General features: G+C 61.4%; 45 protein-coding genes, 1 tRNA gene and 4 pseudogenes (2 of these 50 only partly in view). 34 read left to right on the forward strand and 16 right to left on the reverse strand.

Features of this window, described 5'->3' with window-relative positions:
* The 4 genes from BW975_RS06235 to BW975_RS06250 all read left to right on the forward strand — a co-directional run.
* Nucleotides 1-427 carry the 3' portion of a Maf family protein gene (locus BW975_RS06235; protein ID WP_076533454.1) on the forward strand. It extends 164 nt beyond the left edge of the window, so 427 of the gene's 591 nt are visible here — the last part of the coding sequence; its start codon lies beyond the left edge, outside the window; it ends in the stop codon at nucleotides 425-427.
* Entirely contained in the window at nucleotides 424-1,443 is a 1,020-nt protein-coding gene (locus BW975_RS06240; RefSeq protein ID WP_076531937.1) for a ribonuclease E/G, read from the forward strand. Before BW975_RS06235 ends, BW975_RS06240 begins: the two co-directional genes overlap by 4 nt.
* On the forward strand, nucleotides 1,440-1,634 hold the full coding sequence (locus BW975_RS06245) for a DNA gyrase inhibitor YacG (protein ID WP_076531939.1): 195 nt from the start codon (nucleotides 1,440-1,442) through the stop codon (nucleotides 1,632-1,634). The genes BW975_RS06240 and BW975_RS06245 overlap by 4 nt, the downstream gene beginning before the upstream one ends.
* Before the next feature lie 78 nt (nucleotides 1,635-1,712).
* Nucleotides 1,713-1,787, forward strand: a tRNA-Phe gene (locus BW975_RS06250).
* Nucleotides 1,788-2,230: 443 nt separating this feature from the next.
* Here the strand turns inward: BW975_RS06250 and BW975_RS06255 are convergent.
* From BW975_RS06255 to BW975_RS18035, 5 genes are all read right to left on the reverse strand, one after another.
* Entirely contained in the window at nucleotides 2,231-2,731 is a 501-nt protein-coding gene (locus BW975_RS06255; protein WP_076531941.1) for a ferritin-like domain-containing protein, read from the reverse strand.
* Nucleotides 2,732-3,067: 336 nt separating this feature from the next.
* Nucleotides 3,068-4,294: a c-type cytochrome gene (locus tag BW975_RS06260; protein ID WP_139194215.1), complete on the reverse strand. Its 1,227-nt coding sequence runs from the start codon at nucleotides 4,292-4,294 to the stop codon at nucleotides 3,068-3,070.
* 20 nt (nucleotides 4,295-4,314) lie between these two features.
* Nucleotides 4,315-4,878, reverse strand: a complete 564-nt coding sequence (locus tag BW975_RS06265) for an SCO family protein (RefSeq protein WP_076531945.1) — start codon at nucleotides 4,876-4,878, stop codon at nucleotides 4,315-4,317.
* A gap of 3 nt (nucleotides 4,879-4,881) precedes the next feature.
* Nucleotides 4,882-6,708, reverse strand: coding sequence for an SMP-30/gluconolactonase/LRE family protein (locus tag BW975_RS06270; RefSeq protein ID WP_076531947.1), 1,827 nt, complete (start codon nucleotides 6,706-6,708; stop codon nucleotides 4,882-4,884).
* A complete protein-coding gene (locus BW975_RS18035; RefSeq protein ID WP_175610726.1) occupies nucleotides 6,709-13,056 on the reverse strand; it encodes a hypothetical protein in 6,348 nt (2,115 codons plus the stop codon).
* A 135-nt stretch (nucleotides 13,057-13,191) separates the two neighbouring features.
* Here BW975_RS18035 and BW975_RS17895 point away from each other — a divergent pair, with 135 nt between their 5' ends.
* Together BW975_RS17895 and BW975_RS17900 are read left to right on the forward strand one after the other, a co-directional pair.
* Nucleotides 13,192-13,452 carry a hypothetical protein gene (locus BW975_RS17895; RefSeq protein ID WP_139194214.1) on the forward strand — a complete coding sequence of 87 codons (261 nt, stop codon included), beginning with the start codon at nucleotides 13,192-13,194 and terminating at the stop codon, nucleotides 13,450-13,452.
* A 135-nt stretch (nucleotides 13,453-13,587) separates the two neighbouring features.
* The gene (locus tag BW975_RS17900) at nucleotides 13,588-13,962 is read left to right on the forward strand and encodes a hypothetical protein (protein WP_139194213.1); all 375 of its coding nucleotides are present in this window, start codon (nucleotides 13,588-13,590) and stop codon (nucleotides 13,960-13,962) included.
* Between the two features lie 1,273 nt (nucleotides 13,963-15,235).
* Here the strand turns inward: BW975_RS17900 and BW975_RS06280 are convergent.
* On the reverse strand, nucleotides 15,236-16,171 hold the full coding sequence (locus BW975_RS06280; protein ID WP_083686991.1) for a c-type cytochrome domain-containing protein: 936 nt from the start codon (nucleotides 16,169-16,171) through the stop codon (nucleotides 15,236-15,238).
* A 143-nt stretch (nucleotides 16,172-16,314) separates the two neighbouring features.
* Nucleotides 16,315-16,604, reverse strand: a pseudogene (locus BW975_RS06285) (transposase); the annotation flags it as partial.
* 62 nt (nucleotides 16,605-16,666) lie between these two features.
* Between BW975_RS06285 and BW975_RS06290 the strand changes: the two are divergent.
* Nucleotides 16,667-16,903 (forward strand): annotated as a pseudogene (locus BW975_RS06290) (integrase core domain-containing protein); the annotation flags it as partial.
* 170 nt (nucleotides 16,904-17,073) lie between these two features.
* Here the strand turns inward: BW975_RS06290 and BW975_RS06295 are convergent.
* The 3 genes from BW975_RS06295 to BW975_RS06305 are packed head-to-tail and all read right to left on the reverse strand — an operon-like array spanning nucleotide 17,074 to nucleotide 19,748.
* Nucleotides 17,074-18,228, reverse strand: coding sequence for a C45 family autoproteolytic acyltransferase/hydolase (locus BW975_RS06295; RefSeq protein WP_076531953.1), 1,155 nt, complete (start codon nucleotides 18,226-18,228; stop codon nucleotides 17,074-17,076).
* Nucleotides 18,225-19,301 carry an extracellular catalytic domain type 1 short-chain-length polyhydroxyalkanoate depolymerase gene (locus BW975_RS06300; protein WP_076531955.1) on the reverse strand — a complete coding sequence of 359 codons (1,077 nt, stop codon included), beginning with the start codon at nucleotides 19,299-19,301 and terminating at the stop codon, nucleotides 18,225-18,227. The genes BW975_RS06295 and BW975_RS06300 overlap by 4 nt, the downstream gene beginning before the upstream one ends.
* A gap of 30 nt (nucleotides 19,302-19,331) precedes the next feature.
* Nucleotides 19,332-19,748, reverse strand: a complete 417-nt coding sequence (locus tag BW975_RS06305) for a CopG family transcriptional regulator (protein ID WP_076531957.1) — start codon at nucleotides 19,746-19,748, stop codon at nucleotides 19,332-19,334.
* A 335-nt stretch (nucleotides 19,749-20,083) separates the two neighbouring features.
* On the opposite strand from BW975_RS06305, the gene BW975_RS18340 reads away from it, so the two are divergent.
* Nucleotides 20,084-20,206, forward strand: coding sequence for a hypothetical protein (locus tag BW975_RS18340; protein ID WP_272482017.1), 123 nt, complete (start codon nucleotides 20,084-20,086; stop codon nucleotides 20,204-20,206).
* A 193-nt stretch (nucleotides 20,207-20,399) separates the two neighbouring features.
* Here the strand turns inward: BW975_RS18340 and BW975_RS17905 are convergent, their stop codons facing one another.
* Nucleotides 20,400-20,618 carry a hypothetical protein gene (locus tag BW975_RS17905; RefSeq protein WP_139194212.1) on the reverse strand — a complete coding sequence of 73 codons (219 nt, stop codon included), beginning with the start codon at nucleotides 20,616-20,618 and terminating at the stop codon, nucleotides 20,400-20,402.
* 132 nt (nucleotides 20,619-20,750) lie between these two features.
* Nucleotides 20,751-22,466, reverse strand: a pseudogene (locus BW975_RS06310) (PHA/PHB synthase family protein).
* A 287-nt stretch (nucleotides 22,467-22,753) separates the two neighbouring features.
* Between BW975_RS06310 and BW975_RS06315 the strand changes: the two are divergent.
* The 16 genes from BW975_RS06315 (at nucleotide 22,754) to BW975_RS06390 (ending at nucleotide 38,952) form a co-directional block, all read left to right on the forward strand.
* A complete protein-coding gene (locus tag BW975_RS06315) occupies nucleotides 22,754-23,734 on the forward strand; it encodes an HlyD family secretion protein (RefSeq protein WP_244512495.1) in 981 nt (326 codons plus the stop codon).
* Nucleotides 23,731-26,454, forward strand: coding sequence for a ribosome-associated ATPase/putative transporter RbbA (rbbA, locus tag BW975_RS06320; RefSeq protein ID WP_076531961.1), 2,724 nt, complete (start codon nucleotides 23,731-23,733; stop codon nucleotides 26,452-26,454). Before BW975_RS06315 ends, rbbA begins: the two co-directional genes overlap by 4 nt.
* A 1-nt stretch (nucleotide 26,455) precedes the next feature.
* Entirely contained in the window at nucleotides 26,456-27,580 is a 1,125-nt protein-coding gene (locus BW975_RS06325; protein WP_076531963.1) for an ABC transporter permease, read from the forward strand.
* A gap of 148 nt (nucleotides 27,581-27,728) precedes the next feature.
* On the forward strand, nucleotides 27,729-29,198 hold the full coding sequence (arcD, locus tag BW975_RS06330) for an arginine-ornithine antiporter (protein WP_076531965.1): 1,470 nt from the start codon (nucleotides 27,729-27,731) through the stop codon (nucleotides 29,196-29,198).
* Between the two features lie 26 nt (nucleotides 29,199-29,224).
* Nucleotides 29,225-30,457 carry an arginine deiminase gene (locus BW975_RS06335; RefSeq protein ID WP_076531967.1) on the forward strand — a complete coding sequence of 411 codons (1,233 nt, stop codon included), beginning with the start codon at nucleotides 29,225-29,227 and terminating at the stop codon, nucleotides 30,455-30,457.
* Between the two features lie 18 nt (nucleotides 30,458-30,475).
* Complete coding sequence (gene argF / locus BW975_RS06340; RefSeq protein WP_076531969.1) at nucleotides 30,476-31,477, forward strand: ornithine carbamoyltransferase; 1,002 nt, start codon at nucleotides 30,476-30,478, stop codon at nucleotides 31,475-31,477.
* 1 nt (nucleotide 31,478) lies between these two features.
* Nucleotides 31,479-32,390, forward strand: a complete 912-nt coding sequence (gene arcC, locus BW975_RS06345; protein WP_076531971.1) for a carbamate kinase — start codon at nucleotides 31,479-31,481, stop codon at nucleotides 32,388-32,390.
* A 1-nt stretch (nucleotide 32,391) separates the two neighbouring features.
* Nucleotides 32,392-33,786 (forward strand): F0F1 ATP synthase subunit beta, encoded by a 1,395-nt coding sequence (gene atpD / locus BW975_RS06350; RefSeq protein ID WP_272482018.1) that lies wholly within the window; start codon nucleotides 32,392-32,394, stop codon nucleotides 33,784-33,786.
* A complete protein-coding gene (locus BW975_RS06355; protein WP_076531975.1) occupies nucleotides 33,783-34,193 on the forward strand; it encodes an ATPase in 411 nt (136 codons plus the stop codon). The genes atpD and BW975_RS06355 overlap by 4 nt, the downstream gene beginning before the upstream one ends.
* Nucleotides 34,190-34,486: an AtpZ/AtpI family protein gene (locus tag BW975_RS06360; protein WP_076531977.1), complete on the forward strand. Its 297-nt coding sequence runs from the start codon at nucleotides 34,190-34,192 to the stop codon at nucleotides 34,484-34,486. The genes BW975_RS06355 and BW975_RS06360 overlap by 4 nt, the downstream gene beginning before the upstream one ends.
* Nucleotides 34,473-34,769, forward strand: a complete 297-nt coding sequence (locus tag BW975_RS06365; protein WP_076531979.1) for an N-ATPase subunit AtpR — start codon at nucleotides 34,473-34,475, stop codon at nucleotides 34,767-34,769. Before BW975_RS06360 ends, BW975_RS06365 begins: the two co-directional genes overlap by 14 nt.
* Nucleotides 34,766-35,461, forward strand: coding sequence for a F0F1 ATP synthase subunit A (locus tag BW975_RS06370; RefSeq protein WP_076531981.1), 696 nt, complete (start codon nucleotides 34,766-34,768; stop codon nucleotides 35,459-35,461). The genes BW975_RS06365 and BW975_RS06370 overlap by 4 nt, the downstream gene beginning before the upstream one ends.
* On the forward strand, nucleotides 35,458-35,748 hold the full coding sequence (locus BW975_RS06375) for a F0F1 ATP synthase subunit C (protein ID WP_076531983.1): 291 nt from the start codon (nucleotides 35,458-35,460) through the stop codon (nucleotides 35,746-35,748). Before BW975_RS06370 ends, BW975_RS06375 begins: the two co-directional genes overlap by 4 nt.
* A gap of 3 nt (nucleotides 35,749-35,751) precedes the next feature.
* Nucleotides 35,752-36,522: a F0F1 ATP synthase subunit B family protein gene (locus tag BW975_RS06380; protein ID WP_076531986.1), complete on the forward strand. Its 771-nt coding sequence runs from the start codon at nucleotides 35,752-35,754 to the stop codon at nucleotides 36,520-36,522.
* Nucleotides 36,512-38,047 (forward strand): F0F1 ATP synthase subunit alpha, encoded by a 1,536-nt coding sequence (locus BW975_RS06385; protein WP_076531988.1) that lies wholly within the window; start codon nucleotides 36,512-36,514, stop codon nucleotides 38,045-38,047. Before BW975_RS06380 ends, BW975_RS06385 begins: the two co-directional genes overlap by 11 nt.
* On the forward strand, nucleotides 38,044-38,952 hold the full coding sequence (locus BW975_RS06390; protein WP_076531990.1) for a F0F1 ATP synthase subunit gamma: 909 nt from the start codon (nucleotides 38,044-38,046) through the stop codon (nucleotides 38,950-38,952). The genes BW975_RS06385 and BW975_RS06390 overlap by 4 nt, the downstream gene beginning before the upstream one ends.
* A gap of 39 nt (nucleotides 38,953-38,991) precedes the next feature.
* Here the strand turns inward: BW975_RS06390 and BW975_RS06395 are convergent, their stop codons facing one another.
* Nucleotides 38,992-39,750 (reverse strand): Crp/Fnr family transcriptional regulator, encoded by a 759-nt coding sequence (locus tag BW975_RS06395; RefSeq protein WP_212634881.1) that lies wholly within the window; start codon nucleotides 39,748-39,750, stop codon nucleotides 38,992-38,994.
* Nucleotides 39,751-40,016: 266 nt separating this feature from the next.
* Here BW975_RS06395 and BW975_RS06405 point away from each other — a divergent pair, with 266 nt between their 5' ends.
* Together BW975_RS06405 and BW975_RS06410 are read left to right on the forward strand one after the other, a co-directional pair.
* Nucleotides 40,017-41,633 carry a hypothetical protein gene (locus BW975_RS06405; RefSeq protein ID WP_139194211.1) on the forward strand — a complete coding sequence of 539 codons (1,617 nt, stop codon included), beginning with the start codon at nucleotides 40,017-40,019 and terminating at the stop codon, nucleotides 41,631-41,633.
* A gap of 175 nt (nucleotides 41,634-41,808) precedes the next feature.
* A complete protein-coding gene (locus BW975_RS06410) occupies nucleotides 41,809-44,589 on the forward strand; it encodes an ATP-dependent Clp protease ATP-binding subunit (RefSeq protein ID WP_076531998.1) in 2,781 nt (926 codons plus the stop codon).
* A gap of 59 nt (nucleotides 44,590-44,648) precedes the next feature.
* On the opposite strand, the pseudogene BW975_RS18435 reads toward BW975_RS06410, so the two are convergent.
* From BW975_RS18435 to BW975_RS06425, 3 genes and pseudogenes are all read right to left on the reverse strand, one after another.
* A pseudogene (locus BW975_RS18435) lies at nucleotides 44,649-45,344 on the reverse strand (IS5 family transposase); the annotation flags it as partial.
* Between the two features lie 249 nt (nucleotides 45,345-45,593).
* Nucleotides 45,594-46,811: a M24 family metallopeptidase gene (locus BW975_RS06420; protein ID WP_076532000.1), complete on the reverse strand. Its 1,218-nt coding sequence runs from the start codon at nucleotides 46,809-46,811 to the stop codon at nucleotides 45,594-45,596.
* A 115-nt stretch (nucleotides 46,812-46,926) separates the two neighbouring features.
* The gene (locus BW975_RS06425; protein ID WP_076532002.1) at nucleotides 46,927-47,826 is read right to left on the reverse strand and encodes a LysR substrate-binding domain-containing protein; all 900 of its coding nucleotides are present in this window, start codon (nucleotides 47,824-47,826) and stop codon (nucleotides 46,927-46,929) included.
* Nucleotides 47,827-47,927: 101 nt separating this feature from the next.
* Here BW975_RS06425 and BW975_RS06430 point away from each other — a divergent pair, with 101 nt between their 5' ends.
* The 8 genes from BW975_RS06430 to BW975_RS06465 form a co-directional block, all read left to right on the forward strand.
* Entirely contained in the window at nucleotides 47,928-48,731 is an 804-nt protein-coding gene (locus BW975_RS06430) for a creatininase (protein ID WP_076532004.1), read from the forward strand.
* Nucleotides 48,732-48,790: 59 nt separating this feature from the next.
* Nucleotides 48,791-49,909, forward strand: coding sequence for an ABC transporter substrate-binding protein (locus tag BW975_RS06435; protein WP_076533459.1), 1,119 nt, complete (start codon nucleotides 48,791-48,793; stop codon nucleotides 49,907-49,909).
* A 74-nt stretch (nucleotides 49,910-49,983) separates the two neighbouring features.
* The gene (locus BW975_RS06440) at nucleotides 49,984-50,829 is read left to right on the forward strand and encodes an ABC transporter permease (protein ID WP_076532006.1); all 846 of its coding nucleotides are present in this window, start codon (nucleotides 49,984-49,986) and stop codon (nucleotides 50,827-50,829) included.
* The gene (locus tag BW975_RS06445; RefSeq protein WP_076532008.1) at nucleotides 50,829-51,626 is read left to right on the forward strand and encodes an ABC transporter permease; all 798 of its coding nucleotides are present in this window, start codon (nucleotides 50,829-50,831) and stop codon (nucleotides 51,624-51,626) included. Before BW975_RS06440 ends, BW975_RS06445 begins: the two co-directional genes overlap by 1 nt.
* 15 nt (nucleotides 51,627-51,641) lie before the next feature.
* Nucleotides 51,642-52,736 (forward strand): ABC transporter ATP-binding protein, encoded by a 1,095-nt coding sequence (locus BW975_RS06450; protein ID WP_076532010.1) that lies wholly within the window; start codon nucleotides 51,642-51,644, stop codon nucleotides 52,734-52,736.
* Nucleotides 52,737-53,105: 369 nt separating this feature from the next.
* Complete coding sequence (locus tag BW975_RS06455) at nucleotides 53,106-53,969, forward strand: cyanophycinase (RefSeq protein ID WP_076532012.1); 864 nt, start codon at nucleotides 53,106-53,108, stop codon at nucleotides 53,967-53,969.
* A 46-nt stretch (nucleotides 53,970-54,015) separates the two neighbouring features.
* The gene (gene cphA / locus BW975_RS06460; protein WP_076532014.1) at nucleotides 54,016-56,817 is read left to right on the forward strand and encodes a cyanophycin synthetase; all 2,802 of its coding nucleotides are present in this window, start codon (nucleotides 54,016-54,018) and stop codon (nucleotides 56,815-56,817) included.
* Nucleotides 56,708-57,671, forward strand: partial view of a Mur ligase family protein gene (locus BW975_RS06465; RefSeq protein ID WP_083686995.1) — the 5' portion only. It continues 899 nt past the right edge of the window; 964 of the gene's 1,863 nt are visible here — the first part of the coding sequence; the start codon lies at nucleotides 56,708-56,710; its stop codon lies beyond the right edge, outside the window. The genes cphA and BW975_RS06465 overlap by 110 nt, the downstream gene beginning before the upstream one ends.

The following is a 57,671-nucleotide window of genomic DNA, read 5'->3' on the forward strand; positions in this document are numbered from 1 at the left end:
GGCGCATGAAAAGGCGCTGGCCGTCGAGGCGGACGAATGCGATGTGGTGCTGTCGGCGGACACAACCGTTGCATTGGGGCGCCGCATTTTGGGCAAGCCTGCCGATGCCGCCGAGGCGGGGGCATTTTTGCGCGCCCTATCTGGCCGTCGTCACAGCGTGATCACGGCGGTAGCCGTCCGTCGCGGCGCCCGCGTCTGGCAGCGCGATGTTCTCACGAAAGTGCGGATGAAGCGGCTCGACGACGCCGAACTGGCCGCCTATCTCGCCACGGGGGACTGGCAAGGCAAAGCGGGCGGGTACGGTATCCAAGGCCCCGCAGGGGCGCTGATCCCATGGATTTCAGGCTCGTTCACCGCTGTCGTAGGCCTTCCGCTGGCCGAGACGGCGGTGCTGCTGCGAGCCGCAGGCTGGAGGGCGCAGGTATGAGCCGCGAGACCATTGTTCTGGATCATCTTGGCGGGCGCGAGACCGCCGCGCGCCTTGTGGGTGGGCGCCTTGAGGATGTGCTGATCGACAGCGACGCGCCGCGCGTCGGCACCATCTATCGCGCGATCGCCGACCGTCCTGTCAAAGGGCAGGGGGGCATGTTCTTGCGCACGCCCGATGGACCGGCCTTCTTGCGGCAGGTGCGCGGCCTTGCGCCGGGGCAGGTGTTGCTGGTGCAGGTCACCGGGCAGGCCGAGGCGGGCAAGGCGCTCCCGGTGACGCAAAAGCTGCTCTTCAAATCGCGTTACGCCATCGTGACGCCGGACGCGCCGGGCCTCAACATCAGCCGCCGGATCCGCGATGACGATCGGCGCGATGTTCTGATCCAGATCGCGCGCAGCGAAATGGAAGGCTCGGCCATGGGCCTGATCTTGCGCTCGTCTTGCCTGGACGCCGAGGATGACGAGATTGCCGAGGACATCCGCGCGATGGCCGATCTGGCCTCCGCCGTGATGGGCGATGCGGCTGGCGAGGCCGAAGTGCTGACCGAAGGCGACGGCCCCCACCAGCTCGCCTGGCGCGACTGGAGCGCGCCCGCTGACGTCATCACGGAGCCGGGCGGCTTCGAGGCCGAGGGCGTCATGGACCAGCTGGAGCAACTAGGCCACCCCCATGTCGTCCTCAGCGGCGGCGCCACGATGTATGTCGAGCCGACCCGTGCGCTGATCGCGGTGGATGTGAACACTGGCGGCGATACCAGCCCTGCGGCAGGCCATAAGGCCAACCTCGCCGCCGCGCGCGAGTTGCCGCGTCAGTTGCGCCTGCGCGGCCTTGGGGGGCAAATCACGCTCGATCTGGCGCCCATGGCCAAGAAGGACCGCCGTCAATTCGAGGACGCCCTACGCGCCGCCTTCCGCGCCGATCCGGGGGAGACGGCCTTGGTGGGCTGGACACCGCTGGGACATTACGAACTGCAAAGAAAGCGCGATCGCGCGCCTCTGGAGGTGCCGTCATGAGCTGTCCGATCTGCAACAAGCCGGCTGACGCTGCGCACCGCCCATTTTGTTCCAAGCGCTGCGCGAATGTAGATCTCGCCCGTTGGCTAGGCGGCCAATATGCCATCCCCTCGAACGATCCCGAAGACATCGAAGCCGCCTTGGATGCCGCGCAAGAGGCCGAGGAAGCTGCGCAGAAAAAACCGCATTGAAAAATATGCCAAACCCTCTGGACAGCGCCCGGACCCTCGCCTAGAACGCCCTCACCCGAACGCTCAAGCGTTCCCGTTGCCCGGGTAGCTCAGGGGTAGAGCAGTGGATTGAAAATCCTCGTGTCGGTGGTTCGATTCCGCCCCCGGGCACCACTTTGACCCATTGGAAATATTGCGCCTCTCGACCTGAGGTGCTTTGCGAAATTAGCGCCGATATCGTCGGGGCACGCAGAAGATCGCGCTTTCGTCTTTTGGGTAAGCTGTGTGTATTTTCTAATTTGCGTCTGTCGGTGGCGGCAGGTCTCAGAGTTTCCGAGGCGCCGGCTTGCCGGGATTGATCCTCGCCAATTTTCTGTTGCGCCGATTAGCTTCAACCTCTTGCGGCGGCTCAGGGAGAACGCTGATGCGGTATCGCGGCTTAGCCTTTTTCTATCCGAACGCTCGTGCGATGGAAGACAGTTCTAGCTATCAAACCGTTGGTTGACGCGCCGGTCTAGGTGACGATGTCATCATCCGTAAGCCCACCCGGCGGATGCTAAAAAATAAAAGCGGCCGCACGATCCCTCGTGCGACCCTATTAATTAGTAGCGGCCACGTCAGGAGGTTGCCTCTTTGTTAACCCCGCCCTTCATGGCAATCTCGGTCATGCGGCGGTCGCCGTCATAGGTTTGATCCAGGCACTTCTTCAGAACCGCCGCGTCGCTGTCCAAGCCAAGGCGGTTGGCGAAGGCGGCCAAAGTGCCATAGCCAGCCAATGCGTAATGCACCATGCGCTGGTATTGCGGGATTATGGCGGCGTCGCGCACGTCAGCGTCCGCGATCTCGTTGGACAATCCGTGTGCGCGCGCTTCTTTCACAAGGCCTTCCATGCCTTTGCAATGCTCGGCGCTGGGTTTGATGCCGTGCTCATTGCAGAGCTTTTCTATCTCGGCGATCCCGTCGGCAATACCGTTGCCGCCGGCGATCAGAGCCTCGGACAGCTCTTCGTCCTGGGCGGCGCGACCCAGTTCGGTCACGACGGGCAGGGATTGAGTGTTAGCGCTCCAGATGTCTTGCAATTGGTCGAGGTAAATGTCCTTGAGCGAGTTCATGGCCATGTCGATGTCCTTTCTTCTGGTTCATGGCCCAACCGGGCAGCGCCATGTAAGGTTCCTCTGATCGGTCAGGTTTGCCTGTATCTCGCCCGATTGCCTCTGGGTCTGAGCCAGAGAAAAAAGCTTTTCTGCCTGCCGGATCTCAGCGCTATGCGGGTTTGCGCTGTTCGTCAGAAGGGCAACCTCTCGCCGGGCTGCCGATGGTGAAACGGCCTTACCTTGCGTCTGCGAGATCGATGCGTTGGCTGAGCTCCGATAAGCGCGAGTTTGCGGACGTTCGCTGCGCTTATGCTTCTGTCCGGGTTCGAACGCATGGGAGCCTGCATGACTGCTCGGCCATCAGTTTTCCGGGTGCAGGTATTCCACGATCGCTACATCGTTCGAGCCGTTCAAGGGCAGACGCGCGTAATCAAGATTTTCAGGGCCAAGACTCGTATCCTTCAAGGCTGACAACAGCCGGCTGCGGGACAGATCGCGACCGGCTTGCCTTAATAGTTTGGCAAGCACACGGGCCGACAATGTCGCGTGCGCTTCCAGCGGGTGCAGGTCTTCGTCGAGGGCCAACTCAATGAGGTGCGGCGCTTCGATTATCAGAAAACTGCGTTCTGCATGAGGTGTCGCGTGCGCCTTTGATGCCAAACGGTACAGAATGACAGGATCGGGCAGTTCTGCTGGCACATGGCCGGCGAGGTCAATGACCGCATCCGGTTTTTGCTGGTTTGCGACGAAGTGATCTACCGGTCCAACCACAGCTTCCGGCACTGCCAGACGGATCAGGAACGACAGTGTTTCGACCCGGTCCGGTTCTGCGGAGATGCCAATCCGCTGCGCCGTCGTCGTCGCAAGATGTGCAGCGATGGCGCCATCGATATCACGTTCGGTCGGGAGAAAACTTCTTTGGATCGAGGCGTCTTCGCGCCCACCGATTGCGTTCAAGGCGAAGATAACCGGCAAACCCGTCGCGACCAGCTGATCGGTCAGGTCATCCTGATGCGGCGGCATGGCAAGTGCAGCGATCACCATGTCTGCCTGCCCGAGGGGATCATCGAGCGCCACCACCTCGATCTTGCGTCCGTAGACAGCGCCTGAGGGCAGGAGTCGCGCGACTTCATTTTTGAAAGCGTAGAGATATCGGGCACTCAGCGCGGGGAATGCGGGATCACTCACAACGCCAAACCGGACATTGTCTGGCGCGATTCCCTTTGCCTGCTGGTTTGGGAGGTCCTTCAGGTAACGCCACAATGACTTCAGTTCGGCCCCAGACAGATCGTAGCGCGGCATGATCCGGCTCAGGCTGCGACCGTCAGGGTTGGTGCCAGATGTCAGGGCATCGCGAAATTGCTCAAGAGTGTAGGCCGATCGCAATTCGGTTGGCTTGAGCAAAGCAGAGCCTGCGATCTCGGGCACGTTCCCTTCGATGCCGCCGGTCCCATCGCGCCCGTGACATTTGTGGCAGGCAAAACGCGCAATCCGCCCGTCTGCTGCCGTCGTGTTCTGCCCGGTGAACAGGTCATGTGCCGGATCAGCCCCCGCAATACCTGCGGCGAACGTCAGACCGGCCGCCAATGTGGCCAGCCCGCTGCGCATCAACTCGATATGGCGTTCAGCATCGACAGCAATTCATCGACGGACGGCATGGTCTGCGTGCGGAAAAATTCGCCAGTCTGCCCATCGCCGACCAGAAACACCGGATCATGCAGTTCAAGATTGTGTACCGGTGCGCCAACGGATTGCAGCAAGCGGCGGATGTCACCCGGATGACCCGTCAGCCATAGCCAGCGATCGCTTGCGCCAAATTTCTGCGCCGCTTCGGCCATCATGGCAGGAGTGTCATTTTGAGGATCAATCGTGACCGAGAGCAAGCGTACATCCCGGCCACCGACCGTGCCGACTTCGTCGTCCAACTGGGCCATGATATCGTTGCCAATCGGGCAGATCGACCCGCAGAGCGTGTAGCTGAACGTCATGACCAGCAATGCGCCACTGTCCAGCTCGCCGCGCAGCGCATGCGGCCTCGCGTGGTGGTCGACCAATGTCATTTGAGGAAGGCTGATCTGACCCTGCACAAATGCCGCGCTATCCTGCGCGGCGGACGCAGCCGCACAGACCGTCAGAGCACCGATCATGACAAGTCCTGAAATGCGTATCATTGCCTAGTCTCCTTGAGTGACGGCTTCGATCAACACCGCGGAGCGCAGACCCAGATGCGCGGGCATTTGCATGGGCTGCACTGCAAAGGTGCCCGCGTGAGGGAGTGTGATCTGAAACGCCAAGGCGCCGTCGGATTGCGGAACCGCCATCACTTTGGTGCGCCAGCCCGATTTGAAACCAGGTACAAGAATCGGAGTCCGAGGCATTTTGATCAATTCGCCTTCGGGTCCGTAGAACTTCAGCTTCATGTCGTGAGGTTCCCCTGCGAGGATCGGCTTGGACCCCTTCAAGACCTCCATCCGCACCGGCATCACGCCATTGGCCTGCCGGGTGCCCTGCACTTCGAACCGCAGACAACTGGACAGGCCGGTTATTCCCGTGGTCAGCATCAGCTCATATTCTCCGGCGGGAAAGGCCCAGGTGACGCTGAATTGGCCCGGAGCGGTCTCCTCGAGCCGCCGGTCTACGACCAGCACCTTTTGCGGGACTCCGCCACGCAGCCGCGTGGCATCCATCGGCGGCATGCCGTTCACGCCCGACATGGCCTCTATCACAAAGCCGGTTTGCGTCACGGGATCAACGGCCAGCAATTGTGGTGATGGCGCCAATGGCAAGAGCAGCGCGGTTTCGCCTTGTGGGCGGTCACCTTTGACGCCCAGCCGGACTTCCGTGATCTCTGCCGCGCGACCGATGTCGACTGTGTCCAAATCGATGACCCCGACAAAGCCGCCATCGTGGCTGAGCAAGTAGGCCGCGTCATTGAAGATACGCGCCTCCGTGATGGTGGCGTCGCGCAAGGCAACAGGCTGAACCACTTGCGCGCGCGCCAGATCAATCAGCACGAACGTGCCCTCACCCGGGGTCCAGGCAAGCGCAAAGCGCCCGTCCAAGCTGACCGAAACGCGGGAAAAAGGCAGGCCCAGCGGAATATCAATCGGAACATCGACGGCATCCAGATAGCGCACTTGCGCCACGCTGCGTCCGGCAGGCAGGCTCAGCAGACCGATGTCACCGATCGCCGCAACATCTGACAGCGGCGACTGAGGTCCCAGGTCCGTTATGGTCTGGCCGTTTGTCCGATCAATCAGCCGGATCGCGCCGGTATCCGAAAACACCACGATCGGTACGTCAAGTTCGTCGCGCAGGTCAACGCGCGCAGCGCCCAGTTCTGTGCTGCTGCGTAGGGTGCCATCAGGTGCCAGACGGCTGAGCGTGCCATTTTCCGACGATGTCACCCAGATGTCACCGTCCTCGGTCACGGCAATCCCGTCCGGTGATGCGAGCCCCGTCGCCAGGACCACCGCGTCACCACCCGGTACGGGCAGCGCCATCACCTGGCCGAGAGTGCCCTGTGTCGCGAGTACGCGCATCTGCGCTGTGTCGATCACAATCCCGGCGGGTTGTTCGTCCAGTTTGAACGCCGCCAGCATGTTCGCGCTCATCAGGTTCAGCTTGGGGTCAATGACCCCCACCGATCCATCTCGCGACAGCATCGCCAGCACCGATGTGTTCAGGTTGACAGACCCGGTCGGCACCGCCCCCGTCGTCAGGAAGCCACGCACAGCCTGTTCGCAGCTGGAATTGCCGGTCTGAACGGGCCGAACCCATCCCTGTAGCGGAACGCCGCGCGGAGGTTGCCCGGTGACGGCATCAGTCAGGGTCAGATTAAGTCGCACCATCTGACCGTCCGCCGGCTGCATCGATTGCCCGGACGCCGGGTCTGTCAGGGTCAGATCCGCCGTCAGACTGGTTGTACCGTCCTGCGCAAATCCCTGTGCTGCTGCCAGAAGGGCAAGACCACAACCGGCAATGGTCGATCTGATCCGCATCTACCGCTCCTCTGCCCGGGCACATGCACTGACGCGAGGGTTTTCAAACTGGTCTTTTGCGACCACATCCAGAAGCCCCCAACTTCCGCCCGAGCGGGTGTGGGTTGGGCCGTCAAACCAAAGGTAGCACCCGGGCTTTACGGCTTTGGTCAGTGATGCCGTGATCGCCTTGCCAGGCGCCAGAAGGGCTGCGCGCGGGAAACCGAAGCCACGGAACATGTCATCGTAATCCTGGGCAATTGTAGCAAAGGCGCGCTGTCTGGCACGACCACCGGGATGCACCACATGCACTACGACCTCTTCGCCGGCGATGGCGCGCAGAACCGGCATCGGTTGTCCCGATGGCACGGTCAGCTCGGTCGGCTTGAGCGGAAAGAACTCTTCACCGAATTCAAAGGCATTCAGGTTGAAATGGCTTTCGACATTGCCTTGCCCGGTATCGCCCAAACGGACATTGAAGGGTTCACTCCGGTAACTGACGCCCTTTTCGCCCCAATCGTAACTGTCCCCGCAAATTCCACAGGTTGCCACCAGCCGGATGTTACTTCCGCCGACAAGCGTTTCATCCTGTGTCTCTCGATCGGTCAGGTTCAGGCCGTCCTGCCAGAACAAGGTGAATTGCCGAATGACGTGCTTTTCGTCATCCGGACCAGGCGTTGTCAGCTGAGCCGTCCAGAACGGTCGATCCGGGCGGTCGCCATCGGGAACGATCACGGTGTCGGTGCAAGCCCGGTCATTGGTCGGTCGCAGGAACCGTTTTGGGACCGGCAGCTTGTTGGACTGCTGGCCGGGGTCCAGAAGGTCCAGCCGGAAGCATCCGAAGCGCTGACCGCCGAACCGGCGCTTTGGCGCCCTGACATCCTTTATGACCGCATCTTCGGGCACAACAGTGATGGCGCCGATCAACCCTTCGAGCGGATGACCGATGACATCGCCCTGTGATTTCACCGGCAGCGCACCAAAGGCATAGGGCACAAAGCGCACGTCAAATACGTCGAGCCATTCGATCAGCCAGACCAGGCCGGGACGAAACAGGATCGCATCCAGACGAGACGAATACTGGCGTGTCAGATCATCAAGTTTCAGCGTGATGGCAATGAGACGACGGGCCACATCAGGATCTGACCGGACCGCCGCCGCTGCGAGGGACTCGAGCGAGACCTGCACGCCACGATCATCGCCTCTGGGGTCATCTCCGGCCAGACCGAGATTTTTGGCGATATCCGCTGGGAGCAACACGCTTTCACCGTAAGAGATCCCCCTGAATGAGGTTCGGCCGATTGCCACCTGATCCAGGCCCAATTCCTTGCGGGTGTCCGGGTCAAGACGCAGTGGATCCATGCCGAGGATGTCGAGCTCTTCCTGCGGTCGCAAATCCAAAAGCTCAGTACCGGATATGAGCTCATCGATCAGGGCCGCGAACTCACGTCGCTGGCCAGCATATCGCACTGCAAGCCGTTCGACATCGTCAAGATCCTGGCCCAAAGTCCGATCAGGCGAAACCAGTCCCACGCGGTCGCGGAATAGCCGTGCCAGACGCGGATTTTCCGCGTCGAGGCGTCTTGCTTCCTCATTCACGCCCGCCAGCGCCGGATTTTGTTTGACAAGATCAGACACGGCCAGCTCTTCGATTTCTGCCGGAATGTAGCGACGGATTGACGCCACTTCAAACCTGTCCGCCACGACCGGTCCGGCAGCCACTTGCAATGCCGTGCCGGGATTGATCAGGCTCCAGACCGGACTCCGTCGCCAGTTACCGAAGGCTCGTCCGGCATAGAATTCCATCTGCATGATCTCGGCGCTTCGCTCGCGATTGTCCGGCGGTTCAAGATCGAGATTAGAGAGCGTCACCGTTGAAACGCGTCCAGTGTCCGCGCCGTCCAGCGCCCAGATCGGGTTGCGTCCGACAGGGCGGGCGTAGCTAAGCTGCTTGTTCATGACCGGAAGCGGGAAATTCACCGCCAGGCGGTTTGACGGCTCGATATCGTCATCGACGTCAAGCTCCGACGTGAGGTTCGCGTTCTCATTGGGCGTATCGTCCGCCTCTTCCTCGGGAGACCACCGCACATCTACATTCAGGGATGTGATCTTTGGCATCAGCGCGTCACCCGGCGCGTCCTTGAGACCGCTTGAGCCCTTTTCACGGCGAAGCGCATTGATCCAGGTGACCCGCACGCAGTCCCCGGCGTTGACATTCATCACCATCGGCTCGGGCCTGTCGTAGGCGTCTTGCACGGCGGTGATGACGTCCTTAAGCGGTATGGCGTTCCACGAGCCAACATTGTCGATATCCACAGGGTTCACATCATTGACGGTTGGAAATTCTGCCGGATGGGCAAGGCTCAGCACGCGCCTTGGATCGACGATCGCGAAAAACAGACCGTCCGGGTCTGACAATCGCTCGGAATAGAGGGTGCCACTGCCAAAAACCGTCTCGGCCTCTATTGCGACAACGGCTGCATAAACCCGCTGGGCTGTTGGATCGCATTTGGCGATCAATTCGGGTTCAAGAGCTTTGCCTGTTGGTTCGGGTTTCACGATCAGTCCATCGAACCGGTTTCGAAAATCCAGCATGCGGTCCAAAGGCGCCGGTGGTTCTGTGAATTGCGCCGGCACGATGCGCCCGATCCCGCCGCCCTGTCGGATGTCCGGCGTCAGGAAGCCGCGCCTGTCGGGCAAGTCCAGACCGGGAATATCAATCTGCGGCAGACGGTTTTCCGGCAGGCGAAGGCCGGGACTTCTGCTCTCTGGCATTTGCAGGTCCGGCACACGCAAACCGTCAAGGTTGTTGCGCAGCAGATCCTGCAGACGTCCGTCAGGGGCTCGCAGGTCCAGATCGGGCAGCCTTGGTCGAACAGGCGCATCTGGTTGCAGCAACGCCTGTTGGTCCAACAAAGCCTCGGCCTCGCGCAGCAACGGATCGGCAAATTGTCGAGCCTCATCGCCGCGGATTTCATTCGTGCGTAGTTGCAGCAGCGCGTCGTCGATCCGGTTTACACTGTCCAGAAGCCGGTCACCGAAGCCCAACGGTACCTTCGAAGCGCCCGCGCTGCGAACCCGCAACAATCCCCAGGCACCGTTCCAGAGCGCGTCAGTCGATCCGAAATGAACCAGCGTGTCCGAAGGTGTCGTGCGACGCTTGGCCAACAGCAACTCTTCCCGCTTTCGATCCAACTGATCCATGATGATCCAGTTTTCCGGGTCCGTGTTTGCCAGGCTGCGATAGAACGCCAGCTTTTTCGCCACAGTCGAAGATCCGGTACCCTCGAAATTGCTGTTGAAGAGATACGAGGCACGGAATTCGAAGTGCTCGGAAATGCCGATCTCTTGGGCGGCAACGCGTCCTTCAACGTTGAAGCATTGCGCAATCTGGGTTTCGAAGGCGCTCCAGTAATCCTGATCGGCACCGCTGAACCCGGATGGGCCATAGATCATCCAGCGGCGGTATTGTTCTGGCCGCCCGTCTTGCGCCAGACTGACGGCTCCCGCCAAAACCGGATCCAGACGACAGGCATCGGCCAATGCACCGCGGCGGGTCACATCGTCCATACGAGGCAAAATCGCGGGGAACCTTTGGTCGATATTGCGCTCCCATGTATAGCCTTCGAGCGTGAAGGTGTGCTGCACCTCCTGCGCGCCCTGGATCAGGCGGATCTGCACGGGATCGTTGTCATAGGTCTCGAGGATCGGCGTGACGGGGTCGCCATGCATCTGGTCGGTTCCGCTCGCCGTCGATCCCGTCAAAAAGACATTCGCCATATCGCCGCGCCCGTCGTTGCGCTGCGTGCTCACTTCGCAATCCTCGGTGACGCCGGTCTGAAGACTTGCCACCCAGTGGGGCAGGGGTTTCAGATCGCAATCCGATGATCCGCTGGAATTCGTGCCGATGCGCAAGGGCAGCGGCTCGCCGCGGTAGTTCATCAGGTAGGGATCGTGATGATCAACCGAAATGCTTTCAGGCCGATGCGGCGGAGAGACCGGCGCCGCAAGGCGCGCGTCCGGATCGTGCGCATCGAAGCCTGCCGCCATGCGTCGATACCGGACCACATGGTCGGTGAGCGTCAGGTCGTCATGCTTCGCATTGGGATCGTTCAAGGCCGCACTGGCGAGAATCTCACCAGCCTCAAGCAGGTTGTCCGTCACATGGTGGGTATCACCCGGGCGACCTGCCGCTGTCCACGCGGGAGGCACATCGCCGCCCGCGGCCCACGCGCCGTCGGATTGTTCGGCCACATCGCTGGAACAAATCCGCTGCATGGATTTCACATCGCCGGAAACAGCGTGCTGCGCCTCACAAACAAGGGTCGCCATGCCTTTCGCGAATTCGGACGCCTCGGTTTCGGACTCGTCGAACGTTGCTATCATCTGACCGGGTTTGGTTGCCGCCCGCGGGTCATAAAGCGTAGCAAAATCAGCAATTGACAGCGCAAATTCGCGGTATTCGGGCGTCGCCGGGTCAAGCGGCATGTGATCGATGATGATCTTTCGGGCGCCTACATGGATATCGCTTGCGGTGACCATGTCCCGCGTCGTGCGTTGCGGAGCACAGGCGGTTTTTGCCGTGTTGCATATCTCGGCCTCGGCGGGCTCGATCACCAACGCGGTATAGAAACCGTGTTGCTGGATCGAAGAAGGGCCGAAATGGTCGTGGCTGAAGACCGTCCGCATCGTTCGATCAAAGTCTTCACCATTCTCTGATCCGTCAGCGCGGGTCGAAGACAGGATCGGGTCGGCAAACCAGCGTTGTGTCGTCGTCTGGAAAAGATCCCGGTTGTCGGAGAGCGTTCGGCGCCAGATGTCCTTGTATTTTTCCGAAACCACCCAGAGGTCACTGCCGTCGTCCTGGGCCTTCAACTCGCAAAGGCCCGGGACTTCGCGCATTTTAAGCTCGCCTGCCGCACGCACGCCTGTCACGATATTGGCGTTCTGCACATTCTTGGCGGCGCAAATGCGTGCGGCGATCTCGTCCGCGGCAAAGGTGCCGTCCTCGTAATTCCAGCCATTGCCCGAACCGTCAGAGGCGGTCACGTCGAACTTCACCAGGTGGATATGCTGGCCAATGGTGTCGGTTGGCGTGCGGATCTGAAAGTCGTCCAGCTCCAGGTCTTTGGGCAGTTCGTTGGTGTGCCGGAATTCGATGCATTCACCCGACAAGGCCCGGAAAAAGAAAGGCTCCTCGCTGGCCGATATCCGGGGCGAGTATTTCCCACCGGTCGCGGCAAGACCATCGGGACCGGCCTTGTAACCGTCTGAATTGGCCGTCAGAACATTGATCCGCGCCTGCGGATCATGCCACCCGGCCCGATTTGTCACCAGATCGAGTTGCACGGCAGATCCTTCGTAGCGGCGGTAGCCACTTACGGCTGGATCGGGTCCGAATATCGTACCGGCAAGACCGTCGACAAACGGATCCTGCTCCATCAGGATGGGGATCGACAAGCCGGGCTCTGCACCCAGATCGTCCGGTCCACCGCAGGGATCGGCAAATGGCGCGCCGGGCTTGGCGGGTGCGCCGTTGACCCCGAACACGCCGCCACCGCCGGCGGAAACCGACCGGTAGGTGCGGCCATCGCTCGATAGCCCCGTGGGCGCGCCAAGAGCGTCGAACAACGTCATCACGGACCCATCAACGACACCATCTTCATGAAAAGCCATGCCGGTCCGTTCGATCGGAGTGCCGTCATAGGGAAGCAGGTCAAGCTCTGCGGTGACAAACTTCATTGTCATGTCACCCATGGCGAGGGCCTTGGCGACGATCTGTGCCTGCGTGGCTTCGCGCGCGATCTGACCCGGGTTCGCCAAAGCATCTGCAAGCGTTGACACATTCGAAAGCTCGTCCAGCTTTGGAACAGAGAACGGAAACTTCCTCGACGCATTGTCGGTCACGACATGCCGGGGCAAGCCGCCATCGAGATAGGCATCCGTGACGAAGTCTCCGGCAAGTTCACGCGCAATATCCATCGGTGCCTGCGGCGGGCGGTGACCGGGTTGGCCGCCGATGTAATACGGATAACCCGGAAAGGTCGTGATCGGCTCATCCGAGGCGATGACCTCGCTTTCGTCCGCCTCTGTCACCTTGCCGCCATCAGTCAGGATCAGATCGTCGCCTGCATAGGACGGCAACAGCGGCCATGGCTGGTCCGGCAATGGGATGATGGCGGGGACCGGCGTGCCAAGCTGGTCACGATCCTGCTGATCGACACGGTCGATCCAGCGGCCGGTGGCGGGATCGACGGACCCGGGGCGTTTCTTGGCCCGGGTCTCGAGGTCCATCTCGGCCAATGAAAAGTCAGGCTGCCATTGTCCGTCAGGCAATTTTCGCGTGCCGTCTTCCAGCACGTCATGCACACGCCACAGCTCCCACATGCCTTGGGCAAAATGCGGATAAAGGTGACAGTGAAAGATGGAATCGCCGGGGGTCCGGTTGCGGTTTCCCGAACCAAGCGTCTCGTACCAACCGGGCGAGTCTGGCGCGCCCGACGGGTGATAGACCTCGAGTCCACCGTCATAGATGTTGTAGGAAAAGCCTTGCTGCGGTCCCACGGTCTGACTGTCCAAATAGCTGCCGCGGCCCTCATCATTGCCGGCAAACCATTGATGCGCGTGCAGGTGAAAGACGTGGGTTTCCTTTGGACCCGCATGGAAATTGCGAAAGACGACAGCGTCGTTCAGATAGGAATGATGCACGTTCGAAGGATCATCGCTGTACTGCTCCAGCAGTGCCGGATCGCCATTCGCCCATGACGTCAGGAAAAACTCTTCGTAAAGGCACTCCACGCAATTTGCCGCAGGACCGATCCCCTTGCGGTTGGCCAGCAACATGGACCCCATGCCACCGGCCCCATAGTTGATGGCAAAGCCGTCGCGGACACCGGCCAATTGGCCATAATCGCCCAGCTCCTCGAAATTCCGGTTCACAAAGGTTTTCAGCTCGTCATGGAAGAAGACGCTGAATTCGCGGAAACTGTGGGATGGTGTTTCATCTTTGGCAGGTTGATGAACGATGGCGTTCAGGTCTGCATGCACAACCTCGACCGTGCTATCGCCATTATCGCGCCAGACATTGAGGATCGGAACGCCTTGCCGATCGGTCGTCTCATATGCCCCCAGATCGCCGACATCGGACAACGCATGGCGCGGCGTGTCGGTCTGTTTCCAGACAGCATTGAACGCCCCGTGAGTTGTCTGACTGCGATAGGCACGCGCATCGGTATTTTGCGCCATGACCGCACCAAAAAGCCCGTGGGTGATTGAGCCGCCATCTCCCTCGCCGCCCGAGGGCGCTGCGGTGGATGCCAGAAAGAACGGACCCTCGCGCTCAATCATATAGTAACAGTCTTTGGTATCGTCGGGGGCGATACTGGACAGTCCCTTGCAATACCGCGGGGCCTCGACAACCTTGCCATCGCCGTCAATCGCGAAAGCGGTCAAGCCCTGTATCGCGAAATTCATGCCACGCTCGGCGGGCCAATTATTGTCGCCATCCGGATCTGTCGATGCCCTCTCGGCGCAGGTCGCCTCACCGTGGTCCAGCGCCGTCTGATCGCCCTCCGACATCCAGGTCCGGATGCGCGGGAAATGATCACCCCGCACGCCCGGAGCGATATCCTTTCCAGAGCCGCAGAAGTCAGACGAAAAGTTGGGCTGGTCCGGCGCCAGAAGGTTGGTCATCCGAACATGCAGCACATCGCCCACATTGGCACGTAGCACCATGGGACGGGGGCGTTTGCAATCTTTGAGACGCACATCGCCTGCAGAAAGCGCTGCCGCTGATGTTTCGGTCCCGAGCAGGTCGTCACATGCGTCAGCAGTGATCGCCTTCGGCATCTCATCGAGCGGCACGACATCGCGGCGCAGGGCGTACATCATGCCGAAGGGGTTGAACGCCCCGAACCGATTGTAGACCAGCATTTGGTCGATCGCGACGACATCCGCGCAAACCGTTCGCCCGAACCTCTTGTCGCCAAGCCCCGCCGCAATTTCAGCTTCATTCAGTTTTTCGTGGATGGGCGCGCACTCCATCTGGGCGTGCGCTGTCGAGGGGAAGCTGAATATCAGAAAAGCGAACGCCCACATTAAGATGAAATGATGGATGCGACCGAACACTGTGATAGACATAACTGCCCCCTGAACCTGTCGTCCCAAGATCAAGGCCAGGAAAAACTCCAGCCAATCTCAAGATATTGAAAAATATGAATTTTCACAAAATACAAGGACGCCAAAAACACATCTGGGCGTTACCGTCTCGTTTTTTGAGAGTACCTGAAATCGTGATTTTTTTCAATGAAATGTACAGCCGTCCGGACCGAAGGAAGGGCGCAATGGTAGCGCAAACCAATCTTTGGCTTAGCGGTAAAGACTTTGATCGGCGCGCCAAACCATTGCTGCAAAAGAACTTTTGATTTCAATTTAAGATTGTGTTCGCGCGTCAGGCTGGCGGCTTCGGAAAACCAGAAGGCGACAAAAGCAGAAGGTCAAAACAGCAAAATTCAGACCCAAACTGTGTGGTGATGACGCCGGATCGGCTTCATCTGTCCCGCAAGCGGTCTGCGACGATTCGCCCAATGGCGTCCACGCGCCCGCGCATTTCGGCAGCCCGTCCAACCCTTGGCTGGTCATCAACGCGCGTCGACTCCGTTATCGTAAATTCAGCGCCGTCAATTTCAGTTGGGCTGGTCAAAATTCCTCTCATCCGGACACGCCCGTTGACCGGCACCGGTGCGGCGATGCCGTCTGACGAAAGTGCGCCGCCGTCAATCCAATTTCGCAACAGCGCGACCTCTTCCGGTGCTAGCCAGGGTGGTCCGTCAAACGGCATGCGCGGGCTGGCAAGCCCCTCGATGCGTCGGATTATCTCGGACGCTTGTGCGTTACCGGGTATCAGGACGAGCCGATCTCCCCCGGCCACGACCGACTGATATCGATCCAGCCGGAGCCCCTCTGGCGGTAAATCATACCGGCTGTTGTCTGAGTGGCATTCGATACAATGTCGCCCAAAGATCGCACTCACCTCATCGTAGGTCACACGCCCGTCAGCAAATGGGTCGTGCGGCTCTGCTTCGGTGGCGCCTGGCGAATTTAAATCAGGACCGGTTGCCCCGGACGCGATCCACGCTGTGACCTGGTTGACCTGATCGTCCGTAAGGAACGGCGGGCCATCGAGCGGCATGCGCGGCTCTGCCAGCCCGGTGATCCGCTGAACAAGCGGGCTTTTCTCGACAGCATCCACCAGCATCACCGGCCCGTTTTCAGATCCATTGATGACGTTGGAATAGCTATCGAGCCGAAGTCCTAAAGGCGCGAACTCGCCGGAATGGCATGCCACGCAGCGTTCTTGAAAGAGTGCCTGAACGGTGGCCCAGTCTTCGCCGACCGCACGGTACGGGAACAGCGCAACTGACGCAGCAAAGGCTATAGCAATATGCTTCCGGTGCATCGCGAACACCACCGCTGTCAAATTCATGCTTTTTTTAGCTTAGCATAATCGCGATCAGGTAAATTAAAATCTGTGGCCAAACACGAGCGCACCAGGCTCCACGCTGAGTAAAGGCATGGCGGTTCCGCATGCTGGGGCCACTTTCTTCACCGCCTCACCAGGGGCAGGACTCAAAGCCAATAAATGACGCGCGCGGCAAGGGTGATGGCTGACAGGAAGACTTTCGGACACCTGTCGTACCGTGTTGCGACGCGCCGCCAATCTTTCTGCCTGCCCAACATGATCTCGATCCGGTTGCGCCGTTTGTATCGGCGCTTGTCGTATTTGACGATTTCCTTGCGTTGCTTTCGAGCAAGGATGCAGGCGCGTATCCCTTTGTCTTTCAACGCTTCCCCGAACCAATCGGCGTCATGGCCGCGGCCCGGAGCAGCCAGCCAACATCCGGCAGGCTGCTCAGCAACCCTACTTCCCGACGTACTTTGGCACGGAATGCACCGCCAAAAAATGCCCGCCTCATTTGGAGCGGTTGGCGCAAAGATGGCCTCCACCGCACCAGGATCACTTTGTGGAAGTGGTTACTGGGAGAGCTTCAACGCAAGGTTTCGGAACGAGTTGCTGAACGGTGAGGTCTTCTACAGTCTGCCCGAGGCCCAGATGCTGATCGCGAGGTGGCCCGGTCACGACGAAAATTTCAGACCGCACAGCGCTCTGGAGTACTGTCCAGCGGCGCCCGAAAACATCGTCCCGACAGACCAGAGGCGGGCCTTGCGCTTACACTTGCACCGGACCACTCGGTGCGAGCAGGCCAGGCGCCGATGCGGAGTTGCTCGAGGCGCTGGACGCGCCGAGATGGCCTGACCTTAGTTGGCGTCAGCTGTGATCGCTGACGATGCGCGGCGCTCTGTCAGAGTGCCGCGCATCACACGCTGCTAGCCGCGCAGGATCGCGCGTTCGCCGCGGCCCTGTAACACTGCGGTTGTAGTGTTTTCGGTCTGCCGCGCAGCCGAGACATAGGTCTCCATCGGCTGCCCACGACCTGCTGCGTAATCGCGGCCAACCTGCACCCAGTCCACATAGGCTGCCATGGTCCAGTCGCTGCCGGCTTCGGGCGGGGTCCATCCGGCGCGTGTGGCGAGTGTGACGAGGCGGTTGCCTTCCTCGAACGCATCCAGTGATTGCGCCCATTGCTCATCCGGCCAGATCAGCCGCATCGCGCCCGCCTCGGGATCGTATTCGGCGGTAAAGAGCGTGCCGAAGCCTTCGCCGAAGCGATCTTGGTGCAGCGGCGCGCTGGTAAAGCTTTTGTGCAACTCTGCGGCCGGCGTCTCGAGGCCGGTGAGATGCGCGTGCCGTTCGTAGGTGCGGGTGAAGGCTGGCCGGTCCGGCGTGCCCTCGCGCTGGTGGTTCGTTGCTAGCGCATCGGGCATGACGACCGCGCCGCCGCCGGGCCGCATCTCGACGCTGGCACTGGCTCCGGTGCGATCGGCAAGAACGATATTGTAAGCCATGTGCGAGGGAATGCGCCGCAGCGCCGCGAGACTCTCGGCCACAGTCGTGCAGGTCTCTAAAACGTAGCGCAGGATGGTGGTGATACCAAAGCCCTCGGCCGCCTCGGATCTGCCGCCATAGGCCAGCGCGATGGACAGTCCCGCATCGTTGATCCCATCCGACAGACCCCAGAGAAACTCGACCATACCCATAACGGGCCGCACCCATTCACTGCGCAGCAAAAGCCCCTCGTTCAGGTCCGGTGACAGGTCGTAATTGCGTACAAGACGCACGCCGCTATCGTCCGCCCGCGCGGCGAGCGAGCAGCCCCCCAGATAGGTCGGCGGGCACCATGTCGAGAGGAACCGTGCCGCGCGGTTCGATCCGCCGGCGATTGCGACCAGCTGATCATAGGTGGATATCAGCTCGGGCATGTGGCGCTGCATCGCCGCGCGGCAGGCGCGGGCGTCCGGGCCGGACTCTCCCCCGCGTGCGATGAACCATGCCTCGTAGGCCGGCCAGGACCTTTGCCAGCGGGCGTGCCATTTCGGACCGGGGCGGTGCTCGGATACGGCGTCGAATGTCATCGTGGTCATGTCAAATTCTCTTTCTGGGCGGTATCTAGGAAAAAGCGGATCATCTCGGCGCTGGCGTCTGGGCCGGCGGGGTCCGTATAGCTGCCGCCAGGCTCGCCCCCGGACCATGCGTGGCCCAGCCCCTGGATGGTCCAGTGTTCGGACACGCTTTGCCCGGCCTCGTTTATAGTGAGGGAACGGTGATACCGGCGTCCCGCGGCCTCACCGGGGCGATCAAATTGTGTTGTCGTACCTTGCGCCGAGGTCTCGGCCATCCGGGCGATGGCCGCGCCGTTCAGCGGATGCACCGTCTGGTCCGCATCGCCGTGCAGAATGATTGTGCGGGGCGCAGGGCCAGGAGCGCGCGCGAGGTTCGCGGCCTGTCCGGCCATGGCGGAAAAGGCTGATGGCACATCCTGTGCCGCGCCCAGCGGCAGGCCGGAATGGGCGCCGACGGCGCCAAAAATGTCAGGATAGGCATAGCCCAGAATAACCGCCATTGCCGCCCCGGCCGAAAGACCCGCCACAAAGGTCTGCGCGGGCTCGATCCCGTGCTGCTTCATTACGCGGCTCGTCAGGCCCGCGATAATCTCGGGCTCGCCCCGGCCCCGCCCTTGATCGCCTTTGGAAAACCAGTTCCAGCAGGTTTGCGCATTGGCGCCGCGCGATTGCTCGGGGTAGATGATGATCAGGCGGTGCCGCTCGGCATGGGTGTTCATACCGGTGCCGATTGCGAAGTCTTCGGGCGTCTGCGTGCAACCGTGCAACATAACGACAAGGCCTGCGGCACCCTTCTGCGCCGATGCGGGGATATAGGTGCGATACGCCCGTGCGCCTGAGATCCCGGTGTGGCTGGCGCGGAAAAAGCTGGCGCCGGGCGGCACTGGGTCGGGCGCGCGCGCCGTCCGGTTTCCGTTGGTCTGCACCAGCCCGGCCTGCGCCAATGCGTTTGCGATCAGGTCGCTGGAATGGGCCGAATTGCCCTGCGACGCGGCGGGCGCAAGCCCGTGCTGCGCCAAGGTGCGTTGCACCAGTTCAGCGGCGCGCACGTCTGGAGTTGCCGTGCGCCATGCGCCGGCAGTTGGTCTTTTCATCGTTTCATTCCTTGAAGAGGGGAGGTCGCTCTACGTGATACGGTCGGCCAGCGCCGCCTTGATGTCGGGATGGGCCTGTAATGCGCCCAGAACGGTGATCGAGCCGATCGTCTTGAGCGCCAGCTCGGGTGTCACATCGGACGCGATCCGGGCAAGGCCCACGACCTTGACATGCAGCACCTCACCGCGCGCCAGATGCGCCTCAAGGTCAGCGCGGGTATAGTCGCGCAATCCAAGCTCCATCGTGTGCCGTTCGACTGATTTGGAAACGATCTCGGATTGTGCGTCGATCTGGTTGCGGATGGCCGTTCGAATGAAATCGCTGCGATTCGAGTAGAAGCCCTCCTGCACCAGAAGGTCGATCCTGCCGAGATCAACAAACCCGAGATTGATCGTTATCTTTTCATTTTCAGGCTGCTTATCGCGCAGCTGCCGTATATTGCTCATCTCGTTCTCCATCCATGTGGATGGTATATGGATGTTAATGCTGCGAGCGCAAGGGGTTTCCTGACGGCCAGCCCGGCCGGATGACCAAACTGTCTGCTTTAACGGCGTCCCGCTTGCCCATCGGCCCATCGTCACCAACGGTAAGATCATAGCGGGTCTGCGCCTTTATTTTGGCGTTCAGCACGGCCCTCATCAGTACGGCATCGGCCGAGATCTATAGCCAGATCATCAGAGCAGCGGCCCCAGACGGTGAGACACTCATTGCAAGTGCCGAAACTGGGCCGAATTGAGCGCGAATTTATGGATGCATTCCCGGCGAGCGAAGGAATGTACCGATGCCGAAGAAACGATTTTCCGACGAACAGATGGCCGTTGCGCCGAGACAGTCAGAAGTCGGCGCAACGGCCGGCGAGATACGTCGCATGATGGAGATTGCTGAGGTGGCATTGCAAGACTGAAAGAAGGTCTATGACGGAATGGGCCTGGCGCAGATCCGCAGGCTGAAACAGCTCGAGGGTGAGAGCGGCGAGCTACAGCGCCTGGTCGCAGATCTGCCTCTGGGCAAAACGATGTTGCAGGATGCGCTACGAAACGGTGGTGAGGCCCGTGCGCTGCCGCGAGGGTGTCCGGCATTGACAGGGCGTGTTCGCACTATCGGCATGCCGGGCCACGGGCTTCGGGCGGGCCAGTCTCGGATGCCAATCGAGACGCGATCCGGTAGTGGACTTGCGGATGCTGCTGAAAGAGCGCGCCGTGAACGGCCTCGCGGACCACCAGCTCGGCCTGGCCCTGACCCTCGATGTCGCGCGGCAGGAATAGTGCGGCATTCACAAACGCGCTCTGGCGCGGGGTAGGGACTAGAGTGCTCACTGGCGTAGGTCACGGCCAACTCGGCGCCCGCGGCCCGAAAGGCCGACGCGAATCCTGCGGCGCTAGAATGCTCGTTCGCGCTGCTGACGAACAGACCGCGCCTGCCGTCCAAAATGGTATCGATCACGCGGCTTACTGCTGCAGGACGTACGTGCCGGGCGCGTCACAGAGGGGCGCGTATCCTTTTGTTCGGGCGCCAAGGCCGGGCGGCGAGGTGGGCGTGCCCGAACTGGCCGCCAGCCATTCAGTCAGCGCGGGCCACCAAGACCCGTCCTGAGGATCGGTTTCGGCAATCCAGCGTTCGGGGTCGGTATAGGGCGCGTCCTTGGTCTTGGCACGCATGCGGAAATGGCGGTGCGGGTGCCCCGGCTCGGACACGATGCCGGCATTATGCCCGCCGCTGGTCAGAACGAAAATCACGTCGGTGTCGGACAGCAGGTTGAACTTGTAAACAGACCGCCACGGCGCGACGTGATCCCGCTCGGTCCCGACGATGAAAACGGGCGCACGAATGTCCGAAATCGCAACGGGACGGCCCCCGACGCTATAGCGGCCCTCGGCCAGATCATTGTTCAGGAAGAGCCGTCGCAGATATTGCGAATGCATCTGATAGGGCATGCGTGTCGCGTCGGTATTTCACGCCATCAGATCGATCATCTCGGACCGCTCGCCCATGAGGTAGTCGTGGATCACTCGGGACCAGACCAGATCGTTCGAGCGCAAAAGCTGAAATGCCCCGGCCATCTGCGAGCTATCCAGATAACCCTTCTCCCACATCATGTCCTCGAGATAGGTCAGCTGGCTTTCATTGATGAAAAGCGTCAGCTCGCCCGCCTCGGTAAAGTCGACCTGTGCGGCGAGCAGCGTCATGGTTTTTAGCCGCGTATCACCGTCGCGTGCCATGGCGGCGGCGGCGATCGACAGCAATGTGCCCCCCAAGCAATAGCCCAGCGCATGCACCTTTTGGCCGCCGACAACAGCGCCGACGGCATCCAGCGCGTCCATGATTCCAAGCGACAGGTAATCGTCCATGCCCAGATCGCGATCCTCGGCAACGGGGTTTTTCCATGAAATCGCGAAGACGGTGAAGCCCTGCGACACCAAATACTGCACCAGCGAGTTTTGCGCGCTCAGATCGAGGATGTAGTATTTCATGATCCATGCAGGCACGATCAGGATCGGCTCGGGGCGCACGGTTTGGGTTGTGGGCGCATACTGGATCAGCTCGATCAGACGGTTGCGATAGACTACCTTGCCCGGGGTGGCCGCCAGAGTGCGCCCCACTTCGAACGCCTCGATCCCGGCGGGTTTCTTGCCGGTCTTTATGCGTAGAATGTCGTCGACCAGATTCTGCCACCCGGTGATCAGGTTCATGCCCCCGGTGCTATAGGTGCGCTCCAGAATCTCGGGGTTGGTCAGCGGATAGTTGGAAGGCGAGAAGACATCCAATACCTGCCGCGCGGCAAAGGTTACGGCGTTCTCGTGCTGCTTGGTGACGCCCTCGACCCCGGTCGTCGCGTTGTGCCACCACTGCTGGTTCAGCAAGAACGCCTGAGACATGACGTTGAAGGGCCATTTCTGCCACGCCTCGCTGCTAAAGCGCTTGTCCTGCGGCAAGGGTTCGATGCATTGCCTTGGTGTGTCGGCGTGCAGGGCGCAGGTGCTTGCGTAATTCGCAAGGCGCAAGGCCTTCTTGCCGGCCTTTTCCACCAGCTCCAGCTGCTTGCCCGGCGCCGATGCCAGATGCAGCGCCCAGTCGGAATAGGTTTCGGCCAACGCGATCGGGGACAAGCCACCGGTGAACCTGGCCTGTGTGGCCTTCAGTCCCTTGTCCAGGGCTTGGGTCATGCTGGGCCGCGCACGGGTGGCGGTATCGGGAGGGGGCTTGCGCTCGTAACCTGCTTGCAGAGGGGTTTCGCGGGGGCTGACAGCCTCGCTCTTGGCTGACTTGGTTTTCGCCATGATGCGCGCCTTTCCCGGCAAAACAGATCAGACATAGCCATGTCATGTGCCGGGGCAGCGGTAATTGACCTTCGTCAATACGCGGGGCACGGGCAAGATTTAGCGTCCCACCGAGATACGACGCGCAATCGCCGCGCGGTGCCCGGATCGGGCGAATGAACGGGATGTGAATGATGAATAAACGCGTTGGCGCCCTTGCCGCCCTGCTGCTTGTGATTGCTGTCATTGGTATCGGCTGGTGGCAGCTCTCGCAGCGCTCGGACCTGCCCGAGGGTATCAGCGCTTCGAATGGCCGGATCGAGGCCGAGCGGATCGCCGTTGCGACCAAGCTGGCGGGACGGGTGTCGGAGGTCGTCGTGGACGAGGGCGACTGGGTGGAGGCTGGCCAAGCGATTGCCCGCATGGATACCGCCGATCTTGACGCGCAACTTCGACAGGCGCAGGCCGCCGTTTTGCAGGCCCGGCAGCAGAAACTTCAGGCCGAGGCCATTTTGCGCCAGCACCGCTCCGAGTTGAAGACGGCAGAGGCGGAATTTGCACGGGTCGAGCAGCTTGCGGCCAAGGGCTTTGATACCCAGGCGCAGCTCGACACGCAGCGCACCGCGCTCGAGTCGGCCCAGGCCGCCGTTGCCTCCGCCGAGGCGGGGATACCTCTGGCCGACGCGACGATTGCGGCAGCCGAGGCCGCTGTGGACGGCGTCCAGAGCCTGATCGACGACAGCCGCCTGACCGCGCCGCGTGCGGGCCGCGTGCAATATGTGCTCGAACATCCCGGCGAGGTTGTCGCCGCAGGCAGCAGCATCGTCACGCTGACCGATTTGTCGGACATGTACATGACAATCTATCTGCCCTCGCGCGATGCGGGCCGCGTCGCCATCGGCTCGGAGGCGCGCATCATCCTCGACGCCGTGCCCGATTACGTGATCCCGGCCACCGTGACCTTCGTGGCCAGTACCGCGCAATTTACACCAAAATCGGTCGAGACGGCTGATGAGCGCGCGCAGTTGATGTTCCGCGTCAAGCTGACCATCGCCCCCGACTTGCTGGCCGCCTATCAGGACCGCGCCCGCGCCGGAGTGCCGGGCGTCGGCTATGTCAAGGTCAGCGATGCGGCCGAGTGGCCTGAAACGCTTGAGGTGAGATTGCCGCAATGACCGCGTCCCCGGCTGCGTCCCTTGCGGCGGTTACGCATCGCTATGGGCCGGTTTGCGCCCTGGAGGATGTGAGCCTCGACATCCCGGCGGGCTGCATGGCGGGCCTCATCGGGCCTGATGGCGTGGGCAAGTCGACGCTCTTGGCACTGGTCGCCGGGGTGCGGCGACTGCAGGAGGGGCAGGCGCAGGTGCTGGGCGGCGATCTTCGTGCGCGGTCGCATCTGGCCGAGTGCAATCGCCGCATCGCCTACATGCCGCAGGGCTTGGGCCGCAATCTCTACCCGACGCTCAGCGTCTACGAGAATCTCGATTTCTTCGGCAGGCTCTTTGCTCAGGGCGAGGCCGAGCGACGTGCGCGCATAGAGGAGCTGTTACGCGCGACCGGCCTCGACCCTTTCCCGGATCGCCCGGCGGGTAAACTCTCGGGCGGAATGAAGCAAAAGCTGTCGCTCTGCTCGGCGTTGATCCATGATCCTGACCTGCTGATCCTTGACGAGCCGACGACAGGTGTCGATCCACTGTCGCGCCAGCAATTCTGGGATCTGATCGCCCATATCCGCAAGGATCGCCCGGCGATGAGCGTCATCGTCGCCACCGCCTATATGGAAGAGGCCGAAAGGTTCGACTGGCTGGCCGCAATGTCCGAGGGGCGGGTCATCGCCACGGGCACGCCGGATGCGTTCTTGCAACAGACCGGGCAGCCGACGCTGGAGCAGTCCTTCATTGCCATGTTATCCGAGGCCGCCCGCGCGGGGCATCGAGACGTGGTCTTGCCGCCGCGCCAGCCCTCAGATGGCCCGCCGGCCATCGAGGCCAGATCGCTTAGCCGCCGCTTTGGCGATTTCACCGCCGTCGACTCGGTCGATTTCCAGATCGAGCGCGGCGAGATCTTCGGTTTTCTCGGCTCGAACGGCTGTGGCAAGACGACGACGATGAAGATGCTGACCGGCTTGTTGCCCGCCAGCGACGGCAGCGCGCTTCTGTTTGGCGAGACGCTGAATGCGCGTGACATGGGCACACGGCGGCGCGTCGGGTACATGTCGCAATCCTTTTCCCTCTATACCGAGCTGACGGTGCGCCAGAACCTCGATCTGCACGCCGAGCTCTATCAACTCCCCATGGCAGATCGGGCCGGGCGGGTGGCCGAGATGATCGAGATGTTTCATCTGGCCAAGGTTGCCGAAAGCCGACCCAATGCACTCCCCTTGGGCATTCGCCAGCGCCTTCAGCTCGCCGTCGCCGTCATTCACGCGCCGGAAATCCTCATTCTTGATGAGCCGACATCGGGCGTCGATCCTGTCGCGCGTGATGCGTTCTGGCAGCACCTGATTGATCTGTCGCGCAAAGATGGCGTGACGATCTTCATCTCGACCCATTTCATGAACGAGGCGCAGCGCTGCGATCGCATCTCGCTGATGCATGCCGGGCGCGTTCTGGCCGTCGGCCCCCCGGCCGAGATCGCTGCCTCAAAGGGGGCGGGCACGCTGAGCGATGCCTTCGTCGCCTATCTGCGCGAGGCTGCGGGGGACGAGAATAGGCCGCCCGAGGTGTCCCACAAAGCTGCCGCGCCCCGCACGCACACCGGCCCGTTGCAGGCGGGCATGGCCCGGATGTGGGCCTTTGCCCGGCGCGAAACAATGGAGCTTCAGCGCGACCGGCTGCGCCTGGCCTTCGCTTTCCTCGGGCCGGTTATCCTGATGCTGACATTCGGCTATGGCATCTCGCTCGATGTGACGGATCTGCCTTATGCGGTCTACGACCAAGACCAGAGCGCCGAGAGCCGAACCTTGCTCGAGGCCTTCTCAGGCTCGCGCTATTTCGATGCGCAGATGCCCGCGACCAGCACCGAGGATTTGACCGCCCGGATGCGCCGCGGCGAGATCGCACTGGCGATCGAGATCCCGCCTGATTTCGGGCGTGACCTGCTGCAATCATACACCCCCGAAGTGCGCATAGCCATTGACGCCGCGATGCCGTTTCGCGCCGAAACGACGCGCGGCTATCTGGCCGGGCTGGCGCTGTCCTATGCGCAGACTCGGATCGAAGAGACCTACGGCGAGGTGATCGACACCAGCGCGGCGGATATCGAAACGCGGTTTCGGTATAATCAGGCGTTCAAGAGCGTCTATGCGATCGTGCCCTCGGTCATCATGCTGATGCTGGTTCTGATCCCGGCGATGGTGTCCGCGATGGGCGTGGTGCGCGAAAAGGAAACAGGCTCCATCGCCAATTTCCGCTCGACGCCGGTGACGCGGACCGAGTTCATCCTGGGCAAGCAGATGCCCTATGTCGTTATCGCACTGCTCAGTTTCGTCACGCTGATGGTGGTGGCTTACGGCGTCTTCGGCCTTTCGGTGCGCGGCTCGATGGCTGCCCTGCTGACAGGCACGTTCTTGTACATATTGGCGACCGCGGCGTTCGGCATATTGGTGTCGACCTTCACCCGGACGCAGATCGCGGCGACCTTTGCCGCGGCAATCATCGCAATCATCCCTGCGGTCAACTTCTCGGGGCTTCTGGTGCCCGTGTCGTCGCTGACGGGGGGCGGGCGGCTGATCGGTCTGGGCTTTCCTTCGGCCTGGTATCAGCAGATCAGCGTCGGCACCTTCACCAAGGCGCTGGGCTTTGCCGAGTTGTGGCGGAACCACGTCGCGCTGGCCGTCTTTGCCATCCTTTTCATCGCGCTCTCCATCGCGCTCTTGAAAAAGCAGGAGCGCTGAGATGCGTCAATGGCTTGCCAATGTCTATCGCCTCGGCGTGAAAGAGCTGCGCAGTCTACGCGCCGATCCGGTCCTCCTGGTGCTGATCGCCTATGTGTTCAGCGTTGCCGTCTATGCGGTCGCGACAGGGGCGAGATTGGAGGTGATCAACGCATCGGTTGCCTATGTCGATCTCGACCGCTCGGACCTGAGCGGGCGCATCATCGGGGCCATTCTGCCACCCGAATTCGACACGCCAGAGGAAATTCCCGCCACGGACATCGCAAAGGTCATGGATAGCGGAGAGTTCGTGTTCGTCCTGTCCTTTCCGCCACGTTTCGAGGCGGACGTGCTGGCAGGGCTGCAGCCATCGCTGCAACTGAACGTCGATGCGACGGCCATGGTGCAGGCCGGGAACGGCGCCGTCTTTCTACAGCAGATCATCACTGGCGAGATCACCAAATTTGTCGCGCGCAGCGACGAGGCCAGCGCGTCGTCCATAGACATTGTGGTGACGGCGCAGTTCAATCCCAACCTGCAATCGACCTGGTTCGCGTCGGTCATGCAGGTCATCAACAACATCACCATTCTGTCGGTCCTGCTGACCGGGGCCGCTATGATCCGCGAGCGCGAGCATGGCACGATCGAGCATCTGCTGGTCATGCCCGTCACCCCGTCCGAAATCATGGTGGCCAAGATCTGGGCCAACGGCCTCGCCATCATCATCGGCGCCATCCTGTCGCTCTGGCTGGTGGTGCAGGGCATTCTCGGCGTGCCGATCGCCGGATCGATCAGCCTCTTCATCGCGGGCTCGGTGCTCTACCTCGTCTCGGTGACCGGTCTTGGCATTCTGTTGGCGACCTTTACGACGTCCATGGCCCAATTCGGGCTACTGGCGCTGCCGGTCCTCGTGATCATGAACCTTCTGTCCGGCAGCACCACACCGATGGAGAGCATCCCTCTCTGGCTTCAATATGTCATGCAAGCTGCGCCCTCGACCCATTTCGTCGCGTTCGCACAGGCGATCCTCTATCGCGGCGCGGGACTTGAGGTGGTCTGGGCCGATATGGCCCTGATGACCGTGCTCGGTGCCGCGTTCTTCGTCGTTGCGCTGATGCGGTTTCGTCAGACGATGGCGTCAGCCTGAAGACTTCCAGCCTTCCACGATCTTCTTCCGTGCGTCCTCTGTCCGCTGATTGACGCGCGTCAATCCTGAGCGCGCGTCGCATGCCAAAGTCTGGCCTGAAGATCATGCTGCGGCCCGTCGAGCGCCGTGGCGCAGAGGAGGAAAACCGATGTCAGGCACTGCAACCGCATCCAGCCCCGAGGTGGATGCCAAGGCGTCCGGCACGTTGGGCCTTTTGCCCCTGACCGCGCTGGTCGTCGGCTCGATGATTGGTGGAGGCGTGTTTAGCCTGCCGCAGAACATGGCGCGCGGCGCTTCGGCGGGGGCGATCACCATCGGCTGGATCATCACCGGCATCGGGATGCTGGCGCTGGCCTTTGTCTATCGCAACCTCTCGATGCGCAAACCGGCACTCGACGCGGGGCCTTACTCCTACGCGCGGGCGGGTTTTGGCAATTTCGTCGGCTTCAACAGCGCCTGGGGCTACTGGCTCAGCGCGTGGCTCGGCAACGTCTCTTATGTCGTGCTGATCTTCGGCGCGCTCAGCTATTTCTACGCCCCTTTCGGCGAGGAGGGGAACACGTGGCAGGCCATCGTCGGCGCCTCGATCTGTGTTTGGCTGGTGCATGCGCTGGTGCTGGTTGGTGTGCGGCAGGCCGCCATCGTGAATGTGATTACCACGGCGGCCAAGCTGGGACCGATCTTCCTGTTTGTCGTGCTCGCGCTCGTGGCATTCAACATGCCGACGTTCCAGATGGATTTCTGGGGCACCGAAGCGCTGTCGCTGGGCAGCATCACGGCGCAAGTCCAAAGCACGATGCTGGTCACGCTCTGGGTCTTTATCGGGATCGAGGGCGCCAGCGTCGGCTCGGCTCGCGCGGCCAAGCGCAGCGATATCGGAAAGGCGACGATCCTTGGCTTCGTATCGGTCCTGCTGCTCTACCTGCTGGTCTCGCTTCTGTCGCTGGGCGTTATGTCCCAGCCCGAGCTGGCCGAACTGCCCGCCGCCGCCTCCATGGCGCATGTGCTGGAATCCATTGTTGGGCCTTGGGGATCGGTCGTCGTGCGCATTGGTCTCGTAATCTCGGTCGCGGGCGCCTTCCTGAGCTGGACGCTGCTGGCCGCCGAGATCCCGCTCCGCGCGGCGCAAGAAGGCATGATGCCGGACGTTTTCGGGGTCGAGAACCAGAACGGCTCGCCGTCAGGGTCGCTCTGGATCACCAATATCTGTGTGCAGATCACCCTGTTCGTGACGCTCTATTCCAACTCGACCTATCTCGCGCTCTTCTACATCGCCTCCACCGCCATCTTGGTGCCGTATGTCTTTTCCGGCGCCTACGCACTCAAGCTGGCGCTGAGCGGCGAGAGCTACGGGCCGGGCGAGGGGCGCGGCAAGGACATGGCCATCGGAGCCCTCGCAACCGTCTATGGCGCGTGGCTCGTCTATGCGGCGGGGCCTGCCTACCTGCTCATGTGCGCGATCCTCTATGCGGTGGGTATTCCCGTCTATTTCTGGGCGCGCAAAGCGCATGACGCACGCGTTTTCAGCGGCATTGAGATCCTGATCGCCATCGGCCTCACACTGGCTGCCATTCTTGCTGCCTGGATGATGTGGACCGGCGCAATCAGCCCCCTTTGAGCGCGAGAATGGAAGGAGTATCAGACATGGAACATGCCACACAGCTAGGCGTCTATTCCGAAACCGGCACGTTGCGGCAAGTCATCGTCTGCCGCCCAGGCCTGGCCCATCGGCGGCTGACACCGGCCAACTGCCAAGAGCTGCTTTTTGACGATGTCTTCTGGGTCAAGCAGGCGCAGAAAGACCACGACATATTTTCCAAGACGATGCGCGATGAAGGTATCGAGGTACTGGACGTCAACACTTTGCTGGCCGAGACGCTGGAGATTGCAAAGGGGCGTGACTGGGTGCTGGACTACCGCATCGTGCCGGACCAGATCGGCGTCGGCATGGCGTCCGAACTTCGCGCCTGGATGGACGAGTTGCCGGGCGCTGAGCTGGCCGACTACCTGCTGGGCGGGCTGGCGGTCGACGATTTGCCGTTCAAGCCCACGGGTCTTTTCGGCAGCTACCTGGGCGCACATGGCTTTATTTTGCCACCGCTCCCCAACGCGCTGTTTACCCGCGACAACTCGGCGTGGATTTTCGGTGGCGTGTCGGTCAATCCGATGTATTGGCCCGCACGCCGCCCCGAAACTCTGCTCAATACCGCGATCTACAAGTTTCATCCGAAATTCGCGGGCAAGACGACGATTCACTGGGGTGATCCAACCGAAGATCATGGGCTGGCCACTGTCGAGGGCGGCGACATCATGCCCGTCGGAGATGGTACCGTTCTTGCCGGCATGGGCGAGCGGTCCTCGCCTCAAGGGGTGGGCCAGCTTGCCGAAGCGCTTTTTGATACTGGTGCGGCGCAGCGCGTGCTGGCGTTTGCCATCCCGAAATCGCGCGCAGCTATGCATCTCGATACGATTTTCACTCTTTGCGGCGGCGACGTTGTCACCACCTTCAAGGAAGTCGCGGACGAGCTTGTCTGCTACGATATCCGGCCCGGTGACGGGCCTGCGCCGCTGCAATTCCGCCGCGATCCGCGCCCCATCTTCGATATTGTGGCCGAGGTGCTGGGCTACAAGCGATTGCAGGTCGTGGCGACCGGCGGCGACACCGCCGAAGAGCGTGCGCGTGAGCAGTGGAACGATGGCAACAACGTGCTGGCGCTAAGGCCCGGTGTGGTCATCGGCTATGACCGCAACGACGATACCAACGCGGCGCTCAAGGCCGCGGGTATCGAGGTGCTTGCCATCCCCGGCGCCGAGCTGGGCCGCGGCCGCGGTGGCGGCCACTGCATGAGCTGCCCGACCATGCGCGATCCCGTTTGACCCTGAAAGGCATTCCCCATGGCTTACAATCTGAAGAACCGTCATTTTCTGACCTTGCGCGATTACGCGCCGCGCGAGATCGCCTTCCTGCTAAAACTCGCCGCTGACCTGAAAGTGGCGAAATACACCGGCACCGAGGTGCCCAAGCTGGACGGCAAGGATATCGCGCTGATCTTCGAGAAGGACAGCACGCGCACCCGCGTCGGGTTCGAGGTGGCGGCCTACGACCAGGGCGCGCGGGTCACCTATCTGGGGCCGACCGGCTCGCATATCGGGCACAAGGAATCGGTCAAGGACACGGCCCGCGTGCTGGGCCGCATCTATGACGCGATCGAGTATCGCGGCTTTGGTCAGAAGGTGGTCGAGGAACTGGCCGAGTATTCCGGCGTGCCTGTCTATAACGGCCTCACGAACGAATTTCACCCGACGCAGATACTGGCCGACTTCCTGACCATGCAGGAGCATGTGGAAAAACCGCTGCATCGCGTGGCCTTCGCCTTCCTCGGGGATGCGGGCAACAACATGGGCGACAGCCTGCTGATCGGTGGGGCCAAGATGGGCATGGATGTGCGCCTTTGCGCGCCCGAGGCCTGCTGGCCGGATCAGGCGATCATTGACGAGGCCAAGGCGATTGCCGCCGAGACGGGCGCGCAGGTCACCATCACCGAGGATGTGGATGCCGCCGTCAAGGGCGCCGATTTCATCTATACCGACGTCTGGGTGTCGATGGGCGAGCCAAAGGAGAAATGGGCCGAGCGGATCAAGCTGCTGAAGCCTTATCAGGTGACGGCCGAGGTAATGGCCAAGACTGGCAATCCGCGCGCCTGTTTCATGCATTGCCTGCCCGCCTTCCATAACACCGAGACGACAGTGGGCACCGAGATCAAGGAAGAATTCGGCCTCGATGCGATGGAGGTGACCGAGGAGGTGTTCGAAAGCGCGGCTTCGATCGTGTTCGATCAGGCCGAAAACCGCATGCACACAATCAAGGCGGTCCTCGTGGCCACACTGGGGGCCTGACATGCTGGTCGTCGCAGCCGTCGGGGGCAACGCCCTGCTCAAGCGCGGTGAGCCGCTGACAGCCGAGACGCAGCGCGCGAATGTGCGCGTCGCTGCCGAGGCGCTGGTGCGCATTGTGCGTGCGGGGCACCGCTTGATCGTGACGCATGGCAACGGCCCGCAGGTCGGGCTGCTGGCCCTGCAGGGCGACGCGTACAAACCTGATGAGGCGTATCCTCTTGACGTTCTGGGCGCCGAAACCGAGGGGATGATCGGCTACCTGATCGAGCAGGAGCTGGAGAACGCGCTGGGCCATGATCACGCGGTGGCGACCCTTCTGACGCAAGTGGTGGTGGATCCCGACGATCCCGCCTTTCGCAACCCCACCAAATTCGTCGGACCGGTCTATTCGCGAAACGAGGCCGAGACGCGTGCCAAAGCGGCGGGCTGGAGCATCGCGCAGGACGGCGATCACTGGCGGCGTGTCGTGCCCTCGCCGCAGCCGGTCGAGATTCCCGATCTGCGCGTCGTGCGTCTGCTGCTGGATCAGGGCGTGATCGTCATATGCGCGGGCGGTGGGGGCATCCCGGTGGTGCGCCGCGCCGATGGCAGCATGGTCGGCATCGAGGCGGTGATCGACAAGGACGCGGCCAGCGCGCTGCTGGCCGCCGATATCGGCGCCGATGCTTTGCTGCTGCTGACCGATGTTGATGCTGTCTACGAGGGCTTTGGCACCGACGCGGCCAGGCCGCTGCGCCGCCTGACGCCGGGCGAGGGCCGTGCGCTGGACCTGCCCAAGGGCTCTATGGGACCGAAGCTGACCGCTGCCTGCGATTTTGCGGCGCGGGGCGGTTTTGCCGGGATCGGCCGGCTGGCCGATGCGCTGGAAATCCTTGGCGGCACGGCTGGCACACGCGTGGCGCAGGATGGCTGAGGTGAGCGTGGATCCGGACCCCAAGGCCACCGACGAAACGTCGGGGCGCATTGCCGCCATTCGCGGCGGCGTGGTTGATGTGATGTTCGACGGCACCGTTCCGCGCATCCATGATCTGCTATACGCAGGCAGGGTCGCGCTCGAAGTCTCCGGTCTTCTCGGGCAGGGCGTGATCCGCGCGATGGCGCTGGCCCCGGTGCGCAGCCTCGGGCTTGGCATGACGGTCACCGCCACGGGCGGGCCGATCCGTGTGCCGGTGGGCGAGGCTGTTCTGGGTCGGATGCTCGACGTCTTCGGCGCGCCTATCGACGACCGGCCCGCGCCCGCCAGCGGCGAGCGCCGCTCGATACACCGCGCGCCACCGCCGCTGAGCGAGCGGGTATTGCACAGCCAGATCCTCGAGACGGGGATCAAGGCCATCGACCTTCTGTCGCCCATCGAACGCGGCGGCAAGACCGGCCTTTTCGGCGGTGCGGGTGTGGGCAAGACCGTCCTCATCACCGAGCTGATCAACAATACCGTCCAGCACCATAAGGGCGTCAGCCTCTTTTGCGGTATCGGCGAGCGTTCGCGCGAGGCCGAAGAGCTTTACCGCGAGATGGGCGAGGCGGGGGTGCGCGACAAGACCGTAATGCTGTTCGGCCAGATGAACGAGGCGCCGGGCGTGCGGTTTCTGGTGGGCAACACCGCGCTGACCATGGCCGAGTATTTCCGCGACGACAAAGGGCAGGACGTGCTGCTGCTCATCGACAACATCTTTCGCTTCGTGCAGGCCGGATCGGAAGTGTCGGGTCTGATGGGACGCATGCCCTCGCGCGTGGGCTATCAACCGACACTGGCGACCGAGCTTGCGGCTTTGGAAGAGCGCATCACTTCGACCCGGCGGGGCGCGATCACGTCCATTCAAGCCGTCTATGTGCCAGCCGACGATTTCACCGATCCGGCAGCGGCGCACATCTTTTCGCACCTGTCCGCGTCGGTCGTGTTGTCCCGCAAGCGGGCGAGCGAGGGGCTCTATCCGGCAGTCGATCCGCTGGCCTCGGCGTCGGTCATGTTGACACCGTCGGTCGTGGGGCAGCGGCACTACGATATCGCCCGCGCCGTGCGCCGCACGCTGGCCGAGTACGAGGAGCTGCGTGACATCATCGCGATGCTCGGTCTCGCCGAGCTGTCCTCGGCGGATCGCGCCACCGTATCGCGCGCCCGGCGGCTGGAGCGGTTCCTGACGCAGCCTTTCTTCACGACCGAGGGGTTCAGTGGCACCAAGGGCAAGCTCGTGCCCGTCGAGGCCACGCTGGACGGCTGCGAGACGATCCTGGGCCAAACCGAATTCGACCATCCCGAGAGCGCCTATTACATGATCGGCGGCCTTGATGATCTGGAGGCTGCGCCATGAACATGGCAACCGAGATGCAGGTCACGCTCCGGCTGCCGATCAGCACGCTTTTCGAGGGGCGTGCAACGCGGCTCATTGGCGTGGCGCCGAACGGAGCCTTCGGCCTTTTGCCGAACCATATCGATTTCGTCACCGCGCTCGTCCCGTCTGTCCTGACCCTCGAGCTGACCGATGGTCGTGAGGAGATCTTCGGCATCGACGAGGGTCTGCTGATCAAGCGTGGCGCTGAGGTCAGCGCCTCGGTGCTGCGCGGCGTGCGCGGGCTTGATCTGGGCAGCCTGCAGGAAACGGTCGAGGCCAAATTCGTCCAGATGGACGACGAAGAGCGGCAGGCGCGCTCGGCCCTGTCGCGGCTCGAGGCGGACATGGTCCGGCGATTTGCCGAATTGCAAAGGCCCGGGTTATGACCCCGCGCCGCGACAAATCCACCGACGACATCGCGCGTCAGGCGCGGCGGATGAAATCGCGGCGCGAGCATCCGGGGCCCAGCCCGCTGCGAGGCATCGGCACATTCGGAATGATCGGGTGGTCTATCGCCGTACCGACGGTCGGCGGGGCGTTCCTGGGCCTCTGGCTGGATCGGATCTTGCCGCAGGAGTTCAACTGGACGATCGCGCTGATCCTCGGCGGCGTAGTTGTGGGGATTTTCATTTCCATCGCCTGGATCAATAAGGAGGGACGCACCGATGATACCGACTGACTGGTCAGCTATGATGCTGGGCGGGGCCGCGGGGGCCGCTGTCAGCGCGCTCTATTTCGCGGGACTCGCTTGGAGCATGGGCCACGCGCTGCGGGCGCGAAGCCCGGTCGCCCTATTGGCGCTGAGCGCCGCGATCCGGATTGCCATCCTGCTGGCGGCGGGCTGGGCAGTGGCCATGCAAGCCGGGCCTTGGGCTGCACTTGGCTATGCCGCGGCCTTCGTGGTCGTTCGGATCGGGGCGATCACTGCCGCCAAGATCGGCAATGCGGGACATGCGCCATGACCCTCTCGCCAGATCAGATCGTGATGTTTCAGCTTTGGGGTGTTCCCATTAGCGCCACGATCTTCTTCACGTGGATCGTGATGGCGCTGCTGGTCTGTGCGTCCATGCTGATCACGCGTAACCTGCGCGCGGACGTGCCGCCGGATCGCTGGCGCACCATGCTGGAGGTCATCGTGCAGGGCATCCAAGGGCAGATCCGCGAGATCGCGCCAGGCCCTTCGCGGCATCTGCTCTACTTCGCTGGCACCCTGTTCTTGTTCGTGGCGCTCTCAAACCTGCTTCTGGTCATTCCGGGCTTCACGCCGCCCACCTCCTCGCTCTCGACGACTACGGCGCTGGCGCTGTCGGTGCTGATTGCCGTTCCACTTTTCGGCATCACCAGTCGCGGGATCGGCGGTTATCTCAAGACATACTTGCAGCCGTCTTTCATCATGCTGCCCTTCAACATCGTCTCGGAAATTTCTCGCGGGATTTCGTTGGCGATCCGCCTTTACGGCAACATCATGAGCGGCGCGGTCATCGCCGCGATCCTGCTGACCGTCGCGCCCTTCTTTTTCCCCGTGTTGATGGATGTCCTGGGCCTGCTCACCGGCATGATCCAAGCCTACATCTTTGCCATTCTCGCGACGGTCTACATCGCCGGCGCCACGGCCGAGCCCACTTCCTCGCAGCCTGAAAAGGATAGACCATGACAGACCTCGCCATCATCGCCGCAATCTCGATCTTTACCGCCGGTCTGACCGTATCCTTCGGGGCTATCGGCCCTGCCTTGGGCGAGGGGCGGGCGGCGGCCACGGCGCTGAGCGCCATCGCACAGCAGCCCGATGCTGCGCCGACCATCTCGCGCACGCTCTTCGTCAGCCTCGCGATGATTGAATCCACGGCGATCTACTGTTTCGTGGTGGCGATGATCCTGCTCTTTGCCAACCCGTTCTGGACCGTGGCGCTGGAGGCCGCACAGCAGGCGGCGGGGAGCTGAGCCATGTCCATCGACTGGATCACGGTCGCGGCGCAGATCGCCAATTTTCTGGTGCTGGTCTGGCTGCTCAAGCGATTTCTCTACCGTCCCATCCTGGACGGAATTGACGCCCGCGAGACCGAGATCACCACCCGCATGCAGGAGGCAGCCGTGGCCAAGGATGAAGCCGCCCGGACCAAGGCCGAGTATAAGGGCCGGCTGGAGAAATTGGCCGCCGAGCGGCAAGAGGCTGTCGCCGCCGCTCGCCAAGCCGCCGAGGCCGAGCGCGACGCCCTTCTGGCCGAGGCGCGTAGCCGCATCGATCAGGAGCATCGGAGCCTGCGCACGCATCTGGAGGAGGAGACGACGCGCTTCACCGCGCAGATGCACGGTGCCGGGGCCGAGGCGCTCTTGGCGTTGACGCGCAAGGCGCTGGAGGATCTGGCGGACGAGACGCTGGAGGCGCGCATGGCGCGCCATCTCGCCCGCAAGATCAAGACTCTGGCCGGCGATCTGCGCCGCGCGCGGGGGCAGACGGCTGAGGCCGTCGTGACCAGCCGCGAGGATCTGCCGCTGGACGCGCGCGATGCCATCGCGGCAGAGCTCAAAGCAGTCTTCCCGGATGTAGATGCCGCGTTCAGAACGGATGCCGCGCAGGCGCCGGGCCTTGTTCTTCGGATAGGTGGCGGGCAGGTGGCCTGGACGGTCGACAGCTATATCGATGGGCTGGAGGCGCTGATCCAGGACAAGCTGGCGCCGGGCCATAAAGTTAAGGCGCAGCCTCATGAGCAGTGAGACCCGCCACGCGGCCCCAAGCCCACAAGCGCTGCTCGACGCGTTATTGAGTATGCCGGCCCCGGCGCCGCGCCTCAGCGAGATTGGCGAAGTGGCCGAACTGGCGGACGGCATTGCCATCGTCACCGGGCTGGAACACGCGCTCTCGGACGAGCTGTTGCGCTTTGAAAGTGGCGTCGAGGGCATCGTGCTCGACCTCGAGCCAGGGCGTTTGGGTGTGGTCCTCCTTGGCCCGTCCGAGGGTCTGCGCGTGGGCGAGGCGGTCATGCGCACGCATCAGGTGGTCAGCACCAAGGTTGGCCCGAAGCTTTTGGGCCGAGTTGTCGACGCTCTCGGAAACGCGCTGGACGGAGCGGGCCAGATCGGCGAAGGCAAGACCAGCCCCGTAGAGGCCGAGGCGCCCCGCATCCTTGACCGCAAGGCCATTTCGCGCCCGCTGGCGACGGGGATCAAGGCGGTCGATGCCGCGGTGCCTGTCGGCCTCGGCCAGCGCGAGCTGGTGATTGGCGACCGGCAGACGGGCAAGACCTCGTTGGCGGTTGATGCGATCCTCAATCAGAAATCCACCGATGTCATCTGCATCTATTGCGCCATTGGCCAGCGCGGGGATGCCGTGGCCAAGGTGATCGGAGCGCTACGCGATGGCGGCATGATGAAGCGCACGGTGGTCGTCTCGGCGGGGGACGAAGATGCAGCAGGCCTTGCCTATGTTGCCCCTTATGCGGCGATGACCATGGCCGAGCATTTTGCCGGCCAGGGTCGCGACGTGCTGGTGGTGCTTGACGATCTGACGCATCACGCGCGCTCCTACCGCGAATTGTCGCTGCTCTTGCGTCGCCCGCCGGGGCGCGAGGCATTTCCAGGTGATATCTTTTATATTCACGCCCGCCTGCTGGAACGTGCCGGGCAATTCACCGATGCGGCGGGGGGCGGGTCGATCACCGTGCTGCCCGTTGTCGAAACGCAGGCCGAGAATCTCTCGGCCTACATCCCCACCAATCTCATCTCGATCACCGACGGGCAGATCTACCTTTCGCCGCGCCTGGTGCGGAAAAACCAGTTTCCGGCGGTCGATCTGGGCGTGTCGGTCAGCCGTGTTGGCGGCAAGGCGCAAAGCCGCGCATTCCGCGCGGTCGCCGGAAATCTGCGCGTGACGCTGTCGCAATTCGAGGAGCTTGAGGATTTTGCGCGCTTCGGCACGCGTCTGGACGATGCGACGCGCGCGCGCCTCACGCGTGGCGCGGCAGTCCGCGCCGCCCTGCGCCAGCCCGAGCGCGACCCCATCCCGGCAGTCGAGCAGTTGGCAGTTCTGGTCTCGGCCATGGAGGGCAAATTCGACGGGATGAGTGAGCAGGATGTGATGGACGTGATGGCCGCCGTGCGCGCCGCGGCGGCCAAGGATCTGGGCGATCTGGCCGAGCTGATCGCGCAGAACAAGGAGTTGGACGAGGCCGCCCGCGAGCGCATGGCAGCATTGGGAGAGGCCGCGCGCGCGTCGCTCACGACATCCCGAGGCGAGCCATGACCCAAACCCTCGAGGCGTTGAGCCGCCGCACCGAAAGCATGGAGGGGATCGGCAGCGTGGTCCACACGATGAAATCGCTGTCGGTCATCAACGCCGCCCCGTTCGACAACGCGGCCCGCGCCATCGAGGCCTATCACGGCACGGTCCTCGAGGGGCTGCACGGCTATCTGTCCCAGTCGGGGCCGGTCTCTGCGTCACGCACTGGCAACGCCGAGCAGGTCGTGGTCGTCTTTGGCTCGGATCACGGTCTATGCGGCAACTACAACGAGGTGCTGGCGGCGCATGTTGCTGGTCATTTGAGCGAAACAAAGGGTGCCGCGCGCATCCTTTGCGTCGGCGCACAGATGCAGGCGGCGCTGATCGATGAGGGGCTCGAGGTGCCGACGGCCCTGTTGCCGCCTGCATCCGCCGACGGCATCGGGCGGTTGGCGAACCTTCTGACGCAGCAGTTGGATGCGCTGCGTCAGGCGGGCGCCCAGAGGGAGCTTGCCGTGACGCTTGCGTTCTTCGCGCGCCACGAGGGCAGCGGACAGGCGCCGAACATCAAAAGGTTGCTGCCACTCGACCCCGCTCTGATCTCGGAGTTGAGGAGCAAGCCCTGGGCCTCACGCAGCCTGCCATTCATCGCGATGAGGCGGGCAGACCTCTTTACAACCCTGATCCGCGGGCATCTCTTCAGCAGTCTTTTCCGCGCCTCCGCCGAGGCGCTGGTGACCGAGAATGCCGCCCGCCTCGCGATGATGCAGCAGGCCGAGCAATCTGTGGACGATCAGCTTGACGAGCTGAAATCGCAAATGCGGAATGTGCGGCAGTCCGAAATCACCACCGAGCTTCTGGATGTGATCATCGGGTTCGAGGCGTTGAAAAAGGCCAGAAAACCGCGCAGCGAGGCAGAGTCCGATTAGCGTGACTGCCAATGCAGGCATGGCCGTGCGCGTGTGCCTTCAGCCGGTCAGTGAGGTGATCCGGTATTTCTCGCAGGTGGCCAGATCGATCCGCCCGCTACGTTTTAAATTGCTGAACGCGCGGCTCACCGTTTCGACCGAGAGGCCGAGGTGATCGGCAATGTCCCGGCGGCACATCGGCAGCGCGATAAAGTCGCCCGAAGGCCGTTTGGCGGCAAAATCACGCAAGAAGCGAAAGACCCGCTCGCTGGCCTTGGTGCTCACGAGGGTGAGCAGTTGGGTGTCCCGGTTCTCGATGAGCGCGTCGACATAAGCCCGGATCTCTTCCTGGAGCGGGGCGCTGTGCTTCAGCTCGCGCTCCAATACGCTGCGCGGAAGCACGTTGATGACAACATGATCCACCGCTTCGGCCGTAAAATGCCAATGGTCTTGCTCGGTGATCCCGATAAAACCTTTCCTCGTCGAAAAACAGGGAATCTGCCGGTTTCCCTCGGCGCTGATCATGCAGCAGCGCACGGTCCCCGACACGATCTGATAGAGGGCATCAGCCGATTCTCCATGCAGCAGGATGGTACTGTCGGGCTGGCAGTGCCGCTGAAATGACGCTGCCTCGAACAGAGCTGTGAGAGTGGGGTAATTCGGGGAATGACGGCGCGTCTCAGGCGCCGAGTGAGGGCGCAGACCTAAGACAGGGCGCGCGGCCCCGTTTGCGGGCATGGGGGCAGTCTTCAGCGACACCTGCTCTGCTCGAGCAAGCTGTTCATTGGCAACGCTTGCATTCCTCATCACGATGTTCATCGCCTCACTCCCTGAAATAGCCATCAACTGGGCGCGATCCCGCCTGTTCTGGAGGTGGACGCGCATTTGGGTGGTGTGGTTTTGGGATAGCCATTGCGCGACCTTCGGCATCTGGCCGATTACGCCGGTGCTGGTGCAAACCCCCTTGGACACTTTCAAGTTATGGTTCGAGATGACATCCTTTAAGTGACTCACAGTGAAGCGGCCCTGCAATGCGTCTAGTTGCGGCCAGCCGGGAGATTGATGCGTATGGGCGGGCCGCCAAAATGACCACATCGCAATCCAGTCCCGACGATCTGGTGCTGGCACAGCTTGCCCGCATCATGGCCAGTCGCCAATTCTGCAACGCGCCGCGGCTGTCACGGTTTCTGTCTTATGTCGTCACCGAATCCATTGCTGGGCGGTTGGAAGGGCTGAAAGGTTACACCATAGGGGTGGAGGTTTTTGACCGGCCTGACGATTTCGATCCGCAAACGGACACCATCGTGCGCGTGCAGGCACGGGCGCTACGCCAGAAGCTGGACCAGTATTACGCGCTTGAGGGGCGCGATGATCCGTTGCGCATCATGATGGCCAAGGGTTCGTATGCGCCGACGTTCAGCGTCTCGTGCCCGGCGGATAATAACGTTTTGCACGAGACACTGAAACCGGTCCATGCCTTGCTGAAGCCTTCGATTGCCGTGATGCCCTTCGACGACTTTAGCCGCGACAGCGACCACGAGTATTTCGCCCACGGCCTTACCGAAGAGACGATCGCAAACCTGTCGCGTTTCCGAGAGCTGTCGGTCTATTCGCGCCTGACGACGGAGCAAGCCAAACAGAATTGTCTAAGTATCCGCCAGATCTATGAGGAATTTCAGCCCGATTTCGTGCTGGAAGGCAGCTTCCGGATCGACGATCGAATGGTAAGCATCACCATCAATCTGGTCGAGGCGTCGTCCGGCGAAATCATCCTGACCCAGCATTTCACCCACAAGACAACGCCGCAGGCAATATACGCCGTTCAGGACGAGATGGCGTTGATGATTGCCGGGCATATCGCGGACCGTTTCGGCCCATTAGGCGCCTATGCGCGGCGCAGCGCACAGTCGGGTCACTCGCTGAAATGGGAGACCTATCTGTGGATTTCGCGCTACCACCAGTATTCCGTCCAGCTGAGCGCGGCTGACCGCCAGGACATCAAGGACGGCCTCGCGAAGGCGTTGCAAAGCGATCCGACATCGTCCGATGCGCATGCCGTTCTGGCACTTATCATGGCTGACGAGTACCGGATGACCTTTGGGGCGCAAAGCACCGCCGAAGTGCTGCACAAAGCGCTCGAGGAAGCCGACCAGGCCGTTCAGTGCGATCCGCTGAACGCCGCCGCACATAAGGCACTTGCCATCGTGCGGTTTCACCGGGGCGAGTTCGATCTCTTCGAAAGCGCGGCACAGCGCGCGCTCGCGCTCAATCCTGGCCATCCGGATATGTTTGCCACGCTCGGGATCTGCTATTGCATGATGGCCAAGTGGGACATCGCGATGCCGATGCTGGATAAGGCAATCGCTCTCAATCCGCTGCAGCCCGGCTGGTATCATATTCCCAAGGCCATCGGACTGGTCATGACTTCCAGCCCTGCCGATGCAGTGCGCCAGATGCAGGTCGCGCCGCTGCCCGGCGCATTCTACTACCACTGCCATCTGCTCTGGTTTCTGGTCGAAGCGGACGAGATGGCAAAGGCCAGGCAGGAAAAAGAACGGCTGCTTGACGCGCTGCCGGAGTTCGAGACCGTGATCATGCACCATTTGCAGGCTTGGCGCCTTGATCCGCAGATGGTCCGCCGCGCCGTCGCGGCCTGGTCGCGCGCCGGGCTGCGTATCGCGGGGCCGGATACCGTCGACTGACCGCAGCGTCCACGGTTTTCAGACGCCATTCCGCGCGCCACGCGGCCGCGCTGCGTGCGGATTGACGCGCGTCAATCACCGCGCTCTCCCGCCGATTACGATTGAGAATGAGCAGCGATCCCGCTTGCGCGGCCCTGCGCGTTTCACAGTCCCAGCCGACGAGAAGAGATCTGTCATGACAAATGGAATTTGCGATATCTGCAAGACACGCCCCGCGACGTTCCGCGCGCAAGTGATGGTCAACGGCAAACGCCAGACGATGGAACTGTGTGACGAGGATTATCGCAAGCTCGCCCGTAGCCAGGGCCGCTCCAGCTCACCACTCGAGTCGCTTTTCAGTGGCAACTCGCTTTTCGACGAGTTTTTTGGTGGCCGTCGCAGCGGGCCGGGCATCTCGGGCCGGTCGGATGACATGCGCGGCGAGAGCGACACTGGCCCGGCAAGGGCCGCCCCGAGCCGGGGCAGGGGCGTCAACATCGCAGACCGCCTCAGCGCCCAGGGAAGCAAGCTGTTGCAGGAGGCCGCGCAAACGGCCCATGACTTTGGCCGCAGCGAGGTGGATACCGAGCATCTTTTGCTGGCGCTGACCAACTCGGACATCGTCACCACGCTGCTGGATCAGTTCAAGATCGACGCCGCTGATCTGCGCCGCCAGATCGAGCTGGACGCCAGGCGCGGCGACGCCGAGGCCGACGTCGATATCGGCGTGAGCCCGCGCCTCAAGGATGCGCTGAACCGCGCGCTCATTGCCTCGAACGAGCTGGGGCATTCCTATGTCGGCCCCGAGCATCTGTTGGTGGGCCTTGCCGAAGAGGGTGAGGGTGTGGCTGCGGATATCTTGCGCAAATACGGACTGACCCCACAGGCGCTACGCCAGCAGGTGACCAAGCTGGTTGGCAAGGGTGCCGAAGAGGGTCGCGTCGATGCACCCTCCAGCACGCCCGATCTGGATGAATTCAGCCGTGATCTGACCAAGTTCGCCCGCGAGGGCAAGCTGGACCCCGTCATTGGCCGTGCGCGAGAGATCGAGACGACGATCGAGGTGCTGGCCCGTCGCAAAAAGAACAATCCGGTTCTCATCGGCGAGCCCGGCGTGGGTAAAACGGCCATCATCGAGGGTCTCGCCCAGAGGATCGTGGCGGGGCAGGTGCCCGAGGCGCTCCGCGACAAGCGTCTGATCGAGCTCAACATCAATTCGATGGTCGCCGGCTCCAAGTATCGCGGAGAATTCGAGGAGCGTGTTCAGAAAATCCTCAAGGAGATCACCGATAACAAGGACGATCTGGTGCTCTTTATCGACGAGATCCACACCATCGTCGGCGCCGGTCAGGGCGGCGGGGAAGGTGGGCTTGATATCGCGAACACGTTCAAGCCGGCGCTGGCCCGGGGCGAGCTGAACCTGATCGGCGCCACCACGCTGAACGAATACCAAAAGTATATCGAGAAGGATGCGGCGCTCGAGCGGCGTTTCCAACCTGTTTACGTGGACGAGCCATCCGTCGCGCAAACCATCATGATCCTGCGGGGGCTGCGCGATACCTTGGAAAGCCATCACAAGGTCACGATCGCCGACGAGGCCATTGTCGCCGCGGCCGAACTGTCGGATCGCTACGTCACGGGGCGATTCATGCCGGACAAGGCGATCGATTTGATCGATCAGGCCGCCGCGCGGGTCAAGATCAGCGCGACAGCCCGCCCTATCGAGGTGCAGGAGCTTGAGGCCGAGGTCCAGCAAATCAAGCGCGAGCAGGACTACGCCGCCGCGCGCAAGCAGTTCGACCGGGCGGCGTCACTCAAGACCGAGCTGGAGGGCAAGCAGCAACAGCTAGACGATTTGCTTGCGACCTGGAAACGGGACCGGGCCTCGGCCACGGACGAGGTGCGTGCGGATCACGTTGCGCATATCGTCAGCAAATTGACCGGCGTGCCGGTGACCGAATTGACCAGCGAAGAGCGCGCGAAACTGCTTTCGCTCGAGGACCGCCTGCACGAGCGGGTCATCGGCCAGGACGAGGCGATTGCGTCGGTTGCCGATGCGGTCAGGCTGGCCCGTGCGGGCCTGCGCGAGGGATCGGCGCCCACGGCAACCTTTCTCTTTCTGGGGCCGACAGGTGTCGGCAAGACCGAGTTGGCCAAGGCGCTCGCCGCGACCGTTTATGGCGATGAGGACGCCATGGCACGTATCGACATGTCCGAATATGGCGAGCGTCACGCGGTCGCCCGTCTCGTCGGCGCGCCTCCGGGATATGTCGGGTATGACGAAGGGGGCCAGTTGACCGAGCGTGTGCGACGCCGGCCTTATTCCGTCGTGCTGCTGGACGAGCTCGAGAAGGCGCATCCGGATGTCTACAATATCCTGTTGCAGGTCTTCGACGACGGCCGCCTGACCGATGGCAAGGGCAGGGTGGTCGATTTTACCAATACGATCATCATCGCCACCTCGAATCTCGGCTCTGACATCATCCAGCGAAACCTTGCCAAGCGCGGCACCAAAGACTTCCACGAGGCGAGGCAAAAAGCTGAGCTGATGGAGGTTCTGCGCCACCATTTCCGGCCCGAGTTCATCAACAGGATCGACGAGGTCATCGTCTTCCATTCGCTGAACCGTGACGAGATCCGCAGCATCGTCGAGCTGCAACTGGCGCGCGTGGCGTCAACCGCTCAGACCCAGGGGGTCGAGCTTGGCTTTGACGGCAGCGTGTTGGACCATTTCGCAGATGCTGGGTTCCAGCCTGAATATGGCGCACGCGAGATCCGCCGCCTCATTCGATCACAGCTGGAGACCGAGCTGGCGCGCGCGATGCTGGGCGGGATCGTCGAGGATGGCGACAAGGTGCGCGCGATGTGGAGCGATCAGGATCAGAAGATCACGTTCTCCAAGTCGGAGCAGGGCAAGGATAAAATCCCTGACCCCGAATGCGCACCGTCTGATGCGGGGCCAGAGAATGCGGAGTGAGCCCGGCCTGCTGAAGACGCGACATCGAATGGATGGAATGGAACGTCGATGTAGACGCCTTAATGCAAGGTAAGGACTCGTGGCCGGCAGATCACCAGTACCGCCAGCGTCATGGCTGAGAGGGACACCTCTCGGGCATCCATCGTAGCGGGTCGCAACGCGCCATCAGTCGTTCAGCCTGCCAGAAATGATCTCGATCCGGTTGCGGTGTCTGTAGCGGTGCCTATCGGTTTTCGCCGCTACGTTTCGCTGTTTTACGGCCAAGGATGCAGGCGGGTAGCCTTTTGGCCTTCAACGCCTCTCGTTTCAATCTGTGTCATATCCGCGATCTCCGGACACCCATGCCACATTCGGCAAAGTGCTCACTGGAGGGCGGGCACCGATGTATTCGCTGATCGGATCTGCGGTCACGGACAGGTTTCGCGGGCGTCCTTGGCCGTCGCAGATGGTGTTCAGCTTGGTGTTCATGCCGCCCTTGGTTCGGCCAATCAGGCATCCGCGATCTCACGATTGACGCTCAGACTCGTCGCCGTGCGGTGGGCCTTCCAGGTCGGCGTTCATCGTCACCGTCTCTTCCGCAACGTGTTCGGCAATCAAACCGATCGTTATCCGCACCAAGATGCTTTGGCCGCTCGCACGTTTCCAACGGCGATCGGGCATCTTATGTGACCATATGCTGCGAGTGCGTTGCGCCATCGCGGGCCGTCGCGATTGGTGAAAATAATGTCGCTCACTCTTCGCCGACCACCAACGCGCATCGATGATGCTGGCAGTGCGAAAGATCCGACCGTCATGATTTCGATCCGGGACGCAGTTGTAGGCCCTGCTGCGCGTCAGGGTATCGTGCGGCGTTATCGTGAATGCCTGCAATTAATTCTGAGAAGTCGGTGGAGTTGCGGTTATTGCGCCGCGTGACTCCTGCGAAGTTCTGGCAGTGCTCGGCCCCAAAGCAGGGCGATGGTACATTTGCCAGACCCGAGGCTGGAAGAGGATCCTTGGAGAGATCATCCGCCCTTGATTATGTTGTGCTCCGGACCGAAAGGGAAGCCCGTGATATTCCGTGCGCCATCCTCTTCGATGACAAGAATATCGTGTTCGCGGTAGCCTCCGGCTCCGGGCTGGCCCTCGGGTAGCATGACCATCGGCTCCATCGAAACAACCATCCCGGGCTTGAGAACCGTTTCGATGTCCTCGCGCAGCTCGACGGCGGCCTCGCGCCCATAATAGTGGCTCAGCACGCCGAAGCTGTGGCCGTATCCGAATGAGCGGTATTTCAACAGATCCCACTCGCGATACATCTCGTTCAGTTCAGTCGCGATATCCTTGCAACGCGCGCCAGGTTTCACCAGCTCGAGGCCGCGTTCATGCACCTTGACGTTTTTTTCCCAGATATCGAGGCTGGCATCGTCCGCGTAGTCGCAGAAAAGTGTCCGCTCCAACGCCGTATAATAGCCGAAGATCATGGGGAACGTGTTCAGGCTCAGGATATCGCCCGACTGAACCTTGCGATTTGTGACCGGGTTATGGGCGCCGTCCGTGTTGATGCCCGACTGGAACCACGTCCAGGTGTCCATCAGCTCGACGAAGGGAAAGGATTTGGCGATCTCACGGATCATGGCGTTGGTACCGGCGATCGCGACCTCGTGCTCGGGCACACCTGCCTTGACCGCACCGGTTACGGCCCAGCCGCCGACGTCGCAGATCCGGGCGCCCTCTGTGATAAGCTTGATCTCTTCGGCTGACTTGATCGTGCGCATCCACATCGAGGGTCCGCTTACATCGACAAGTTCGACGTCCGGCAAAGCATCCTGAAGCTGTGCGCGATAGTCGAGCGAGACGTGATCAAATTCGATTCCAATCCGCTTGGCGCCCGGCGTCAATTGCTGGATGGCGCGGTAGAAGTTGTCGCGGCGCCAATCGGTATAGGTGATGTTGCTGCCGAAGCTGCGGCGCCACGGCTGCCCACCATCGATGCCGGCAGAGATGGTTGTTGCGTTTTTCTGGTCGATAACCATGCCGTATTTGCGGCCAAAATAGCAGTAGAGCCAGCCCGAGTAATAATTGATGCAGTGACACGATGTGAGCAGGGCCGCATCGACATCATTGTTGCCCATCCAGTCGCGCAACGCGTTTTGGCGGCGCGCCATTTCGATGTCCGAGAAAGGGGAATACTCCTTCTCGCCGTTGTGCCATTCGGTCACTTGCAGCATTGCATCAAGCATTGGGAGACCCCTTCAATCTGGTTGCGCTAGCTTTTGCGCTATCAGCACGTCAGGGTTTTCAGAAATTAATAGGCATGATCCGAGTATAAGAATTTGAAATGCCAAGCTGATGTGGCTAGACCCTGAGGGACGCGCGGGTCGTCTTTTGGAACGCATCCACCCCTATCGTGATTTGCTCGATCAAGTTCAGCGCAGCGTCCGACATTTTGATGTGCTTGTAGAAAAGCCCGACATGGATATTGGCCAATTTCGGAAAGCCCTCTTTCGGGTGCAGGGTCCGCATGCCCGGCAGGAGGGTTTTCTTCGTCAGCGCCGTTACTCCCAGCCCGTCGAGCACTGCGTGCTGCAGGGCCGAAATGCCGGGGCTTTCGAATGCGATATGCCATTCGCGTCCCTCGATATTCAGCGAGTCGAGCATGCGCTTGCGGTAAAAGCATCCCTCTGGATGGGCTATCAGCTTGATAGGGCGGTCGGGGTCGATCCGGTAGTCGCGCCCGCAGGCCCAGACCGGCCGCTCTGCCCAATATAGCGAGACGTGCGGCGCCGGCATCATGTCCGTGATAGCGATCACCATGTCGAGATTGTCGGTATGGAGCGAGGTCAGCAGATCGCGGCTGCGGTCGCACTGCACATCAATAAGCATCTGCGGGTTAGCTTGTGTGAACTGGGCGATGATGTGCTGAAAGTATTCGATTGAATAGTCGATCGGAAGACCGATCCTGAGCGTGCCCGAGAGGCGGGCGCGCTTCAGGCTTGCTGCCGCGCGGTCGTTCAGGCGCAGGATCTCGCGCGCGTAGCCAAGGAGGGTCTGCCCGTCCTGCGTCAACTCGATTTTCTTGCCCTTGTAGCTCAGCAGCTTGGTTTCAGTCATCTTTTCCAGGCGCTTGATCTGCAATGAGATGGCCGGCTGAGTGCGCCCCAAAGCTGCGCCCGTCTCGGTGAAGTTTCGCAGGTCGACCACCGTCACGAAGGTACGCAAGAGATCCGTCTGGAGGTTTGTGAACCGGCTTGCCATGAGTAATCCTTATGCTGGCATTGCTACAATAAATTTCTTGTAGTGAGCACACGCGTCTAACGTTGGGTCAAGATAAACTTCTTACGCCGACGAGGGACTGGATGAATCGAGATACCGTTTTCGCCGCCGAGTTGCCTTGGCCTGCCTACCAGTCCCGCGTGCAGGGCGGGGACGTGCCGGTGCTCATTCCGCTGGGATCCATGGAGCAGCATGGTCACCACATGCCGATGCATGTCGATGTTCTTTTGCCAACCGAATTTGCGCGGCGCGCCGCCGCCGAGACGGGCGCGCTGGTCGCGCCGCCCTTTACCTACGGCTACAAGTCGCACCAGAAATCAGGTGGCGGCAACTTCTTTCCGGGCACGACCAGTCTCGATGGGGCCAGCCTCGTCTCCGCCCTCAAGGACGTGGTCAAGGAATTCGCCCGGCACGGCGTGCGTCATCTGTGCATCGTCAATGGCCATTTCGAGAATTCATGGTTCATCACCGAGGCGATCGACCTTGCCCTGCGCGAGCTGAGTTGGGGCGGGATCGACAACGTCAAGGTCATCGTCCTGTCCTATTGGGATTTCGTCGACCAGGCATCGATCGAGAGGCTTTATCCGGATGGATTTCTTGGCTGGGATATCGAACATGGCGGTGTGCTCGAAACGTCGTTGATGCTGCGCCTGCACCCCGACCTGGTATCGCTTCAGGACGCTGTCGAACATGCCCCGGCGACATTCCCGCCCTATGACGTCTATCCGCCCAAGCCAGAATGGACCCCTGCCAGTGGCACGCTGTCGTCCCCGAAGGATGCAACGGCCGAGAAAGGCGATATTCTGCTCGAGGTTTGCACGCGCGGGATCGTCGAGGCGTTGAAAACCGAATTTGACCCAGGCGGCGCACTCGCAGCCGCTCAATGACGAAAAGCGACCGGATCAACCGGGCGCATAAGGATTGTTCCAACACGGAGACTGATGACATGACACATGATCTGACACGACCGAGCCGCCGCAAACTGCTCAAGATGACGGGCGCCGCCGCGCTTGCGACACCCTTCCTGTCGATCCGGGCCGCGGCCCAGACGACAAACCTGTCGATGCTGGCGTGGTACGGCCATGCCGAGCCCGATGTCGTCGGCGCGTTCGAGGAGGCCAACAACGTCAAATTCACGCCGAAATACTACACCGGCGGCGACAACATGCTGGGCCTCATCGCCCAGTCGCCCCCCGGAACCTATGACGTGATCCTGTCGGATGGCGAATACGTCCAGCAGCTGAACGCCGCCGGCTATATCGAGGAGCTGGACCCGGCGGATTACGCGTTCGACGATTTCTTCCCTGAATTCCAGAAGTTTCCGGGCCACTGGAGCGACGACAAGCTCTATTCCGTCATCACCCGCTTCGGTTTCCTGGGCGTTGCCTACAACACGGATGCCTTCTCCGAGAAGGAAGCCTCGACCTATGGCCTTTACGCCGATGAGCGCGTGACCGGCAAGCTGGGCCATTTCGACTGGCACCTGCCCAACCTGGGCCAGACCAGCCTCTATGCAGGCAACCCCTCGCCCTATGACATCGACGCGGCGGCGTGGGAAGCGGTGCAGGAAAAGACGATGGGTCTGCGCGGGCAGGTCGGCGGATTTTTCGACTATGGCGGCACGTTCTCGTCGCTCGAAAGCGGTCAGATGGTGGCCTTTGCCGGGATCGGGGACTGGATTACCGGTGTGCTGGAGCGTAATGGCGCCCCCGTGCGCAGCGTCATCCCCGAAGAGGGTGGCCTGCAATGGACCGAGTCCTTCTCGATCGGAAAAGGCTCGCAAAATCAGGACATGGCGCGCAAGTGGATCCAATACATCACCTCGCCTGAAGGGCAGGCGGTGTCGGCATCCATGGCGGCCTATCCCGCGATCATTCCCTCCAAGGCCGGATGGCAGGTGCTGAACGAGACGAACCCGGCCGAGGCAAAGCGCCAGAACATGGTTCTGGGCGAGCGCAACGCGATGGACATGATCCGCGAGGGGCGCATCCAGTTCCGGCAGTTGCCGGTGCAACAGAGCCTCGAGGACTGGAACGATTTCTGGTCTGATTACAAAGGCGCCTGATAGCGCTTTTCCAGCAATCGGGGCGTGCCTCCCTGCGTCCCGGTTGCTCAATTATTCTCGCAGGCGGATCTGACATGACCAACCGTCCCAGCCTTTTCTCACTCGTGATGTCCTTGCCGCTCCTGATCTGGCAGCTGGCATTCTTTTTGGTGCCGCTGGTCTTTTTGACCGCGATGAGCTTCTGGACCGTGCGCAATTTCCAGATGCAGCCGGATTTCGATTTCGGTAACTGGCAGCGCATCCTGACACGCGGTGTTTTCTGGGACGCGTATCTGCAGACGCTCTTTCTGGCCACATCCAGCGCCATCGTGACCAGCGTCATCGCCTTCCCGGCGTCCTACGCCATCTCTTTCAAGCTGTCCGAGACCGCCAAGCGCTGGATGGTCTTCGTTTTGATCATCCCCTTTTTCACCAGCTATCTGGTGCGGGTCTATTCGCTTCAGGTCTTTTTGTCCGATGCAGGGATCGTCAACGCGGCGCTGTCGCATATCGGCCTGGGACCATATCCGATGCTGAACAACAGCTTCGGCACACTTGTCGGGATGGTGACGCTGTGCCTGCCGCTGGTGGTCTTGCTGCAAACCTTCAGCTTGAATTTCGTCAATCGCGATCTGGTCGAGGCGGCGCATAACCTGCGCTGCGGCCGTCTGCGCACGGTCTTTGCGGTGATCGCGCCCTCGGCCAAGGTCGGTCTGGTCATCGCGGCGCTCTTTGCCTTCATCCTCAGCTTCGGCGATTTCGTGAGCCCGCTTTATCTCGGCGGGGGCAACCCGCCGACGCTTTCGATCATGATCACTGATATCACCAAATCCGGGCAGCAATGGCCGCGGGCCGCCGTGGTGGCGATCATGATGATCGTGACCCTTCTCAGCGTCGCCTTCGCCGCGATCAGCTATGCCTACAAGGAGCGCGGAAAATAATGGGCAAGGACAACGTCATCATCAACGCGCTGCTCAAGCTGCATATCGCGCTCCTCCTGATTTTTATCTTTGCGCCGATTGCAGGAAGCTTTGTCTTCTCGCTCAATTCGGACCGCTTTCCGTCCTTGCCGCTCGGGGAATTCTCGCTCGAGTGGTATCGCCTGATCTGGGAGGATCCGCTGGTCTGGGCGGGTTTCTTCAATACCGTGACCGTCGGCCTCTGCGTTGCGGTGATCGCCACGTTGCTGGGCTTTGGCGGGGCCTATACGGACTTTCGATACAATTTCATCGGCAAGTCCTTCTACGTCGCGCTGGCCCTTCTGCCGCCAACGATCCCCGTCGTCATCATGGGCCTTGCGATGCTGGCCTTCCTGTCGCGGATCAACCTTTCGGGCAGTACGATTTCGGTGATCATCGCGCATGGCGTCATGTGCAGCCCTTTCGCGATGGCGATCATCCGGCTGCGCCTGTCGCAGATGGACCCGGACCTCGAGGCGGCGTCCTGGAACCTTGGCGGCAATGAATGGGCCACGCTGCGCCATGTCATCATCCCCTTTACCAAGCCTGCGATCTTTGCCGCGCTTTTCATCACGATGGCCGTATCCTTTGATGAATTCGCGGTGGCCTGGTTCGTTTCGGGTCTGAACGAGACGCTGCCGGTCAAGATCCTCGGCTTTCTGCAGGGGCAGGTCAGCCCGCGTATCAACGCGATCGGATCGCTCGCCTTTCTCAGCTCGATGACGCTGATCATCCTCGCGCAATTGCTGCTGCGCAGCCCGCCCTCCGACAAATCTTGAGAAATGGATACTCCGATGACCGCGCAAGCAATCGTCAAATTCGATAATGTAATCAAGAAATTTGGTGAATTCACCGCCGTCGAGAAAGTCGATTTCGAGATCGGGCGCGGTGAGTTCCTTGCGATCATGGGATCGTCCGGCTGCGGCAAAACGACGACGCTGCGTATGCTGGCCGGGCTGGAAGATCCGACGCATGGCAACATCTATCTCGATGGTGAACGGGTCAACGGCAAGGCGACCTGGAACCGTGACACGCCGATGGTGTGGCAAAGCCTGGCGCTCTTCCCGTTTCTGACCGTACGCGAGAATGTGGAGTTCTCGCTCAAGATGCGCGGCGTGGGCCGCGCCGAGCGGGCCGAGCGGGCAGACAAATGGCTCGAAAAGATGCAGATCACCGAATTTGCCAAACGCAACATCTCGCAGCTCTCGGGGGGACAGCGCCAGCGTGTCGCGCTTGCCCGCGCGCTGGTGACCGAGCCCAAGATCCTGCTGCTGGACGAGCCGCTTTCGGCGCTGGACGCGCATCTGAAAGTGCGCATGCAGGCGGTATTGTCGAACCTGCAAAAAGACCTGGGCATCACCTTTGTCTATGTCACGCATTCGATGTCCGAAGCGTTTTCCATGGCCGACCGCGTGGTGATCATGAGCCGGGGCCGGATCGAGCAGATCGGCACGCCGGTCGAGATCTACCGAGAGCCGCACAACCGGTTTGTCGCGGAATTCCTCGGCTCGGCGAATATCTTTGATGGGGTCATCGAGGGGGCCGCATCGGACGGCGCAGGTCGGCGGGTCAATTTCGAAGGCGGATCGACCTTCATTTCCGAGTCTGAATTGAACGGCAGGCCACAGGGCGACGCTGTCACCTTCATTGTCAGCGCTGAGAATATGCATCTGAGCCCTGCGGATAGTGGGCAGGAGGGTGTCCTTGCCACCGTCGTGGGCGAGGAGTTCGTGGGGGCGACAGCTATGGTCTTTCTCGAAACCGAGACAGGGCAGGAACTCAAGGTTCAGAAAAGCCACGATGAGTTGACCAAGCTCGACTCTCATCCCGGCAGCAAGCTTGTCGTCCACTGGGCTTCAGAAAACTGCCACGTTCTACCAGGCGAATAGACTCAAAATCAGGCGGCCTGCCATCGTCACCGATGGCGCGCCATGGTGTGAGATCGGCACCGCTCGGGACGCTCGATAATACGTGCTCCCGTCAGTCCCGAGCCTCACACCGCTTGCCTGGGCAACGAAGGGGTCGCTGAGCGCATGAAGGGGACGCTGGCCCGATGCTGCCGGTCCTGCGCTTCATCCTGCTTTGGCGGGGTGACGAAAAATCGGGGCAAATGCCCCACACGTCTCAATCATTTCCTTAACGGCTGTCGCAAACTCATTTTCTGCGTAGGCTGTTCATTGGGCAAAAGTCGTAGGATAGAGGGGTGCGTAGGTGGATAGAACGCACCGATTTCAGCCCCTCAAGGAAATACAAGCATCATGTGCCCAGCATCCCCATCAGATAAAACCAACCGCGGATTTATCATACCCATCGGCGGGGGCGAAGATCGGGTCAAGGAGATGCAGATTCATCGCCGGTTTGTCGAATTGTCGGGCGGCCCGGATGCATTTATTGTCGTGATCCCGACTGCGTCGATGCTGGATACGACTGGAGAAGAGTACGACCGTATATTTTCTGGTCTCGGCGCAGGTCACGTCGCGGTGATGCCGATCTCGCGGCGGACGGATTGCGACAACCCTGAATTCGCGCGCTTGCTGGACAAAGCGACGGGTATCTTCATCACCGGTGGAAACCAACTTCGGCTCTCCGCCATTTTGGGGGGCACGCCTTTGGTCACGCAGATCAGGCGGCGAAACGCGAGCGGTGTTCCCGTTGCCGGCACCTCTGCGGGTGCATCTATCATGTCAGAGCACATGGTCGCCGGCGGGCAAGGCAACGAAGCTCCCGCCGAGGGGGCTGTTGCGTTGGCGCCCGGCATCGGGCTGACGAACGCCGTTATCATTGACCAGCATTTTACCCAACGGAATAGGCTCGGGCGTCTGCTGACTGCATCGTCGTTCAATCCCTTTCTGATCGGGCTGGGCATCGACGAGGATACGGCGGCCTTTATCGGGCCGGACGACGTCTTGGAGGTGATTGGCAGCGGCACGGTTACGTTGGTCGATGCCAGTCAGATGACCCATTCCTCGATGTGGGATGCCAAACCCGGTGAAGCGCTCACTCTGCTGGGCCTTCGCCTTGACGTACTGGGTGAAGGGTGTCGTTATGATCTGAAGGCACGGATCGCGTATCCGCCGGATGACCATCCGGCGCTGTGCACTCTACCGATCGCGGAGACCTGACCAGCCAGCCCAGACGCCGAGAACAACTAATCCATGAGGTAACGAATTGAAGATACTCTCAACCAATGTGTTTGTCGGCCCGAATACCTGGGCAAGCTTTCCTGTCATACGGCACGTCATTGATCTGGGAGTACTGGAGGACTGGCCCTCTGCAAAAATCGGGTCGGATTTCGTTGAAGGTCTGATCGCCGCTCTGCCGGGCTTGGGCGATCACGGCTGCTCATACGGGACCGAGGGTGGATTTTTGCGCAGGTTGCGTGAGGATGACGGCACTTGGATGGGCCACATTCTGGAGCATTGCGCGATTGAGGTGCAGAATGTCGCGGGGACGGATGTGACATTTGGCCGGACGCGCGGCACTGGCGTTTTGGGCCAGTACAACATGGTTTATGCGTATCGCCAGCGCGATGTAGGCTTGGCGGCGGGCGAGTTGGCGATACGGTTGCTGATGCATTTGCTGCCGGCGTCTCTGCGGGAGCAAACCGACTTTGCGTTCGATCCGGCATTCGACTGGGAAGACGAGTTGCGCAGCTTTGTCCTGCATGCCCAACGCAAGGAATTCGGCCCGTCGACAGGATCGCTGGTCGCTGCCGCCCAAGCGCGCGGCATTCCGTGGATCCGCTTGAACGAGAACTCCCTCGTGCAATTCGGCCATGGTAAATACCAGCGTCGCATTCAGGCCACGATCACTTCCGAGACCAAGCACATTGCTGTGGAAATTTCCTGCGACAAGGAAGACACGCATAACCTTTTGAACGATCTGGGCCTGCCCGTGCCCCGGCAGCGCATCGTATACAGCGCCGACGAGGCTGTGCGGGCGGCGCATGTGATCGGCTATCCCGTTGTGATCAAGCCGCTCGATGCCAACCATGGACGAGGCGTTTCGATCAACCTTACGAAAGACGCAGAAATCGCGGCCGCTTTTGCAGAGGCCGAAGCTCATTCCAAGAGCGCCGCGATTTTGGTCGAGAGTTTCGTTACCGGCTTCGACCACCGGATGCTGGTCGTAAATGACAAGCTGGTTGCCGTGGCCAAACGTGTGCCCGGTCATGTGGTCGGTGATGGCAAACACAGCATCGCCGAACTTGTGGATATCGTTAATCTCGATCCCCGGCGCGGGATTGGTCACCAGAAGGTGCTGACCATGCTTGAGATCGACAATCAGGCGAAACGCCTGATTGCGGCCGCGGGGCATACCGCTGAGACGGTGTTGCCGGAGGGCGAAGTGTTTTACCTGCGTGCAACTGCAAACCTGTCCACTGGCGGCACAGCGATTGATCTGACGGATCTGGTTCACCCCGACAACCGCGATATGGCCGAGCGTGCAATCATGGCCGTAGGTCTGGATGTCGGCGGGGTCGATTTTCTGATCGACGACATCACAAGATCCTACAAGGATATCGGCGGCGCGATCGTCGAAGTGAACGCCGCGCCGGGGTTTCGCATGCACGTTGCCCCGTCCGAAGGCCAGTCGCGGGACGTGGCCGGCAAGGTGATCGACATGCTTTTCCCGGCAGGGCAGGAAAGCCGGATCCCCATCGCGGCCATCACCGGCACAAACGGCAAGACGACGACCTCTCGCATGCTGGGCCATATCATGAAAGCCAGTGGCCGCATCGTCGGAATGACCTCGACCGATGGTGTCTATGTTGATGGCAAGCTGAGCGTGAAGGGCGACATGACCGGCCCCAAATCAGCGCAGATCGTGCTGCGTGATCCGACGGTCGATTTCGCGGTTATGGAAACGGCCCGCGGCGGGCTGGTGCGCAGTGGTCTTGGATACCAAAAATCCAATGTTGCGGCCTGTCTGAACGTGTCTGCCGATCACCTCGGTCTGGGCGGCATCGATACTGTCGAGCAATTGGCCGTGGTCAAACGTGTCGTCATCGAAAGCGCCACCGACACGGCAGTCCTGAACGCCGACGATATAAATTGCCTCAAGATGGCAGATTACGCGGATGTCGGCGCGATTTTCTACGTCACGATGAACCCTGCCCATGCCTTGGTCAAAGAACACATCAAGGCAGGCGGCAAGGCGATCGTGCTGGAGCAAGGCATGAGCGGCGACATGCTGACGATCTATGACAACGGTCTGCACATGCCCGTTCTATGGTCGCATCTGATCCCCGCCACGCTTGAAGGCAAGGCGATGCATAACGTCCAGAACGCCATGTTCGCCGCGGCGATGGCGTATAGTTTCGGCGTCGACCTCGATAATATTCGCCACGGGTTGCGCACCTTCGACACCAGCTTTTTTCAGGCGCCGGGGCGCATGAACGTGTTTGACGAGCATCCGTTCAAGGTGATCCTCGACTACGGCCATAACCCAGCCGCGCTCAAGGCGATGGCGGGGCTTGCCGACCGGATGGACGTGAAGGGGCGCCGAATTGTCGTGCTGTCGATCCCAGGCGACCGCCGAGATCAAGACGTGATCGACGCGGCCCGGACTCTGTCGGGCCATTTCGATCACTATATCTGCAAGGCAGATGATGATCGACGCAAACGCGGATATGATGAAATTCCGCAGATGTTCAAAGCACTGTTCCGCGAAGACGGCATTCCAGAAGATCAGATTTCGGTAATTCCCGATGAGGAAGACGCGGTGGCAGCAGGTTTGGAGATGGCCAAACCGGGTGATCTGGTCATCATTTTCGGTGACAACAGTTCGCGCTGCTGGAAACAGATCATCTACTTCAACGCCCCGGAACAAGAGGCGCGACACGACGCGCCATCGGTTGATGGAATACCCCCTGTTCCTTTCGAAGATATTCTGGATGTCGATCAAAGTCTGGTGCGCGATGCGCGCGGCGTGCGGTTGGCGCGGAGCGATGTTGAAGACGGTGACTGAACGCGGCCAAGAACTCGATCCGGTGGAGCAGCTCGAGCATCTCCTCGCAAGCCACGCCGCAGAGGTCGATCGCATCCAAGTCGAAGCCGCCCGCCGTTTGACGGGCCCAGGCTTGCTCTGGGAGTTTCCCGGCGCGGTGATTGATGTCTCTGCGGCTGACCCTGACGCTGATCGTTTGGCAGAGCTTTGGAACCGGCGCGCGCGCGAGGTTCTGGATGCTGTTGGATGGACGGATGAGAGGCTGATCTGCCGCAGATTTCAGGGCGGTATAAATCTGGCGATTTCTGCACCGATGGATCAATTGCATTCCGCTGTCCTGGCGGCGCAGGTCGCGTGGCATCGATGTGCGTGCGATCTTCTGGGGTTGGCCGCGTTGCCATTCGATGCACTGATTGGCGATTTGAAACTCTGTATGGCACAAGAGGCCAATCCGGCGCTTTGTGCATTGATCACAGCCGCGACGTCGCGGGGCGTTGATATATTGTCTGACGATGACGATGTCTCGCTAGGGCAGGGCGCTGGATCGCAAACATGGTCCGTGCAAAACGTGCCGGCCCCGCAGGATGTCGAGTGGGCAAATTTGCACGACATTCCGGTGGCGATGATCACTGGCACCAACGGCAAAACGACGACAACACGTCTCTGTGCCGCGATTGCACGTGCGGCAGATAAGATCGCCGGACTGACAACGACAGATGTCGTGCAAGTAGGTGACGACATTCTTGACCGCGGTGATTATTCCGGTCCGGGTGGCGCGAGGATGCTTTTGCGCGATCCACGGGTCGAGATCGCGTTTCTGGAAGTCGCCCGGGGCGGCATCCTGCGCCGGGGTCTGGCGACGCGCCGTGCCAGCG

This window comes from Roseovarius nanhaiticus (assembly GCF_900156535.1).
Taxonomy (GTDB): domain Bacteria; phylum Pseudomonadota; class Alphaproteobacteria; order Rhodobacterales; family Rhodobacteraceae; genus Roseovarius; species Roseovarius nanhaiticus.

What these genes read in the sequence shown, in the direction of transcription:
- argF (WP_076531969.1), top strand. Translation starts at nt 30,476, where the DNA reads ATGGCTTACAATCTGAAGAACCGTCATTTTCTGACCTTGCGCGATTAC.
- BW975_RS06280 (WP_083686991.1), bottom strand. Translation starts at nt 16,171, where the DNA reads ATGAATTTGACAGCGGTGGTGTTCGCGATGCACCGGAAGCATATTGCT.
- BW975_RS06390 (WP_076531990.1), top strand. Translation starts at nt 38,044, where the DNA reads ATGACCCAAACCCTCGAGGCGTTGAGCCGCCGCACCGAAAGCATGGAG.
- BW975_RS06435 (WP_076533459.1), top strand. Translation starts at nt 48,791, where the DNA reads ATGACACATGATCTGACACGACCGAGCCGCCGCAAACTGCTCAAGATG.
- BW975_RS06455 (WP_076532012.1), top strand. Translation starts at nt 53,106, where the DNA reads ATGTGCCCAGCATCCCCATCAGATAAAACCAACCGCGGATTTATCATA.
- BW975_RS06245 (WP_076531939.1), top strand. Translation starts at nt 1,440, where the DNA reads ATGAGCTGTCCGATCTGCAACAAGCCGGCTGACGCTGCGCACCGCCCA.
- BW975_RS06315 (WP_244512495.1), top strand. Translation starts at nt 22,754, where the DNA reads ATGAATAAACGCGTTGGCGCCCTTGCCGCCCTGCTGCTTGTGATTGCT.
- BW975_RS06440 (WP_076532006.1), top strand. Translation starts at nt 49,984, where the DNA reads ATGACCAACCGTCCCAGCCTTTTCTCACTCGTGATGTCCTTGCCGCTC.
- BW975_RS06240 (WP_076531937.1), top strand. Translation starts at nt 424, where the DNA reads ATGAGCCGCGAGACCATTGTTCTGGATCATCTTGGCGGGCGCGAGACC.
- BW975_RS06450 (WP_076532010.1), top strand. Translation starts at nt 51,642, where the DNA reads ATGACCGCGCAAGCAATCGTCAAATTCGATAATGTAATCAAGAAATTT.
- BW975_RS06255 (WP_076531941.1), bottom strand. Translation starts at nt 2,731, where the DNA reads ATGGCCATGAACTCGCTCAAGGACATTTACCTCGACCAATTGCAAGAC.
- BW975_RS06405 (WP_139194211.1), top strand. Translation starts at nt 40,017, where the DNA reads ATGACCACATCGCAATCCAGTCCCGACGATCTGGTGCTGGCACAGCTT.
- BW975_RS06385 (WP_076531988.1), top strand. Translation starts at nt 36,512, where the DNA reads ATGAGCAGTGAGACCCGCCACGCGGCCCCAAGCCCACAAGCGCTGCTC.
- BW975_RS06265 (WP_076531945.1), bottom strand. Translation starts at nt 4,878, where the DNA reads ATGATACGCATTTCAGGACTTGTCATGATCGGTGCTCTGACGGTCTGT.
- BW975_RS06430 (WP_076532004.1), top strand. Translation starts at nt 47,928, where the DNA reads ATGAATCGAGATACCGTTTTCGCCGCCGAGTTGCCTTGGCCTGCCTAC.
- BW975_RS06300 (WP_076531955.1), bottom strand. Translation starts at nt 19,301, where the DNA reads ATGAAAAGACCAACTGCCGGCGCATGGCGCACGGCAACTCCAGACGTG.
- BW975_RS06445 (WP_076532008.1), top strand. Translation starts at nt 50,829, where the DNA reads ATGGGCAAGGACAACGTCATCATCAACGCGCTGCTCAAGCTGCATATC.
- BW975_RS06375 (WP_076531983.1), top strand. Translation starts at nt 35,458, where the DNA reads ATGACAGACCTCGCCATCATCGCCGCAATCTCGATCTTTACCGCCGGT.
- BW975_RS06370 (WP_076531981.1), top strand. Translation starts at nt 34,766, where the DNA reads ATGACCCTCTCGCCAGATCAGATCGTGATGTTTCAGCTTTGGGGTGTT.
- BW975_RS06270 (WP_076531947.1), bottom strand. Translation starts at nt 6,708, where the DNA reads ATGCGGATCAGATCGACCATTGCCGGTTGTGGTCTTGCCCTTCTGGCA.
- BW975_RS06360 (WP_076531977.1), top strand. Translation starts at nt 34,190, where the DNA reads ATGACCCCGCGCCGCGACAAATCCACCGACGACATCGCGCGTCAGGCG.
- BW975_RS06355 (WP_076531975.1), top strand. Translation starts at nt 33,783, where the DNA reads ATGAACATGGCAACCGAGATGCAGGTCACGCTCCGGCTGCCGATCAGC.
- BW975_RS06420 (WP_076532000.1), bottom strand. Translation starts at nt 46,811, where the DNA reads ATGCTTGATGCAATGCTGCAAGTGACCGAATGGCACAACGGCGAGAAG.
- BW975_RS06305 (WP_076531957.1), bottom strand. Translation starts at nt 19,748, where the DNA reads ATGAGCAATATACGGCAGCTGCGCGATAAGCAGCCTGAAAATGAAAAG.
- BW975_RS06425 (WP_076532002.1), bottom strand. Translation starts at nt 47,826, where the DNA reads ATGGCAAGCCGGTTCACAAACCTCCAGACGGATCTCTTGCGTACCTTC.
- BW975_RS06325 (WP_076531963.1), top strand. Translation starts at nt 26,456, where the DNA reads ATGCGTCAATGGCTTGCCAATGTCTATCGCCTCGGCGTGAAAGAGCTG.
- arcC (WP_076531971.1), top strand. Translation starts at nt 31,479, where the DNA reads ATGCTGGTCGTCGCAGCCGTCGGGGGCAACGCCCTGCTCAAGCGCGGT.
- BW975_RS06380 (WP_076531986.1), top strand. Translation starts at nt 35,752, where the DNA reads ATGTCCATCGACTGGATCACGGTCGCGGCGCAGATCGCCAATTTTCTG.
- rbbA (WP_076531961.1), top strand. Translation starts at nt 23,731, where the DNA reads ATGACCGCGTCCCCGGCTGCGTCCCTTGCGGCGGTTACGCATCGCTAT.
- arcD (WP_076531965.1), top strand. Translation starts at nt 27,729, where the DNA reads ATGTCAGGCACTGCAACCGCATCCAGCCCCGAGGTGGATGCCAAGGCG.
- BW975_RS06365 (WP_076531979.1), top strand. Translation starts at nt 34,473, where the DNA reads ATGATACCGACTGACTGGTCAGCTATGATGCTGGGCGGGGCCGCGGGG.
- BW975_RS18340 (WP_272482017.1), top strand. Translation starts at nt 20,084, where the DNA reads ATGCCGAAGAAACGATTTTCCGACGAACAGATGGCCGTTGCGCCGAGA.
- BW975_RS06295 (WP_076531953.1), bottom strand. Translation starts at nt 18,228, where the DNA reads ATGACCACGATGACATTCGACGCCGTATCCGAGCACCGCCCCGGTCCG.
- BW975_RS06410 (WP_076531998.1), top strand. Translation starts at nt 41,809, where the DNA reads ATGACAAATGGAATTTGCGATATCTGCAAGACACGCCCCGCGACGTTC.
- BW975_RS06335 (WP_076531967.1), top strand. Translation starts at nt 29,225, where the DNA reads ATGGAACATGCCACACAGCTAGGCGTCTATTCCGAAACCGGCACGTTG.
- BW975_RS06395 (WP_212634881.1), bottom strand. Translation starts at nt 39,750, where the DNA reads ATGAACATCGTGATGAGGAATGCAAGCGTTGCCAATGAACAGCTTGCT.